Origin of the sequence: Providencia sp. PROV182, assembly GCF_028480325.1 — a bacterium.
Classification (GTDB): Bacteria; Pseudomonadota; Gammaproteobacteria; order Enterobacterales; family Enterobacteriaceae; genus Providencia; species Providencia hangzhouensis.
This window is the reverse complement of the sequence record NZ_JAMPOL010000006.1, coordinates 1-57671: the sequence shown is the minus strand read 5'-3', so window position 1 is coordinate 57671 and position 57671 is coordinate 1. Positions and strand designations below refer to the sequence as shown.

The following is a 57671-nucleotide window of genomic DNA, read 5'->3' as shown; positions in this document are numbered from 1 at the left end:
GAGGATCTGCCGTCAAGCCTATTACAAACGACAAGATACATCTGATAAAAAGAGAAGTCAGATGATATTATTATCTATTCAGTGAAATCTGAGCACATTTTTCATGTCTCTATTAAGTGTTCGTAGTTGCACTTTATTTTCAAACAAAAACAATTAATTATTGGACGTGAACGATTATTTTCTTTATTTAAAAAACATCGATTATTGGTGCCAACTAAACGAAATTATCATCTAACAACATTAAATCATCATTGCTTTCATCAGCATCCAAATTTAATTAAGTCAGGATTTACTCCCACGCAACCAGTACAATCTTGTGTCGCTTATATTACCTATTTATAAACTCATGAAGGCAATACTGATTTAAGTTTAATTACAGATGCTTATTCATAAAAAATTTGGGTTATCATTTAGATGACAACATGAGAATGAAGACGGTGAAGAAATCGTTGCTCTATGCATTAAAAAACGACATTCAGAAATACCATTGTTCCATCATTATGATCGTTGAAATGATCAACAAATTCAGTAGAAGATCTAAGCGGCATCTTTGAATTCACAATATTTTTGATGTGGTGTTAAATAACCAATCTTTGAATGGCATCGATAATAATCGTAAAACTAAACGTAATTTTCAACCTCATCGATAACAGATTGATGATTCATAAACGATAAATGATTGAGTCTTTCTATCTTTAAACTCCTAAAAATTTTTTCCATCACCGCATTGATGTACCCCTATATGTACCACCTAAAGGGGATAGTTTTCAATAGACGTTAGTAGATATTGGGATAATGGGATTTAGTTGAAATACTTGACTGCTTGTTTTTATAGCTTCAGGGGGAGGAGAGAACCATACATATGACTTATCTAATTGATAATTAATGATTAATGATTAATGATTAATGATTAATGATTAATGATTATTTAAATTCTAACTTTCATTCTATACAAATTCCTATACAACCAAGATCATTGCTAGGCTGTTTTTGATACCTGCATTTTCTTGTTCTAATAAATTACAGTGATTGCATAAATATCATCAATTGGTAACTTTATTGCAGATAATGAAACGCCAACCAGAAATAACCCTACCCATGTTTTTCACGACTCCGTTTCAAACGGAAACGTAAAATCAACACTGGTGCGATTTCAAATGATGACTGTGTTTGATTTGCGCCTCTCAATACGAGGTGTACAAAATAGAATAGGTAAGCTGGTGGACTTATTCGAACGGCCCCGATAATTTCGGGTTAGTAATGATCATTATAGCCGACAATCAGATTCGGCTACCTGTATTTATGGAAAGAATAGTTTTTTATGGCAAATATTTGACTCAAGTAGTCGCCATGCATTTGAATTTCCATCTTCAAAATGATGCTGAACTAAACCAATATTTTTTGGTTTTTAGTTGTTAATACATTAAAATCAACGTTTATAAACAACAAAACAATGTGAATAATAATGATATCTATGGACAGAGTGCTACACAGTGTGGTTTGCGTCGGTTTTTTTGCAGGTTGGTACTTAATTCAATTTGCCCTACTGGCATTTCCTGGTATGACAAATAATGGCGAAGCCTTTGCTGCTTGGCCATTATTTGCAATTCTATTTGTCTTACCTTATGCCCTGTTCTCCCGTGCATTTTACCAGAAACGAACCGGACTAATGCCTTTCGGTACCGTACGATTTTCAGATCTTTGGATACCGACGATTGCAATGATCATATTATCTGTTGCAACCATGTTTTACGGAGAAGATGAGACATGGATACTTCAAATGTTCACCTTATCACCATTGCACCAATTTCTTATGGCCGTGTACATAGTGTTCGCTGCACCAATTATTGAAGAAATTATTTTCAGAGGTTTTTTACTGAATGCCGGAATGGGCTATGGTCCAAATGGTAAGCATGTCATTATTATTATCACCTCTTTACTGTTTGCAATGGCGCACTACCAATATAATTCACCCGTCACATTTATTATGCTTTTTGTAATGTCCACTATTTTTTGCCATGTCAGAATTCAGTCTAATTCGCTTCTAGCACCAATTGTTTTGCATATGATTTATAACGGTGTGCAAATGTTATTATTGTTTATTTGGATAAAATCTAACTAGCAATTTTATTAATTAAGAAAGATATCCCTTCCACCTTAAATTTGGTAAAATAAATATCCTCCGGCATAGCCGGAGGATATTTATTTTTATTACTTTGCTGATACTGACTGAAAATAATCTTTAACTCTAGAGGATTTAAAAAGAATATAAGTCAAGAAAATCATTATGATTGGTAATAATAATACACCTATAACACCGCCTATTTTCTCTGCCATGCTTGAAAACCCATTTCCTTCGAGTGCGTTATTAATCCCTTTAAATGCAGAAAAAATTGACATTAGCGTTATGATTGACCATAGAATTTTCAATAAAGCTGCTCCAATTTTTTTCTTCATTAAAACTAAAACCACAGTTAAAACTTCTACTGTCGGTAATACAAGTTGATACAATGTCAACCCAATAATTAAGAACGCCCCATCATAGCTACTCCAGACATCAACTGATGAACTTAATCTCAACATGCTAGAAACGTAAAAAAAAGCGCCAGTTATATGTATAAGCATGAAAAGGGAAAAAACAATTAATATAACCCATAGAGAAGCGGGCATTTTCATAACGACCTCCTGTGTCAAAGGTCGTTATGTTAATTTAACTTAAGTCAAGTGTCATTGTTTTGTTCAATGTCGCTTCTTGCGTATTTTTATGCCTATTGATACTCAACGATTTTTCAAATATATATCACTGACACGAAACCCAATAATTAAAATTAATATCAATCAGTTAAATTAAATCCATGACACCCCCTGTCATTTCCCTTCATTTTTCTCTCGAAAAAAAGCCAAATAGCCGGACATAACCTGCCTGGTGAGGTTGTTATCGTGGTGTTCTCTTTTTCAAGCTAGGGAATAACACTGATGGCAACTTACCGATTAGATACCGATTTAGCGTTTTTACGTGAATGCAGTAATGAAAAACTGGGCTTGCTTGTGTCTGTACTGACTCATGACAGTATTGATTCACCGTTCATTGTCTAATACACGCCACCAGAGCAGCGTCCCTCGCTGTTCGGGGCTTTTATGTCCTCACACAAGCTATTGTGAAACGGCGTTTAACGGTTGGATAAATTCCAATAGCTAAAAGTTTCTCTTTACCATCGATTCGGTATATTAACCGCCAATATTTTCCGTCATTAGTTTGAACCGATAGATACAGCCCACCACCATCAGATAGTTTTTAGTCTTTTTCTTTAGGCTTACTGGAATCAATTTGCTTAACGGTTAGCTTCATTTGGGGGTACTCAAATCATGGGGTATAAATGTACCCCATATGTACCACCTGAAGGGGGGTAGTTTTCAATAGACGATAGTAGACGTTGGAATAATGGGATTTAGTTGGAATGCTTGTTTGCTTGTTTGTTTGTATAACTTAAGGGGATTGGAAGACTTTAGAAAATGTTGCTAGAAGTGAAGATGGCGGAGGAGGAGAGATTCGAACTCTCGGATGGTTTCCCATCGGCGGTTTTCAAGACCGCTGCCTTCAGCCGCTCGGCCACCCCTCCGCAATGATGTGCACTATAAACATCCTCTCATTGGATGTAAACCCCTAATTTGATCATTCGCTTTAAAAATATACGCCTTTCATACTGTTGGGTGAAAATATCGACATTCTAACGACTTTACTTGGGTTATATCTCGATTTTTGCTAAATTTACGTTCTAATTTTATTTGGGTTGAAAAGAGTATGTTGGTTTTTAATAATCAAGAGATAGAAACAGACGCGCAAGGTTACCTGCTTGATAGCCAACAATGGAGCGAAGAATTAATTCCTTTGCTCGCGCAGCAAGAAGATATTGAAATTACCAATGAACACCTAGAGATTATCCGTTTCGTCAGGAACTTCTATTTGGAATTTAATACCTCACCTGCTATTCGCATGTTGGTTAAAGCAGTTTCTCAACAATTTGGCGAAGAAAAAGGCAATAGCCGCTATCTATACCGGCTATTTCCAAAAGGGCCAGCTAAGCAAGCCACTAAACTTGCTGGCCTGCCAAAACCGGTGAAATGTATTTAATTTTTCACTAATAGCGGACACTAAAGTCCGCTATTGGCTCGGTCTTCCAGTTTTCTGTGAAAAAATGGTCTACTTTTGCTCCCGGTGGTCCCCCAGCTTTTAGCCACTCATCAACAAATTCAATATCTTGCTCTGTTCCGTAAACGGCTAGCTTAACACTGCCATCATCTCGGTTACACACAAAACCTTTTATGCCGTTCTGATTAGCCCAATGATAGGTTTGGTAACGAAACCCAACCCCTTGAACACGACCATAAATATAAAAATATCGACCTGATGCAGTCATGTGAGCCTCCGTTGTCAGAGCATAATGTATTGATACCTTCTTTTTAACAGTTGTTTTTTATTCATTGAACAGATAATCTGCTAAATGAGGCACTGCTTTTCATAGTTGCGTATAAAGACAGTGTATTGCGTTATTAATAATTGTCCATATATTAGCTTGAAAACGCGTAGCACTGCCCATATATAGTTTGAAGTATAAGCAAGGCTTTTAGGAGGTCGCTATGATGATCACCAGTAAATATGGAATCGGGCAACAAGTTAGGCACAAACTTCTCGGCTACTTAGGCGTCGTTGTAGATGTTGACGCTGAGTATTCGCTCGAACAACCACATGATGATGATATTGCCGCTAACAGCACACTACGCGATCTACCTTGGTATCATGTTGTTATGGAAGATGACAATGGGGATGCAGTTCATACATATTTGGCTGAAGCTCAAATTACTTATGAAACCGTAGAAGACCATCCAGAACAACCATCAATGGATGAACTAGCGGAATCCATAAGGTCTCAGTTGCAAGCTCCTCGCCTTCGCAACTAACCTTCAAATATCTATATTGTTATTTATGAACGCAACCGTAAAGCAGCTCACTAGCTGCTTTACTTTTTAACGCTAGAAATACTTTATTTTTCAATACCTAAAGCGGGTATTTCTTGTTTCGGACATTTATCCATAACAAACTGCAAACCAGCCTGCAAAGCGATTTGCTGTGCTTCTTCGCTAATCACTCCTTTTTGTAACCACAAAACTTTAGCTTTAATTTCCACGGCTTCTCTGGCCACTCCTACCGCAGCTTCTGCATTACGAAACACATCGACCATATCAATAGGCCCAGGTATATCACTAAGCTTTTCGTATACTAGCTGCCCTAACAAGGTTTGACCTGCCAATTTAGGGCTCACAGGAATAACGGTATAGCCTTGATGTAAAAGATATTCCATGACTTCATAACTCGGCCTATTTGCCTTATCACTCGCTCCCACTAAAGCGATTGTCCGGACACGCTTTAAAATTTCAGCAATTTCTTGATCTCTCATCAAAATATCTCCCAAAACCTATAAACTATTCATTAGCATTATGATATATGTTGTATATCTTTGCTCATTCAATTTTTAAAGATGTCTATCTCGCATCTTATTTAAGGGAACATCATGGAATCAACTACCCGTAAAATTACAGCCTCAAAAAATATTGCTTTGGTTGCCCATGACCACTGTAAACCTTCATTATTATCTTGGACTAAGAAAAATAATGAACGGCTTCAAGCTCACAATTTATACGCAACAGGAACTACAGGCAATTTAATCCACCAGCACACTGGGTTGCCTGTTACGAGTATGCTAAGTGGCCCAATGGGGGGAGACCAACAAATAGGCTCAATGATTGCGGAGCAAAAAATTGACCTTTTAATTTTCTTCTGGGACCCTCTTAATGCTGTGCCTCATGACCCAGATGTTAAAGCACTACTACGTTTAGCCACCGTTTGGAATATTCCTGTCGCAACCAACTCTGCAACCGCAGATTTTTTAATCACCTCACCCTATTTTGATAATACGATAGACGTCGTTATTCCTGATTACGAAAGCTATTTAACCAAACGAACTAACTAATTCTATCTCTATTAAGCGCCAGAGTATTCTGGCACTTAATAGATCATAATATAGCTTTAAGGTTTCTTTTGTTTTGGAACGCCCAATTGCTTGAGTTCATCGACAAATTCTGACGGTTTTTCTGGGTGATAAAGCAACCAAACTTGCTGCTTAGCCCGTGTTAATGCGACATATAGCAAACGCCTTTCTTCTGCATGGTCAAAATCTTCGGGCTTAGGCAATAATGCTTGCTCAATAACTGATTCGCGCGCAGGCGCAGGGAAACCATCCTTTCCGCTATTCAGACCACAAATTATCACATGATCTGCTTGCTGCCCTTTTGAGGCATGAATAGTCATAAACTGAATATTTAATTTTGGCCAACGAGTTTTGGCTTTATCTAAAATATTAGGTTTTAAATAATGGTAGCGGGCTAGTACTAATATCGTTTCATCATCAAGGACATAACCACTCATTTTATCCAATAAGCGTTCCAAGGCATCTTCATAAAGAAGAATAACAGATTTTTTATTCCCTTTAGTTAAACTATTCAATGGCTTATCTAACTGCATAGGGTTTTGTAAAATAAACTGATTTGCAACCTCACCAATGCGTTGGTTAAAACGATAAGTCGTGTCTAAAGCGCAAAGTTCCCCAATACCAAAGTTATGTTCAAACGATGTCGTTAAGTCTAATTCTGCACCACTAAACCGGTAAATGGCTTGCCAATCATCTCCAACCGCAAATAATGTGGTTTGCTTATTCTGCTGACGTAGTGCTTGCAGTAACTTCGCCCTGAGAGGTGAAATATCTTGAAACTCATCAACTAAAATATGTTTCCATGGGCTAATAAAACGCCCTTTTTCTAAAATATTAATGGCTTGATGAATTAATCCAGAAAAATCAATTGCACCTTCATCTTTCAAAGTGCTTTTCCATACTTTCAATAGCGGCGCCATTAAACGAATACGTTTTTGAAAAAGATCTCTTATTTCTTCCGACGTATTATCAATCATGTCCTTCTGGCTACCGCCATGCATACGCATTAAGCTTAGCCAACGGTCTAAACGGGCAGTGACTTTAGTGCTAATTTTTTCGTCTTTCCAGAATTCACCGTCTGGAATTTCCCATTGCAACTCTTCAGAAAGCCATTCTCGCCATCCTTTTGCCTGCGCTTTCTTTGCTGAACATTGTTCTCGCCATTCGTTTAATAACAGTGTTTGTCGTTTTTGAGTGTCTGTTTCTAACTCGCTAATCACTGGCGATTTTTTGCTACCTTCACGAATAATATGTAGAGCAAGCGCATGGAAGGTTTTAGCTTCAATATCTTGTTGTAAACGTGAATGAATACGCCCATTCATTTCATCTGCAGCTTTACGGCCAAAAGCCAACAAAAGAATTTGTTCTGGTTTTGCCAAACCTCGCAAGATTAGCCAACCCGCTCTTGCAACTAGGACTGATGTTTTACCACTTCCAGCCCCCGCCAGTACTAATACATTATCCTCACCATTAATCACAGATAAGGACTGTGAATAATTGAGTGGTGATGTTTCTACTTGCTGGAAAAAATCGTGATAACGAACTAATACAGACTCACACCAGTGATCGTTAATTTGTTTTCGGCATTCTTGACCGCTATTCAGCCAATTCAGACATTCGTGATATTGTGCTGCACAATTTTCATATAATGAAATGCGCGCCAAAGGCATAGGCAGAGACGAAAAGTTTTGTGATATTTTATCTTTTATTTCAGATAGATGACGTAATGTTAGCCACCTGTCTTGTTGTGTCAATTGTTCAATCGAATTAACTAATTCAGTCAATACACTAGCACTGACTTGACTCATTTCAGTGCTCCATTGTTGCCATTTTTCATTCAAATAATGGTAAAAGCGCTGAGTTTGCTTCCATTCAGTACCATGTAAACGAACAACTTGTTCATTCACAATTTCAAATTCTAACTCCCCCCAAACAATCCCTCTCTTACAACGAAGATCGATAAGTTCATTAAATGGGATAAGATATTGGTGGTTTTCACCACTCACTTCAATACCTGCGTTGAGTAAGCGAACCCGATTGTAGGGATGCTGAGCCAGACGCTGTCCAATCTGTGTTGATTTCAGTTCCATACGTCCTGCACCTGAGAAAATCAATGACAAAATACGGTTGGCTTGATTCCAAACGGTTTTTTATTCCTGGCAAACAAGCTATCCTATATAGATTAGGGCTTGTCTTACCTTTGAGGTACTTTGTGTTAACACTGCTTACCAGTTATCGTCGCGTGCTATATAACAGTCATTTTTTATATTATATCCGAATCTTTATAGCCCTGACAGGCGCAACCTTAGTGCCGTGGTTGTTAAACCAAGAGCCTAAAATCACCATCCCACTGACATTGGGTGTGGTTGCTGCAGCACTAACTGACTTAGATGATAGGCTAACTGGCAGAATAAAAAATTTAATTATTACACTTTTTTGTTTTTTTATTGCATCAGTTTCTATTGAACTACTTTTTCCCTATCCTTTATTTTTCTTTTTTGGCCTCGCATTTTCTACCTGTGGCTTTATTCTTCTCGGCGCTTTAGGGCAGCGATACGCAACCATCGCATTTGGTGCGCTGTTAATTGCCATTTATACCATGCTCGGCGTACCCATTTTTGATACTTGGTACCAACAACCTGCATTATTACTCACAGGGGCAATTTGGTATAATATTTTAACCTTGATTGGGCATATCTTATTTCCTGTTAGGCCATTACAAGATGCAATAACCCAATGCTATCAGCAACTTTCAGCTTATCTAGATGCAAAAGCCAACTTATTTGACCCTGACTTAGAAGATGACTACCAACGCTCAGTTTATGATTTGGCATTAGTAAACAGTCATTTGGTCAGTACCATGAACCAAGCAAAAATTGCATTACTGAGTCGGTTAAAAGGAGACCGGGGACAAAAAGGTACCCGAAATTCGCTACAATACTATTTTGTTGCCCAAGATATTCACGAACGAGCGAGTTCGTCTCATATTCAATATCAACAACTTAGCCGTACTTTACGTCATTGTGATATTTTATTTCGTTTCCAACGCCTATTAACTATGCAAGCGAGAGCCTGCCAGCAAGTTGCTCAATCTGTTTTATGGCGTAAACAATACCAACATAACCCTCGTTTTGAGCGTACTTTCACTTACATTGAAAAATCGCTACAGCTACTAAAACAGCAATCGCCCGAGCTTCATGAAATTAAGGCCCTATATAACTTACTTAAAAACTTAAAAGGAATTGACGTCCAACTGAAAGGCCTAAGCCTTGAGCAGAGTTCATGGCAGCAAAATAATAAGCAAATAGAACAGTTATCTGACGAATCGTTATCAGGTATTAGTGATATTATTTCGCGAGTTAAGCACCATTTAACACCAAAATCCTCTTTATTTCGCCATGCAGTAAGAATGTCAATTCTCCTTTGTACTGGCTATATCATCATCCAACTATTTGATATGGAAAGAGGATATTGGATATTACTCACGAGTTTATTTGTATGCCAACCAAACTACAGTGCCACTAAACGGCGCTTAGCCCTTCGCATAATAGGAACTATCGTTGGTATTCTTATTGGCTTACCTTTGCTGAATTTAATCCCCTCAATGGAAGGGCAACTTACGCTAATCGTTATTTCTGGTTTACTGTTTTTTATGTTTCGCAGTAGTCAATATGCCCAAGCAACATTATTTATCACACTTCTCGTTTTGTTTTGTTTTAACCTACTGGGCGAGGGGTTTGATGTTGCACTTCCACGGATCATTGACACATTAATTGGTTGTTTTATTGCATTACTTGCAGTGAGTTTTATTTGGCCAGACTGGAAGTTCCGCCAACTTCCCCAAGTCATTCAAAAAACTATGGATAGCAACTGCCGCTATTTAGATGCTATTTTACAACAATACTACCAAGGTAAAGACAACCGCCTTGAGTACCGAATTGCACGTAGAGATGCACATAATAATGATGCAGAGTTCGCTTCTATTGTGTCCAATATGGCTTCTGACCCTAAGTCTTATCGAATCACCCAAGAACAAGCTTTTCGCCTACTCTGCTTAAACCATACCTTACTCAGTTATATTTCTGCATTAGGCGCACATCGTGAAAAAATGCAAAATGAAGGTAACCTTTCATTACTCAACGACGCAATTTGCTATGTTGAATCGTCGTTACAAATCACCACCATTGACCCACTAGTTATTGATAAAAAATCAGATGAGCTTCGCCATAGTTTATTAAACCGAATAGATAACATTTCAACTAGTGATGACGAAAAAACGTTACTTATCATGGAACAAACTAAGTTATTACTCGAATTAATCCCTGAGATAAAACAGATAATTCGAACCATTAGTGCGTCATAAATATACCGATGAGCGGGTATTAAAATCCTAAATACCCGCCCATTTCATATCGCGTAATGTAATATTAATTATAATAACAGTCGCTTTCCGCAGGTTTAGGCTGATGTCAACTCAAAACTATTATACCAAGCAATTAACTCTTGTTTGATATCCTTGGGTAAAACAGCACTATGACACCCTTCTATTGCAGCGGCTAAGCCAATGAGTAACTTAATACTTGGGTTATTCCTACCATGTTTTTTTAGCTTCATAAAACAAGCCTTTGCCCCCATCATACGCAGCTCATCAACATGCGATACTCCGATTTTCCCTAGTGCGCGCTCAACCGACATATTCATATTAGGCAAATCTTTTATGCGCATAGTCATTGATTGCTTTTGTTTTAATTCCTCGATAGCTGAACGATACGCCAACTCAATATATTGGAGAAACAAGGGCTCGTCATGCCAAACTTGTTCCGAAAGTAGATAGTAGCGCATTTCCAATGGAATGCCTTTTTTACTATAAACTAACCGATTAAACCCTGACGCTTCAAAGTGACTTCTTGCCACTAAGCAGCCACGCAAATAAAAACAACCGTCGAGTACCAATCCTACAATGGCATCATCGACTAATAGACAAAATCCACCAAAATGATTTTTGCGTTTTAGCTCGCCAAACTGACTTAACAAACGAGATAAATAAAAAATTTTTTCTTCTTCTAACAACATTACCAAACTCCTTTTTGGGTATGCTCAATTTTCATCCTTGAGAAAAATAATTTTATAACTTCTTTTTTTACAGATAATTACGCATAACTAATTTTGAGAGCTTCCATAAAAAATGCCAAGAAGAATGCAGAAAAAAACAACAAAGTTGCGAAGCGCTTTGAAAAAATAGTCTTGATATTGGATGGATATACAGTTACTGTATGTTCATACAGCATTGTAACGAGGTAAATTATGAGCATCTATTCTTGGAACAACTCAACAGAACATTCTCTTAATAATTACGCACAATCAATCCCTGCGACAGGGCTTACTAACAGCTCTATGCAACAAGGTATGGTGAGCGAGCTTGTTTACGATGAAAAACACCCTATTATGGATTACATTTTGTTGCCAATGCTTCGCCAGTTTGGGGTTCAATCACGCTGGTTGCTCTGGTTAAGCCCTAATAAGAAACTCAGTAAGCACTGGTTAGAACAATCAGGAATACCAACTCATAAAGTTATGCAATTAAACCATATGGAAGATATCACTACGATTGGCGCCATGGAAAAAGCATTAAGAAGTGGTAATTACAGTGTGGTTTTAGGGTGGCTACCTGAAATAAGCGAGCAAGATTTTGTTCGCTTGCAATACGCAGCTCAAGAAGGCCGTTCTATCGGTTTAATTATGCGCCCACAGAAAACGTTTAATATGATTAATACACTAGCAGGACAGCCAAACCACTTAAAAATTCATTCAAATCATTACCACTAGCCAAGATTAAGAATTTTCTTACTAAATTTAACCTTTAGAAATATTTTCCTCTAAAGTTAAATTAAATGTATTGTAGATCAATCAGATAGATAAAAAATAATCATTACAGAAAATATACATATCTCTCTGATTTATACACTAAAAAAATACTTTTTTTAACGATTATTGCTCACTCTACTTGTATCTTTTTAAGTTCGTTGTAGACTTTAGCTTGTTCGGCTTATGGCATTATTTTTTTACTTTTATTATTTTTTTGTAGATAATGTCTGCGAAACCTAGCAAGTAAATTAAACCAATGGCATATAATAAGGCTCAGCGAAGCCAAGCCAATATTGGATGATAACGAGGCGTAAAAATGAAAAAAACAGCTATCGCAGTAGCAGTGGCAGTAGCAGCTTTTGCAACCGTTGCACAAGCAGCTCCAAAAGATAACACTTGGTATACCGGTGCTAAATTAGGTTGGTCTCACTATGAAGACACTAGCCTGAATCCAGCAAAAACTGGTACAGACTATGCAGGTTGGGGCACTGTTGGTAACAGCACTGACCGTGACACAATCGGTGCAGGTGCCTACGCTGGTTACCAATATAACCAATACTTAGGCTTCGAGCTTGGCTATGATTGGTTCGGTAAAATGAAATACAAAGGCGCTGGTAACAGCGGTGACCTGAAATCTATGGGTGTTTCATTAACTACCAAATTAAGCTATCCGATCATGGATGACTTAGATGTTTACACTCGTTTAGGTGGTATGGTTTACCGTACAGAAGCTAAAGCTCACCAAAATGGCCAACGTTTCAAAGAAACTGACACTGGCGTTGCACCTGTATACGCATTAGGTCTTGAGTATGCAATCACTCCAGAGTGGGCTACTCGTTTAGACTACCAATGGGTTAGCAACTTAGGTGATAAAGACAACATCGGTACTCGTCCAGACAACGGCATGCTGAGCGTTGGTGTTGCATACCGTTTCGGTCAAGCTGATGCTCCAGTTGTTGCTCCAGCTCCAGTTGTTGAGCCAGCAGCTCCAGTTGTTGAAAACAAACGTTTCACACTGCGTTCAGACGTTCTGTTTAACTTCAACAAAGCATCTCTGAAACCAGAAGGTCAGCAAGCTCTGAATGAACTGTACAACGAACTGAGCAGCATCGACCCAACTCAAGGTCGCGTACTGGTAGTTGGTTTCACTGACCGTATCGGTTCACAAAACTACAACCTGCCACTGTCACAGAAACGTGCTCAGTCAGTAGTTGACTACTTAGTATCTAAAGGCGTTCCAGCTAGCGCAATCGCTGCAGAAGGCCGTGGTAAAGAAGATCCAGTAACTGGTAACAAATGTGACAACGTTAAAGGCCGTGCAGCTCTGATCGAGTGTTTAGCGCCAGATCGTCGCGTTGAAATCGAAATCCAAGGTACAACTGAAGTTGTAACTCAGCCAGGTGCTTAATTCTTAGCCCTAGTTTGAATTTCGAACTGAAATACAAAAACCCCAATTAATATTGGGGTTTTTTATTACTAAAAATAATCGACACGATACAAAAATTCATTTTTAAAATTAAACTTCCCGCAATCATGTCGTCATATAGCTTGAACTACCAGCACGGATCCTCACAGATCTTCTTTAATTATCTTTTTCCTTTGGTGTTCCAAGGATCGCTTGCAAATCTTGTTTTAATGAGCTCATTTGGCTTTCATATTTATCTTTGTGTTCCGCATCTTCAATCAACTGAATAATAGTTTCAGACAACGTTTTATTACGCTTCACAGCAAGATTAGACAAACGCTGCCATACTGAAAAATTTAAATCTATTGATTTCTTACGTGTATGTGGATGCTCGGCATTGAAATGACGCTTACGCCTCGCCCGAATACTCTGTTTCATTCGGTTATCAAGCTCTGGATTCATATGCTGAGTGATCCACTTTAGTACATCAACCGGTCTATTTTCCATTTTTAGCAGCAAGTCTATGGCTTCTTTTTCTGCGCTTCTTTCTATATAGCGGGTAATTGCTTCGCCACCTCTTGCTTTATTGACGAGGTATTCCCATTTCCAGCCACATTCAAGATTTTCAAGCTGCTGATATTTCATAATTTTTCCTGAAGAAAATTGAACCTATTTTTATATTAGCAAGATTATAAACAAAATACTCATGCAGATATTCGATTTAGTGGAATATTCACTTTTTCAATAAAGAAGGTAAGCCTACCTTGTAAAAATAGTGTACAATCCGCCCCTATCTGTTAACAAATTAATAAAACTGCATGTCCACATTTGAATACATACTCGTCATCTATGGGATTGGCGGTGTATGCGCAATGCTATTTACCCTACTCGTAACAAAAGATCCAAACTTTTTTATGCGCCTACTGAGCGCCATACTTATTGGCTTAACTTGGCCAATGACACTACCCATTGTATTTATGTTTTCGTTATTCTAGTCGATAATTCAACAATTATTGCTGCAAGATTGCCTATCAAAGGCTAATATAACAAGCTTGCCCATTGGGTAATGAATTAGCCTGAAATTTGTTTATAAAACAAACAATGCTATTTAGCAAATTTATTAAATAAACCTTTTTCAGGCATATACGCCCAGCTTACTGGCAGGCATTTTATTTATAACTTTATTAATAGCAGATAATTATAGTGATCAGTCAAGAACTAACATGGCAAGGCCTAATTCCTAACTTATCGTCATTTCAGACGAAATTTGTATCTTCAGAAACGTTGACCCCTGCAATTTTATCAGACATTCAGCCTAGGCTATCTGATGGCATACAACATTTTGTTGATGAATTTGCCCAAACGCGCTTTATGTTTATCAAGTCTGATGAAAGTGAGACATATCTTAGCCTTTATGCTAATGCAATTACCCCATTACTGGCAGAGATAAATACTATTGATGGTGACTATCAATTATCTAAAGATAACCGCGTTTTCCAGTGGGAAAATGGTGTTACAAGCCGTTTTTCTTCTCGTGATAAAATCGCTTACCGTAATTGGATAGAACCCGAACAATTATTTGGCTATGTTACCCCTTCCTTGAATTTAGTCCCAGGCTTACTTCACCAAATCAATGGTGGCATATTAGTTATCGCTGCTAGCACATTAATTAATCAACCTTTAATGTGGGCTCGCCTAAAAAATATGGTTAACCGTCAACAGCTTGAATGGCTGCCTTATTCGGATAATCAACCTTTACCCATTGAAATTGAGCCACAGCCTTTAGAACTTAAAGTCATAATTGTTGGTGACCGACTCGCTCTAGAAGAATTTGAATTTACATCACCAGAGTTATTTAGCTGCGCTATTTATGGCGAATATGAGCCTGTTATGTTCTTCGAAGATGAAGAACAATTGGCCTTATGGATGCGTTATATTAAATCCATTATTGATTCCAATAAATTACCGAATATTTCTCCTGATGGGTGGCTTCCTTTTATCCAACAAGCTGTACGTTACTGTGAGGATAAATTTAATCTTCCTCTTGATAATCTTTGGTTAGTTCGCTCCCTTGTAGATGCCAGCCATTACCATGTCAACCATTTGCTCACTCAAGAGTCATTTAACCAAGCTAACGAAAATCGCCAATGGCGCCATAGTTTCCTAGCAGAACGTACTCAAGATGATATTTTGCAAGAACAGATCTTTGTTAAAACCGAAGGCGAAGTTATCGGCCAAGTTAATGGTTTATCTGTTTTGCAATACCCGGGGCACCCTGACGCTATTGGTGAACCTTCTCGAATTACCTGTGTCGCCCATTTAGGTGATGGCGAATTCACTGACGTAGAACGCAAAGCAGAGTTAGGTGGTAATATCCATGCCAAAGGCATGATGATCATGCAAGCCTATTTAAATTACGAGCTTAAATTAGAGCAACCTCAACCTTTCTCAGCCTCTATCGTCTTTGAGCAATCTTATGGTGAAGTTGATGGTGATAGCGCATCACTCGCAGAGCTGTGCGCTTTAATTAGTGCATTAGCACTACAGCCTATTGACCAGCAAATTGCTATCACTGGTGCGGTTGACCAATTTGGCTATGTCCAACCTATTGGTGGGGTGAATGAGAAAATTGAAGGTTTCTTTGATATCTGTGAAAAACGCGGGTTAACTGGCAACCAAGGTGTCATCATCCCAATGGCAAATGTCCGCCATTTATGCACCAAATCTGCTGTCGTTGAAGCCGTAAAAGAAGGCCAATTCCATATTTGGCCCGTTGAACATGTCGCCCAAGCCATTACTTTACTCACTAAACAACCTTACTTTGAACAGCAAGCTGAAGAGGAAAATGTACACCTGTTAGCTTTAATTCAAGAACGCATTAATCAAGCAAATTCACCGGATAAGACTAGACTTCCTTGGTTCTTAAAATGGATGAGTTAAGTAAAGATTGCGTAAAAAATAGCAGATCGGAGTTGTTCAGCGTACAAGTGTAAGCTATCCTGTAGCCCTACACATAATAAAGGCTATCTTAAGAACATGGTTGATAAACGCGGATCCTACACAAAAGATGATTTAATTGCTTCTGGTAAAGGCGAATTATTTGGAGAAAATGGTCCTCCACTGCCATCAGGAAACATGTTGATGATGGATCGCATCGTCAGTATGACTGAAGATGGTGGCACATTTAATAAAGGTTATGTGGAAGCTGAACTGGATATTAATCCAGACCTTTGGTTCTTTGGCTGCCACTTTACAAACGACCCTGTCATGCCTGGCTGTTTAGGCCTTGATGCAATGTGGCAGTTAGTTGGCTTCTATCTTGGCTGGCTTGGTGGTGAAGGAAAAGGACGTGCTTTAGGCGTTGGCGAAGTTAAATTTACAGGCCAAGTCCTCCCTACTGCGAAGAAAGTCACTTACCGCATCAGCTTTAAACGCGTGATCAACCGTAAGCTGATCATGGGGTTAGCAGATGGTGAAGTCTTAGTTGATGGTAAATTAATTTATACTGCAACAGACTTAAAAGTGGGTCTTTTTAAAGACACGAGCGCATTCTAAGCTTTGAAATGCAAACCTCCGCAATGGCGGAGGTTCTTAAATTGATTGATATCTTTAACTTAAAAACCCGAAAATACTCAAATAAACGAGTACAGGCTATTTAACCTAAAAGATTAAAAGAATGTGGGGGTTACACTACCGCTATGGTTCGATCCTCCATCGCCTTTCGCCAACCACCTAGCCAATGCGACCGAGCATCTACTGCTTGATATGGACACAGTTCTTTAGAGCGCCCTGCTAAACCTGCTTGATAACCTCTTGATAAAGCTCTTTCTAAACGGTCTCGCTTCTGTCTTTTCATGCCTTACTTCCCTCATCATTTAAATGGAAAAGAAAACAGCACCTACTATTTTTTAATAGGTACACTATAGAAATAGCGCCCGTTGATAAAAAAATCAAGTAAAGATTTTCATATATTTGTCATAAATAGCATAAATGTGACTTGTATGTGGCAATTAATATAATCTATTGATTTTAATCATAAATAAAAATATCCTTTTATTTATCATCATATTAGAGAACAAAAGAATTTATCATTCACTAATATATAAATTAAAAAGATATCTATATTTAATAAAAATAATAATGCACCTAAAATATATAAACCATATATATTAAAGGTGCATTTAATATAAAATACTTAGGTAATAACTAGTATTTACCTATCTCTTTCGCAATACTCTCAGCCACTTGCTGCCAGCCCATCGATAACGTACGGACCAACTCCGGGTAACCATCTTCATTTTGATCTAATTGCACATCAAAATTACGGCGGATCACGTTGTTATTATGAGAGTAAGTCCAAAAGCCTTGAACTAATACTTTACCGTCATACCGCCCATTAAAGGCCGTTAAAGTGATATCGAGCGTATCCGGCGAGTTCTGTAATGGCTGCAAAGAAACTAGTTTTTCAGGTAATGCCGCAGATAATTCTCTCACCATCGACTGCCCAAGCTGTTGTTCTAATGGGCTAGCCCATAAGTGTGTACTCGCATTGGTATAACTGACATCTGTCGTTTGGTAAGTAATACCATTTGACGTCAATACATCCGATAACATGATGCGCTGTAACCATACTTGGCCTTTATCCATCACCTCTGCAGATTGTGTCTGAGGAGTTTTCATTGGCAATTGATAATACTTTTTCTCAGGAGTACTACTACAAGCCGCCAATAATAAAACAAATATCGATAATAAATATCTCATTATTTTTTCACTCCTTTAGGCTCAACATCCTTCGTTGGCTCAGCTTCAAAAACTAATGCGTTACTCTTATTATTTAAAGTACGTAAAAGTGGCTGAACTTCTCTCAATACTTGGTCTAAACGCTGCATGTTATCCACCATTTTATTATAGGCTGGTGAACCAGGTTGGAAACCTTGCATTGCACGGTTCATTTCTTGCAGTGTTTTTTGCAAGTCATGAGGTAAATTTTGGAACTCTTTACTCGCCATCACTTTGTTGAGCTGTGCCAACATGGCATTAGCTTCTTTAACAACTTTCTGCCCTTCTGCCAATGTTTGTGTGGTTTGATTAAGCATTGGTTCAATTGGCATATTGTTAATTTTATCCAACACTGCAATGACTTTTTGTTGAATTTGCGCTAACCCTGCACTGGTTGTCGGGATAATTTTATAGCCAGCAACTACAGTTGGGCCTTTATAAGGCTCTGCATTTTGCACAAAATCCAAATCAACAAATAATGCGCCAGTTAGCAAGTTTCCTGATTTTAATGATGCCCTTAAGCCATCTTTCAAGGCTAAATTTAATTCATTTTTCAAATTAAAATTCTTACCGACATCTTTAGAGAAACGCTCTGGCTCAATGTGAATCAAAACCGGAATTCTAAAGTCATTATCCAGTGATTGGTCTAAACCTTCCGTATAAAAAGGCACTTGTGCAACGGTACCTAAACGAATACCACGGAACTCTACTGGCGCTCCGGGTTGCAGGCCTCGCACTGAGTCTGAGAAAAACAAAACAAAATCTTGATACTGCGTATACAAGGAATTTTGAATACTACTTTGGTTATCAAACAGTTGGAATTCAGTATTTTCCTTCACATTTGCACCTGGAACCCACCCTGTTGGAACATCAAAACTCACACCACCGGTCAGTAATGTGGCTATTGAGCCCATTTCAACGTGAACTCCTTGGGATGACATATCAAAAGCAATGCCGCTGTCTTTCCAGAAACGTACATTTGAACTAATCAATTTGTCATAAGGCGCATTGATAAATAATTGGTAGCGCATATCACGCTTGTCCATATCAAAGTCACTAGTTTCAACAGAACCAACTCGGTAACCACGGAATAAAACTGGGTCACCTGGGTTTAGTTGCCCTGCCTTATCGCTCACCAATACAACACGAATTCCCTTAGCATCTGGTGATGCAAGAGGCGGAGTATCCAATAAGGTGAACTCGAAATGTTCTTTTGCCGCTAACCCCGGTTGAAGCTCAATGTAAGCACCTGAAAGTAATGTGCCAAGCCCAGTGACGCCATCACGCCCAATTGTCGGTTTTACAATCCAAAACGCGGAATCGGTACGCAACAATTCTTTCATTTCATTATTCAAGCGCGCTTTAATAATCACTCGACTAAAGTTGTCATCAAGTGTCACGCTTTCTACAACGCCAATATCAACGCTGCGACTTTTAATTTTCGTTTTACCCGCTTCTATTCCTTCAGCATTGTAAGTGATTAATGTCACTTCAGGGCCTTGGTTGCTAAAGTGGTAAAATAAAACCCAAGCACCAAGCAAGAGCGTCACTATTGGGATCACCCATACAGGCGACCAACTTTTTAGCTTGCTAATTTTGGCATTGGCCTGCGGTGTTTCTTTTTCAGTCACCCGATGACTCCTTCTTGTTCAACAGTATTTACTGCATTTTTTCTTTCACAGCGATCCCAAGTTAATCTAGGGTCAAAGGTCATCGCTGCAAACATTGTGAGAATAACAACCACACCAAAGAAAATAATCCCCATCGCAGGGACAATATTCATCAACTGCCCCATTTGAACCAAAGAGGCTAAAATAGTGATAACAAATACATCTATCATTGACCAACGACCAACATATTCCACCAACTCATAAATAAAATGCATACGATGTGGGTCACGATTACCGTACCCCTTGGAATCTAGGCAAAGCCATGCAATTCCTATCATTTTCAATGTAGGCACCATGATACTGGCCACAAAAATCACCATGGCAACAGGATATGACCCGTCTTCCCACAACAAAATGACTCCGTCAATAATGGTCGAGTTTAATGCGGTTCCCAACGTATTTGTGGTCATCATTGGTAGTACGTTAGCAGGGATATACAACATAATTGATGTCACTAAAAGTGCCAAAGTCCATTGTAAACTTTGGTTTTTCCGTACACTACCATGGGAGTGACAACGTGGGCATTTTGATTGTTCGGCAGGTAAAATCGCCGTACACACAAGACATAAACGTACATCTTGTTTAATACCCGTCTGGCCCACGATTAACGGCTTATCTAATTTCGGAGCCGCTTCAATTCTGTTCCATAGCCAGTGACGATCTAAGCATTGAAAAGCCCTTACTTGCAGCATGCAGTACGCGCAATAAGGTAAAAAGCTTAACCCGATGCCAATATCACCGTAAGCTATCAATTTAACAAAACTGACTAAGACCCCCGCTAGAAAAATCTCAGCCATACACCACGCTTTCATTTGGAACAGTATACGGGTGATCACCACTTTAATACCTTTAGGAATATGAACTTGCAACCCTAAAAGGATAATGGTGACCATGCAAAATGCAGGAATAATCAATGAAAAGAATAGAAAAAATAGTGCCAGACCGCTATAACGCGTGGTTGCTATAATTTCAATGATTTGGAATAGCGAAATTTCATTTTCAATCCCTGCGGCGCCCATCTTAACAAAAGGGAACAAGCAGGCAACAAACAGCATAATTAATGCACTGAATGCATATGCTGCCGGCTGCTTATACGGGTATCGCCACTTTGAGACCAATGTGGTTTCGCAGCGTGGACACGTTGCCTTGCTCCCTTGTTCCAACTCAGGAACTGCAACCAACATGTCACACTGAGGACAAAGCACATGTTCATGAGACGCATGGTTGCACAAAGTGTATTTGCTCCTTTAATTAAAACGTAATTAGCCGTTCTTCAGCAATTCAAGCTCTTGCCAACGGTCAAATGCTTGCTCTAGTTCAGCTTCTTTTGCTGCTAGCTGACTCAGCGTTTTTTCTGTTACATCATGTGGTTGATTGAAAAAATCGGCATCACCAACTTGAGTTTGCAATGTTTCAATTTCACTTTCAAGTTGTTCCAATTTTGCTGGCAATTGTTCCAATTCACGTAATAAATTGTAACTGAGCTTATTTGAACGTTTTACCGTTTCTTTCGGTTTCGTCTGTTTATCTTGGGCAGTCACTTTACCCGTTTGTTCTGCTTTCAAACTCACTGTTTGTGCTTTTTGCTGCTGAGCATCGTAATATCCGCCCGCAAAACGCTTAATAACCCCATTACCTTCGAAGATCCAACATTCTGTCACACTGTTATCAACAAACTCTCGGTCATGGCTAACCAATAAAACCGTTCCTTGGTAACCATCAACTAGCTCTTCGAGTAACTCTAAGGTTTCGACATCAAGGTCGTTAGTCGGTTCATCGAGGATCAATAAGTTACTTGGTTTTAGGAATAAACGCGCAAGCAACAAGCGGTTACGCTCACCACCAGAAAGCGCCCTAACAGGAGTCATCGCACGTTTTGGTGGAAACATAAAGTCTTGTAAATAGCCTAAAACATGGCGTGGCTTGCCATTGACCATGACTTCTTGTTTGCCTTCTGCCAAGTTATCCATCACGGTTTTATCTGGGTCCAACGCCGCACGATGCTGGTCGAAATAAGCAACTTCCAACTTAGTCCCACAATGAACTCGTCCGCTATCTGCTTGTAAATCCCCTAGCATTAAGCGCAATAATGTTGTTTTACCACAACCGTTTGGCCCAACTAGCGCGATTTTATCGCCACGTAATACTTGAGCTGAAAAATCTTTTACCAGTACTTTATTATCAATCTGGTAATTCACATTTTCCATTTCGAACACAATTTTGCCAGAACGGGCTGCTTCACCCACTTGCATTTTCGCTGTGCCCATCACTTCACGACGCTCTGAACGCTCTACGCGTAGCGCTTTCAGCGCACGAACACGACCTTCGTTACGAGTACGTCGCGCTTTAATACCTTGGCGGATCCACGTCTCTTCTTGGGCTAATTTACGGTCGAATTCTGCATTTTGCATCTCTTCAACACGCAATGCTTCTTCTTTATTCACCAAGTAGTCATCATAATTACCCGGCCAAGAAGACAGCTGCCCACGGTCTAAATCAATAATACGTGTTGCCATATTACGGATAAACGAACGGTCATGGGAGATAAATACGATGCTGCCTTGGAAATCTTTTAGGAAGTTTTCCAGCCAAAGAATTGTTTCTATATCTAAGTGGTTGGTTGGCTCATCTAAAAATAGTACTCTTGGGTTACTCACTAACGCACGGCCCAAAGCGGCTTTACGAAGCCAACCGCCTGATAGTGAAGACAGTTCTGCATCCGCAGGTAAACCGAGTTTTTTCAGCACATCACTGATACGAGAGTCCAGCAACCATAAATTACGATTATCTAACACCTCTTGTAATTCAGCTAATTTATTTAGATTCTTTTCACTCGGGTCGGTTTCGACCTCTTTTGCAACATGGTGATAATCTTTGAGGTACTGAGCCTGTTCTGCAACACCTTCAGCCACAAAATCAAAAATAGTGCCTTCAATATTACGCGGTGGGTCTTGCTGCAAGCGTGCAACAACTAAATCTTGCTCATAAACCAATTGGCCATCATCTAACGGCTGTTCTTTCGTTAACACACGCATTAACGTTGATTTACCCGCACCATTGCGGCCAACCAAACATACACGTTCGTTATCTTCGATATGAATTTCGGTATTATCCAGTAATGGGGCATCACTAAACGAAAGGTATGCACCCGACAAATTAATTAAAGCCATTGATTCTATCCTTACTCTGCGTGGCTAATTAGCCAGCAGTTATGTATTTGGCGGTTACGAGCAAAATCTTCTGACAGTGTTTTCGCTGTGATTTCTTGTGCTTGTAATCCTAATTCTTTAATTGCTTCAAGATCCATTTTAAAACCGCGTTTGTTATTAGAAAACATTACGGTTCCACCACGGCGTAATAACCGCTTTAGGTGGGTAATCAATTGGATATGATCTCGTTGTACGTCAAACGTACCATCCATGCGTTTTGAATTTGAAAATGTTGGGGGATCAATAAAGATCAAATCAAATTGTTCCCGGCTATTCGCCAGCCAACTCAAGCAATCCGCTTGAATTAAACGATGTTGGCGACCTGTTAGCCCATTCGCTTGTAGGTTTTTCTCAGCCCACTCAAGATAAGTGCGTGACATATCTACGGAAGTGGTGCTTTTCGCGCCGCCAAGCCCTGCATGCACAGTGGCAGTGCCGGTGTAACAGAACAAGTTTAAGAAATCGGCATCTTTACTCATCTGGCCTAACATTTTACGGGCAATACGATGGTCAAGAAATAACCCTGTATCCAGATAGTCCGTCAAATTCACCAACATTTTCGCATTGTATTCTTGCACTAAAAAGAAATCGTCTTTTTGCGCTAATTTCTCATACTGCTGCTTGCCTTTTTGGCGCTGGCGCGTTTTTAACACTAGCTGATTCGATGTCAGTTCTAGCACATTCATTGTTGCAGTGATCACATCAAATAGGCGTTGACGAGCTTTGCGTTCATCAACGGTTTTCGGTGGCGCGTATTCTTGGATCACCACTTTATCGCCATAAATATCAACCGCAACATTGTATTCAGGTAAATCAGCATCATAAACACGATAACTATCAATGCCTTGTTGTTTTGCCCATTTACTTAATTTCTTGATATTTTTACGTAAACGATTTGCAAAATCAGGTGAAATTTCCGCTATCGTTTCTGATGGCGTAGCCGCTAGCTGGTAGTTTTTCTGGACACAATCTAAAGGACCATTCTTAGCTTTAAATTCACGCTCTGAACGCAGTTGCAAACAGCTGAGTAACTCAGGAGAAGCACTAAAAATCGATAAACGCCAACCAGGGAAGCGTGCCTTCACGATCCGCCCTAACTGGCTATGTAGCGCAATTAAAGCAGGCTCACTTTCTAAACGCTCCCCATAAGGGGGATTGCTAATAATCGTGCCTAACGCATCGGCCTTAACTGGGTTTTCCAATGCAGCGGCATCACCTTGCTTAAAGGTGATTAAATCTTGTAACCCTGCACGGCGCGCGTTCGCACGAGCCATTTCCAGTACGCGCTTATCGATATCAAAACCATAAAAACGCGATGTCGTTTCTTTCAAACCTTGGCGGAAACGCACTTGCGCTTCCGTGGTTAGTTCACGCCAAAGTTCCGCGTTAAATTTCGACCATGTATAAAAGCCCCAATGCGTACGGTGTAACCCGGGGGCTTTATCTGTTGCCATCATTGCGGCTTCAATTAACAAGGTTCCTGAACCGCACATTGGGTCGACCAAGGGTGTTCCTTGCTGCCAACCTGAACGGTTGATAATTGCTGCCGCCAGCGTCTCTTTTAAGGGCGCTTGACCTGCCAAATCACGGTAGCCACGAATATGTAATGAATCACCACTTAAATCGAGTGCTACACTGGCTTTTTCTTTATTTAAATAGACGTTAATACGAATATCCGCTTGCTGGCGGGCGACATCAGGGCGCTGGTCTAGCTTGCGTACGAAGCTGTCTACGATAGCATCTTTCACTTTCAATGCACCGTATTGGCTGTTGCGAATTTCTTCGTTAGTCCCTGTAAAATGAACAACAAAGGTATCATTGACGGAGAAAATCTCACTCCAGTCGATTGCTTGTACACCGAGGTACAAATCTAAGTCACTGTAGACGTCAAAATCATTCAGTGGCAATAAAATACGCGATGCCAGCCGACTCCACAGTAGGCTTTGGTACATCACACGTTCGTCGGCCTGAAAATAGACACCCCCTTGGGCCACTTTGCATTGGCTAGCGCCAAGCGATTCTAATTCCGTTTTCAGTAGTTCTTCAAGGCCGCGAGCTGTGCTGGCAAACAGAGAATTCATAGTATTTATTACCAATTTGGATGAAAAATTGTTGCGCATTATAGCTAATCTTATGCAGTTGTCATAAAGTTGCTACGCACAATTATAAGGATTAAAAAATGATAACGCTTTCGCGCCTTTACACACACCCAGTTAAATCTATGCGAGGAGTTCGTTTATCCCACGCCTTCGCTGATATTAGCGGTTTGACTTTTGATCGTAATTTTATGGTAACCACGCTGGAAGGTAAATTTATTACGGCGAGAAAATATCCACAAATGTTACTTTTTACACCGGTAATGCTCAATAATGGTCTTCACTTGCGAGCACCAAATGGCGAAAGTGCGACGGTATTGTATCAGGACTTTGATGAGAAGCAGAGCCCTACTGAAGTTTGGGGCAATCATTTTCATGCACTTATTGCACCTGAAGCAATAAATAGCTGGTTAAGTACCTTTTTTGACGAACCGGTACAATTACGCTGGCTAAGCCCGCAGCTTTCTCGTCGCGTCAAAGAACACCAAGATGTGCCGATGTCTTTTGCTGACGGCTACCCTTTCTTACTGATCAACGAAGCTTCTGTCCAAGAACTGCAACGCCGTTGCCCTGCCAGTATTAAATTAGAACAGTTTCGTGGCAACTTAATTATTACAGGCGCCAAGCCTTTTGAAGAAGATACATGGAAAACCATTCAAATTGGTGATGTCATCTTTACATTAGATAGGCCATGTAGCCGATGCATTTTAACTACCGTTAGCCCAGAGAAAGGGATCAAACATCCCCACAGTGAGCCACTTGCGACATTACAAACCTTCCGTTCAGATGAAACAGGTGATGTCGATTTTGGCCAAAATGTGATTATTAAAAATACCGGTGTTATTCGTGTTGGCGATACCCTGACGGTATTAGAAACTAAACCAGCAAAACAGTATTTAGTTCAAGAGCGGGAAAGTGACCTAGCAGCTAATAGTTTAAATACTCAAGCCAATAAGGTCAGTTTAGTTTTTGGAGAAACAGAATATACCGGTGATAACCAAAATGTGATCCTGGAGCAATTAGAATCCAATGGTTTAACTATCCCTTATTCATGTCGAGCTGGCATCTGTGGTCGCTGTAAAATTAAGCTTATTTCTGGGGAGGTCACCCCGTTAAAACAAAGTGCCATTAAAGAAAACGGTTATATACTCGCCTGTAGTTGTATCCCGAAAACATCCGTTAAATTAGCGTTTAATTAAGCGTTGATTTTGCTTTTTAACACCATCAAGGTTTCAATTCTACGATGGTGTTAAACGCTCAAAACTAGATTAATTAGCAAAAAAACTTTTTGTTTCACTATTCTTTTTTGATCTCTAGCGATCATTTAAATAGCATTACCGTATAATTGACGTTTCACTTTAGATGAATATTCAAGCATGCGATCGTTCATGATCTTAATTGGATCGCAAAATCGTAAAGTTCGATCGGGTAATTCTAAAATTGGTTCCGCTAATAAACATAAACTCGCAGAAGGGCCAGCCTCAGCAATAATAAATGTGGAATAATGGTTCGTATTTTCTAAACACACTTGAATTATTTGCCCCTGCTTAGGCTCATTAATATAGTGAAATGAAGAAAAGTACCAACTCTTTGGCATCTGTGGCTTTAAAAAACGAAAAGCAACTAAACTATTTAAGACTAATTCAGCTCTTTCTTCTTGAGTAATATTTAGCCTTTTAGCCTGCTCATCAAATAAATAATATTCACCTGCATCTTCGATACTAAAAGGCATCTCATTACGAGCAAAAACCGTTAGCATCTTAGCAGGAAAACATGAACGAAATATCATGCCGTTGGCGAGATCTAACATCACCCTATTATGGTCATGATCAAAATACCAACGCCAATGATCATCAGGTTTAATATTCATAAACGATCCTTTAGCGATTTACCGGTAAATAAAGTAGAAATGATCTCTATAATGATCCTTTCTAAATTTACTCTAAGGCTATTTTTATATGCTAAAAATTGGATCTGCTAAATAAGAAGATGCGTTAGAAATAACTGGATAATATTGTTATCTAAATAGCAAATCTACTGAAAATTGAGTTCAACTTGATACAAAAATAGCCACTATTAGCAATATAGTTTAAAAGGGGGAATAAATAAACCCCCTTGATACGTAAATTTACAATTTATTACTAGATATGATTAACAATATCTTTAATTAATTTTGGCCCATGATAAATAAAACCAGAATAAATTTGAATTAAAGAGGCACCCGCTTCCATTTTTTCACGCGCCGCGGTAAGGGAATCAATTCCACCTACTCCAATTATTGGCAGCTTTCCATTTAACTCACGTGAAATAATCTTAATAACTTGTGTACTTTTTAATTGCACAGGACGGCCACTTAACCCACCAGCCTCATTACAATGATTTATCCCTTGAACCAAAGAACGATCTAGCGTGGTATTCGTTGCAATAACGCCATCAATATTATGCCTAACTAGGCTATCTGAAACTTGGATAAGTTCCTCTTCAGATAAATCAGGCGCAACCTTTACAGCGACAGGTACATATTTTTGGTGCTGTAATTGTAATTCCAGTTGTTTTGCTTTTATACTACTTAATAAATCATCTAGTGCTTCGCCATATTGTAATGTACGCAAGCCTGGCGTATTTGGTGAGGAAATATTAATAGCAATATAACCTGCATGAGTATAGACCTTATCCATGCAAATTAAATAGTCATCTTTACCTTGTTCAACAGGTGTATCTTTATTTTTGCCAATATTGATACCAATGACCCCGCCGTAATTCGATTTTTTAACATTCTCAACAAGGTTATCGACACCTTTATTATTAAAACCCATCCGGTTAATTAAACCTTCTGCTTCTACAAGTCGAAATAACCGCGGTTTGTCATTACCAGACTGTGGACGAGGAGTTACCGTACCAATTTCTATAAACCCAAAACCCATTGCACCAAATGCATCAATACATTCACCATCTTTATCTAAACCCGCGGCGAGCCCTAGTGGGTTTTTAAAGGAAAGCCCCATGCATTGAACGGGTTTAGTGGCAACAGATTGGCGAATAAGACATTGGAAAGGGGAATGGTTCAAACGTTGAAGCTGGCGAAAAGTCAATTCATGAGCTTTTTCAGGGTCGAGCTGGAACAGTGCCTTGCGGGCAAGATGATATAACATATCCAATAACCTATTTTTACTAGTGCGTTTCAATAAAATAGACATTATGTCGCGCGCCAAAACCCTCGCCAAAGACTGATTGCCGAGTTTTCACTGTGCGAACTATTTTTCGTCGGATAAAACGCGCTATAGATTACCCTATCTCACCGCGCTTTTACCATGAAAAAATCAATAAAAATTCATTTGCCTGGTTTTTTGGGGGAAAACAACCACTTTATGACAGTTATCTCTCATTTAATATTCCATTATTGTCATAAACAAATAAGCCGCTAAATTAATTTTAGCGGCTTATTAAAACCAATAATTGGTTAGCTATATATAAATCAGCTTTCTAACGCTTTGGTAATTTTTTCAAATAGATCACCAGAAAGGTTATCGAGCGCTTTCAATTGCTCAAGCACTTTGCGCATCTGTGCTTGGCGCTGTTCATCATAACGTTTTAAACGGATCAACGGCTCGATCAGCCTCGAAGCCACTTGCGGGTTACGTGTATTCAGATCGACTAAAATTTCATACAGGAATTGGTAACCACTGCTATCTTTCGCATGGAAATTAACGGGATTCCCTGCTGTGAAAGCACCGACAAGTGAGCGAACACGGTTCGGGTTACTCATACTAAATGAGCGGTGATTCAATAATGCACGTACATTGGCAAGCGCTTCTTTTGCAGGGTTCGCCCCTTGCAATGTAAACCACTTATCCATGACTAACCCGTCATGGTGCCAACGCTCATCAAAGTCTGCCATTAACTGTTCTTTACAAGCTAACTGTGATTCATTTGCTGCGGTCAATGCGGCCAGCGAATCCGTCATGTTATCGGCAGATTGGTATTGTTCCAGCACTAAATTGTTCGCCAGTTCGCTATCATCACCCGCCGCTAAGTATTGCAGGCAAATATTACGCAATGAACGTTTAGCAATATCTTGGTGATCAACACGATAGCCATCAATATTAATGGAGCGATAAACGGTGAGAAGCTCATCATGCATTTCTACTGCTAAATGATGATGGATAAAATTCACCACTTCGTGGATCGCTACCGGGTCAATAACCGTAAATAATTCTGCAAGCTCATTTTCGGAAGGCAACGTTAAGATCAAGGCGACTAACGCAGGGTCAATCGAATCACTTAATAATACACCGCGAAAAGCATCAACTACTGGCTCAGGTAAAACTAAAGCCTCACCATTTTGATAGTGAGCCACGTTAATTTTTACATAATTATTAATGAGTTGCTGAGCAGCATCCCAACGAGCAAATTCATTGCTTGCATGCTGCATCAAGAAAGCTAATTGCTCATCTGTGTAGTTGTAATCTAATTTTACAGGGGCTGAAAACTCACGCAATAAGGAGGGAACTGGGCGACTTGTCACCTCATCAAAAACAAACGTTTGAGTTTCTTGCGTAATGTTTAGCACTGAATTTACCACACTACCATCACGTTTTAGCGTAATAATTCCACCTTGCTCATCATAGAGCTCAATATCCAATGGGATATGTAATGGCAGCTTTTCAGCTTGATCCGCTGTAGCTGGTGTCATTTGGCTAACATGTAGCGTATATTGCTGTTTTTCTGGTGAATATTCATCACGCACAGTTAAAACTGGCGTCCCTGATTGGCTATACCAACGACGAAATAGTGATAAATCAACATTTGACGCATCTTCCATCGCCTGCACAAAATCGTCACAGGTTGCCGCACTGCCATCATGGCGATGAACATAAAGTTGTATTCCCGCTTGGAACATTTCCTCACCGAGCAGCGTATGGATCATGCGAATGACTTCAGACCCTTTTTCATACACTGTTAAAGTATAGAAATTGTTCATTTCGATGACTTTGTCAGGACGGATTGGATGCGCCATTGGGCTTGCATCTTCAGCAAACTGGGCTGAACGCATCACTTTAACATTGTTGATACGGTTAACAGAGCGAGAGCCTAAATCAGAGCTAAATTCTTGATCGCGGAAAACAGTTAACCCTTCTTTTAAGCTCAATTGGAACCAGTCACGGCAAGTGATACGGTTACCAGTCCAGTTATGGAAGTATTCGTGACCAATCACAGATTCGATATTCAGATAGTCTTTATCCGTCGCTGTCTCACTTTTAGCTAAAACATATTTAGAGTTAAAGACATTCAAACCTTTATTTTCCATGGCTCCCATGTTGAAGAAATCAACGGCAACAATCATATAGATATCAAGGTCATACTCTAAACCAAAGCGTTCTTCGTCCCATTTCATGGCATTTTTCAGGGACTGCATTGCCCATGGTGCACGGTCTAAATTACCTTTATCGACAAAAAGTTCTAATGCAACTTCACGGCCACTACGAGTGACAAATATGTCTTTTAAAACGTCAAAATCGCCTGCAACTAAGGCAAATAAATAACTTGGTTTTGGGAATGGGTCTTCCCATTTCACCCAATGGCGGCCGTCTTCTAACTCACCTTCTGCGATACGGTTACCATTTGATAATAAATAAGGATAACGTGATTTATCCGCTGTAATTGTGGTGGTATAGCGAGCCAGCACATCTGGTCGGTCTTGGTAATAGGTAATATGGCGGAAACCTTCCGCTTCACATTGTGTGCATAACGCCTCACCTGAAACATATAGCCCTTCTAACGCTGTATTTTTTTCAGGGCTAATTTCATTCACAATCCGCAGTGTAAAAGATTCAGGTAATGATTCAATAATCAATTTACCTTCAGATTCTTTATAGTTTTTCCACGCTTTGCCATCGACTTCAATACTGACTAGTGATAAATCTTCGCCATTGAGTTCAAGTGTTGATGACTGAGAGTTAAGGCGTTTTACCTTGCTTATTGCGGTAACGACTGTCTTCACTGGGTCAAGATTAAAATCGAGGTCAATTTCTGTAATTGTGTAATCAGGTGCTTGATAATCCTGACGATATTTCGCTTGTCTTAGCTGGGTCATAAGTAACCTTTTAATTCGTTATATTCAATATCGTACTGCTTTATTACTTATACAATACTATAAGCCACAATAATGTGAATGGATTTGAGAAACATTTTCATCAAAAAATGTTATCTATTTTTATGGCAATGTTAGCTTTGTATGTCACACTCTGCTTAACTTTGTTAAAAATTCGTTTGTTTGTTGGTGCTATAGTACTATTAAATATTTTATAGCGTGTTAGTATCTTTTCGTGATTAATGCTTTTTGTCTATTTCTATGGAACATAATACGAATAAAACGTATTTATTTGATTTTATAGTAATACAAAAAGGCAATGCGCGAATTTAGGTTGCCGTGCTCCTTGAAACCAAGAGGTAGAATAACACTTCTATCTTTTGCTAAAGTGGGTATACTTTTGCAACTTTAACGATTTAGCTAACGACTATTGCTGCTTTTATCTCATTGTGAATTTTTGAAAAATCAAACAGGTTTCAAGGGAAACAAGAGTAAAAATGAATAGCATTAGTGGTAAAGATAAGCTCCGCGAGGATGTCTGCGTGCCATGAATTTAGACGCTACACCAATTATTACATCACTGCTTGATACCGATGCTTACAAGCTTCATATGCAGCAGGCCGTTTTCCACCGTTACCACCAGGTACCGGTTGTCGCTGAGTTCCGCTGTCGTAGCAGTGAGATCTTAGGTGCTTACGCCAATGAAATCAGGCAACAAATTCAGTTGATGGCTAACTTATCACTTTCTGATAATGAACTGAATTTTCTCCGCCGCTTACCTTTCTTCCAAGAAGACTACCTTACGTGGTTAAAATCATTCCGCTTTAACCCTGAACAAGTCGTTGTCAGTACCACCGACGAAGGCCAATTGGCTATTCGCATTAGTGGGCCTTGGCGTGAAGTGATCATGTGGGAGGTACCACTCCTTGCATTGGTCAGTGAAATCATCCAAAAAGATAGGCACCCAAACATTCATCCTGATGATGCTGTTCAGCAACTTAAAAAGCTGTTAAATGTTTTTTATCAACAAGCTGATGAGCACCAACTTGATTTGTCTAACTTTAAGCTAATGGACTTCGGGACACGCCGCCGTTTTTCCTACGATGTGCAATCCGCCATTGTTTCGATGCTTAAACAAGAATTTCCTTACCTTGTAGGGACGAGCAATTACAAACTTGCTCACGAGTTAGGCCTAGCCCCTGTTGGCACACAAGCCCATGAGTGGTTCCAAGCCCACCAGCAAATCAGCCCTGAATTGGCAAATAGCCAACGCGAGGCATTGCAGAGCTGGCTAGATGAATACCCTAATCACTTAGGTGTCGCATTAACTGACTGTATCACCATGGATGCCTTTTTGCGTGATTTTGATGCTAACTTTGCGAACCGCTACCAAGGGTTGCGTCATGATTCAGGGGACCCGATCGAATGGGGCGAAAAAGCCATTGCTCATTACCAAAAATTGGGTATCGATCCTATGAGCAAAACACTGGTGTTCTCTGACAGCTTAGACTTACAAAAAGCACTTGAATTATATCGTTATTTCCACCAACGGATTAACCTTGTTTTTGGTATCGGCACTCGTCTAACCTGCAATATTCCGAATGTTACACCGCTAAATATTGTGATCAAATTGGTAGAGTGCAATGGTAAGCCTGTCGCTAAGCTATCTGATAGCCCAGGAAAAACCATTTGCGAAGATGATGAGTTCGTCAATCAACTCAGAAAAGCGTTCGACCTCCCTAAAATGGAAAAAGCCAGCTAATTAAGTCTCTTTTCCCTAGCTCTGAGTAAGAATTTGCACTTTTCTTGCCCAGAGCTTCAAAACCCCCTTTTTCTTTTATTCACTTACTATTACTATAGCTTTTAAGCTCAATAACCACGCTTCGCTTCAACAGAAATGTTTTATCGCGATTTTTTACTTGTTTCCTAATAAATGGCAAGTAACATAGAGCTTTGGCCCCTGAAAAATGGGATTTCGTTAATATCCCTACTTTAACTATTTTAATCGCCATAAACCGATGACATTTTTTGAATAATATTCATAGATATAAGCGGTCGAATGGATTTAAAACAATTTGAATTACATCCTAAATAATTCGAGTTGTAGGAAGGCGGCAAACAAAGTGAGCCCTAGGAGCATACATAAGTATGTGACTAGGGTCGGTTTGTGAAGCCAACGCATCTACGGCTCGAAGTATGACGGATTGAGATAGTCGAAGTAGATATCGTTAAATATGAAGAGAGTGAATTATATGATAGTAGCGCCTGTAGTCGACGTACTGCAAGGCCGAGTGGCGGTAGGCACAGAAGTCACCGTTCAAGGCTGGGTACGTACAAGGAGAGATTCAAATGCTGGTTTTTCTTTCCTCGCCGTTTATGACGGTTCTTGCTTTAATCCGTTACAGGCTATCATTAATAATAATTTACCGAATTATAATGACGAAGTCCTGCACCTAACAACGGGTTGTTCGGTTGAAGTAACGGGTACCGTAAAAGAATCCCCAGGCCAAGGTCAATCATTTGAGCTTGAAGCCACTGCTGTAAAAGTTGTTGGTTGGGTTGAAGACCCTGACACCTACCCAATGGCAGCGAAGCGTCATAGTGTTGAGTTTTTACGTGAAGCCGCACACTTGCGCCCACGTACTAACTTAATTGGTGCTGTTGCACGTGTGCGCCACACTTTAGCGCAAGCTATCCACCGTTTCTTTGATGAGCAAGGCTACTTCTGGGTTTCAACTCCAGTGATCACTGCCTCAGACACCGAAGGCGCGGGGGAAATGTTCCGTGTTTCTACATTGGATTACAATAACCTGCCACGTGATGACAAAGGTGAAGTCGATTTCAGCGAAGATTTCTTTGGTCGCGAAGCTTTCTTAACCGTTTCAGGCCAACTGAACGGTGAAGCCTATGCAACAGCAATTAGCAAAGTTTACACTTTCGGCCCAACCTTCCGTGCTGAAAACTCAAATACTAGCCGTCACTTAGCTGAATTCTGGATGGTCGAACCTGAAGTGGCATTTGCTTCTTTAGATGATGTCGCAGGCCTTGCAGAAAAAATGCTGAAATTCGCCTTCAAAGCCGCTCTTGAAGAACGCCGTGATGACTTAGAATTCTTTGCACAACGTGTTGATAAAGACGTTATCAACCGCTTAGAAAGCTTTGTTAACTCAGACTTTGCACAAGTTGATTACACGGATGCCATTAAAATCCTAGAAACTTGTGGTCAAAAATTCGAAAACCCAGTTTATTGGGGTGTCGATATGTCGTCTGAGCACGAGCGTTACCTTGCTGAGCAACACTTTAAAGCCCCTGTGGTTGTGAAAAACTACCCGAAAGACATCAAAGCTTTCTATATGCGCCTCAATGAAGATGGCAAAACTGTTGCTGCGATGGATGTATTAGCACCGGGTATTGGTGAAATCATCGGTGGCTCACAGCGTGAAGAACGTCTTGATATGCTAGATGCCCGCCTTGAAGAAATGGGTATGAATAAAGAAGATTACTGGTGGTACCGTGATCTGCGCCGTTATGGTACCGTTCCTCACTCAGGTTTCGGCCTTGGTTTTGAGCGTTTAGTGGCTTACGTCACTGGTGTGGGTAACGTACGTGAAGTGATTCCATTCCCACGTACCCCAAGAAATGCAGCGTTCTAATAACTGCTTTTCTATGTTAACACCTTAATATACGGGCCAACTAATGTTGGCCCGTTACTTTTCAGTCCTAATATGCTTTCACTATACAACCATCTCATCTTGTTACATCAAATTACAGCCACATGATAACCAGGTCACAATTTTTACGTTATCACCTTATTATTCTCCGTAAACAGCCAGCAATCTGCTACCGCTAAGAATAATCTGCTTTTTAATCTCGCTATTCTCTTTTTACTGGTCATAAATAACCGTTTTACATTCGCTAAACTGCTCAAAAAAAACTCAATTTACCTTTTGAAAAAGTTCCCTAATTTTTGTAATATTTTTTAAACTGGTACGATGAGTGGTTATTTATTGATCTATTTTTTACATTTTGAAACATCTAGTTACCATTTGTTTCAGAATCTTTGATTTTGTAGCACTTTGAGGGTGGATAATTTTATTTAGCAATGGAACACTGGTCGCCGACATAGACGACACTAATCTCTCACAAATAGTTCCAATTATTTTTTGCGAATTATTTTTGGCAGTGGCAGGTGTCCGAATAACACCAATGAGGGTAATAATAATGATGAAACGCAATATTCTTGCAATGGTTATCCCAGCTCTGTTAGCTGCTGGTGCAGCAAACGCAGCTGAAGTATACAACAAAGACGGCAACAAATTAGACGTTTACGGTAAAGTTGACGTTCGTCACTACTTTGCAAACGCTGAAAGCGGCGAAGATGGCGACGATTCACGTGTTCGTTTAGGTGTTAAAGGTGATACTCAAATCACTGATCAGTTAACTGGTTTTGGTCGTTTCGAGTGGGAAACTAAGACTAACAAAACTGAAAACAACAACGACAACAAAAACCGTTTAGCATACGCGGGTCTGAAATTTGCTGATTTCGGTTCAATCGACTACGGCCGTAACTACGGTGTTATCTATGACACGAACGCATGGACCGACGTTATGCCTTTATGGGGTGGCGACACTATGGCACAGTCTGATGTATTCATGACTAGCCGTAACCGTAACCTGTTAACTTACCGTAACAACAATGCTTTCGGTTATGTTGATGGCCTGAGCTTCGCTCTGCAATATCAAGGCAAAAACACCGAAGACAACAAATCTGGTGATAAAGTTCCATACAACAAAAATAACGGTGACGGCTTCGGTCTGTCAGCTGCTTATGACTTAGGTTGGGGCGTATCACTGGGTGGTGGTTACTCAAGTTCAGCACGTACAGAAAAACAAAAAGATAGCAAAGTCACTGGCGCTGGTGGTGACAAAGCTCAAGCATGGAACGTTGGTGCTAAATTCGACGCTAACAACCTTTACTTAGCAGCTATGTACGGCCAAACGCTGAATACTACTTACTTCGGTAGCGATAACAAAATCGCTAACAAAACTGAAAACGTTGAGTTGGTTGCTCAGTACCTGTTCGACTTCGGTCTGAAACCATCTTTAGGTTATAACCAATCTAAAGGTAAGCAAATTGCTGGCGGTGACGGTGATATCGTTAAATATATCTCTGTAGGTTCTTACTACTACTTCAACAAAAACATGTCTGCAGTTGTTGATTACAAAATCAACCTGTTAAAAGACAACGACTTCAGCGAACGTCATGGTCTGATGACTGATAACGTAGTTGGTTTAGGTTTAGTTTACCAGTTCTAATTATCAGTTAACTGATAAACTAGAAAACGGTAACATGTTTTTGCAAGCAGCGCTTCGGCGCTGCTTTTTTATTTCGCTCTCCCCGCCTCAAACTACCTCCTCCTAAAAACTCCCAAATTATCGGTAAGACAGACTGATTCACCGCCTTTATAGATATTTATGGTTAGATTACATGCAATTCCTACCTAGTTCACAAGATCTCGCCGATTTTTTGTAAAACGGTTGGCAAAAAGCCTTTATCACGTTACCCTGAGAACTCGACTCGTTCGACTAAACCCGTTTTCAGCTACACCCGCGAGTTTCGTATGGTATGGGCAGATTACAAGCAAGGATAGCCAACCGCATTCTCACTTATGCCTTCATACCTTAGGAACTGTGTGGGTACCACTACAGAGCTTTGGAATCGACAACATGTTTGAAAAAATTACTTCTGCCCCTGCTGACCCAATCTTAGGTCTTGCTGATAGTTTCCGTGCTGATCCCCGCGATAATAAAATCAACTTAGGTATTGGCGTCTATAAAGACGAATCAGGGAAAACCCCTGTGCTTGATACCGTTAAAAAAGCAGAAAAATTCCTGCTGGATAACGAAAACACCAAAAACTATCTTGCGATTAGCGGAATGCCAGAGTTCGGCCGTGTAACACAAGAACTGTTATTCGGTGCACAACATGAAATTGTCACCTCAAAACGTGCACGTACAGCGCAAGCACCCGGCGGTACTGGTGCCCTGCGTATCGCAGCTGATTTTATTGCGAAGCAAACTAATGCAAAACGCGTTTGGATCAGCAACCCAACTTGGCCTAATCACAAAAATATTTTTGAAGCGGCTGGCTTAGAAGTGCTGACCTACAATTACTATGATGCAGCCAACCACGGTATGGATTTCGACGGTATGCTTAACAGCCTGTCATCCGCTGTTGCTGGCGATGTGATTGTTCTGCACGGTTGCTGCCATAACCCAACGGGTATTGACCCAACTGCTGAGCAATGGACAAAACTGGCAGCATTATGCGCAGAAAAAGGTTTATTGCCGGTTTTTGACTTTGCTTACCAAGGTTTCGCAAAAGGCTTAGATGAAGATGCCGAAGGCCTGCGTATTTTCACCAAAAACAACCCTGAAATGATTGTTGCGAGCTCATTCTCTAAAAACTTCGGTCTATACAATGAGCGTGTTGGTGCTTGTACAATCATTGCCAAAGACAGTGACAACGCAGAGCGTGCATTTAGTCAAGCGAAAGCGGTTATTCGCGCAAACTACTCAAACCCACCAGCACACGGTGCTGCAGTGGTAACAACCATCCTTTCTGATGACGTATTAAAAGCTGAGTGGATCCAAGAGTTAACCGCAATGCGTGAGCGTATTAAACGCATGCGCCAACTGTTAGTGAAAACATTGGAAGAAAAAGGCGCTAAACAGGACTTTAGCTTCATTATCAACCAAAACGGTATGTTCTCCTTCAGTGGCCTAACAAAAGAGCAGGTAGAGCGTCTACGTAGCGAATTTGGTATCTATGCCGTAAGCTCTGGCCGTATTAACGTGGCAGGCTTAACATTAGAGAACATGGTTCCATTATGTGATGCCATCGTTAAAGTGCTGTAATCATTACATAGCACATGCTATCTAATACAAAAGGCACCTGACTAGGTGCCTTTTACGTCAAACTGTTAACCACTTAAAAATCAATTACCAAACAGGTAACTCATCTTGCAAGAAAGGGTTTGTTTTTCGTTCAAAACCGAGATTAGACATCGGCCCATGACCAGGAATAAATTGATAATCATCGCCAAGCGGTAATACTTTGTTTTTAATTGATGAAATTAAATCTTGATGATTACCTCGTGGGAAGTCACTACGACCAACACCACCTTTGAATAATACATCACCCATGGAAATTAATTTATCAGCATGGTTCACAAAAATAATATGACCGGGCGTATGGCCAGGACAATGCAGTACATCAAATGTAATATTGCCACAAGTCACTTTGTCCCCTTCTTCTAACCAGTAATCTGGTGTGAAGTCAGGGCATTCGCCTATATAAAACATTGCATTTTGCTCTGCGAGGTTTTCAATCCAAAAGGCGTCTTCTTTTTGTGGACCATAAATAGGCACTGAAAAGTGCTTAGAAAGGGTAGCCGATGCACCGATATGATCAGAGTGACCATGCGTTAACAGAATTTTAGTTAACTTCAGCCCAAGGTTTTCAATAGCAGAAATTAACTTCTCTGCTTCTCCACCGGGGTCAACAACAACTGCATCTAACGTATTTTCATCCCAAATAACTTGGCAGTTTTGCATAAACGGTGTTACTGGGATAATAGTATATTTCATCGAGCAATTACTCCATAATCTGTGTCACCTATGCACAGATTACCATGTTCTTGCAGGCCCTGTATCAATATGTATAAAATTGCTTCGAGGATAATAACCAACACCACCTGCTTTCATTTTCAGCGCAGCTTTACGGATATTACTCAATTGTAACCCTTCGATATGGAAATCCATCGCCTGCCCGCGTGTGTGGTAGCTTTTCTTTGCCACCCCAGAGCTTTTACTACGTAATTTATTATTAGTCTCTAAAGAACGATAACCAGAGATCAGTTGGACAGGTTTGTTTGTTCCCATCATCATTTGTAATAAATAGATTTGGTCAAACAGTTTTGGGTCAATAGTTTTCACTTTGTCGCAACGGTAGTCACGGAAAAAATGATTTAAACGTGCTAGTTCAGACTTATTATAACGGCGCCCGTCAAAAAATTCGGTTTTTAACGATTCGCCTGTATTAATATTTTGAAAACGCAAAATTCGTGGTCGAGGGGTCGTCATTGCAGCAAAGACATGGCTTGGTAATAAACTAAGGCCAATCGTTGCAGCCCCAATACCTAACCACTTTCTGCGGGATTGATCAATTATATCCATAGGTGATAGCTCAGACTCTAATAATTTCAGTATTAATCGATAAAATTTTGGCAACCTATTGAGTCTAGCAAATCATGCTTAGCTTTAATGTATAATTATGTAAAGATATGCATACTTAACAGGAATTTTATTGCAGTTTTCGTCAGTAATAGAGTTTTGTCACTCAAACTGCTCGAAACATGCAATCTTAGACACAAAATATGCTGCCTTTATCAAAGTAAGTAAAATAGCCATAGCTGAATAACTATAAAACAATGGAATAAACAGGATAAAAACGGAGAATAGAGGAAACGTCACGGAATGAAAATTTACGAAGAACTATGTTCAGGCCGTTAATACGTAAAATAATTAAGGGGAGAAAACTCCCCCTTACAAATTAAAACTCACAATTAGTGTAAAATCTTTTTCAACATTGGCAAATATTTATCTGCATTATCAATAGAATTATCATACTGATAAATATCTGCTCGATATTGTGGCTGTTGGTCTTTATCTACCCAAGCCGTTTGGTAGTACAGAAAAACTGGGATTCTATCTGGTATATTCACATACCGTGTTGACCCCTCTTTCAATGCACCGTCAATTCGTTTTTGTTCCCAACCTGCATCACCTAACAAAATACTGGCTAACTCACTTGCTTTATTCACACGCACACATCCAGAGCTTATTGCACGTGCATTACGATTAAACAAACTATGGTTTGGTGTATCGTGTAAATAAATCGCATCTGAGCTCGGCATATTAAACTTATAGCGCCCTAATGAGTTAGTTGGGCCCGGAGCTTGTCGAATTCGATATGGGAAATTAGCTGGGGTGATATTATCCCAGTCAATAGCATATGGGTTGATTTCATATGAATCAGCCCCCCAACCCGAATAAACCGTATAGCCTTTTCGACTAAAATAACTTGGGTCTTGCTTCCCTTTTGGGGCGATATCTTTACGTGCCATACTGGTTGGCACACTCCAAGGCGGGTTAATTACCACGTTATTCAGTGCGCTGCTCATGATCGGTGTTTTGCGATCTGCACGACCAACAATCACTTTAGAATCTAAAATGACTTCGTCATTTAAATAGAAATCTAAAGAGTAGCCTGGAATATTAACTAATATCCCTGTACCACGACTTGCAGGAATAATACGTAAACGTTGCATATTAAGCGCCATTAAACCCGCTTTTTGTTTTGGCTGCATATTTAACCAAACACGCGTGCCTTTTCCAACTACGCCGTCGGCCTCTAAACCATATTGTAATTGGAATTTTTTTACAGCATCAACGAGTTCTTGGTCATATACTTTGGACACGGTACTTGCAGGTGCATCACTTGGTTCTGTTGGTTCGACGGTTTGTTCAACTGCCAGTTCTGCAACTTGAGCCATTGTTTCAGGAGGGGCAACTTCTTCGGTTATATTTCCACCTTCAAGTAACCCTTCACGTTGTAAGATTTGACGTAAAATAACCACATCATCACTAGACTGCCCTGGCTTTAATGTTTTCGTTCCTACTATTTCTAGGTTATCTTCAGGCATCGCTAATAATTTCAACATTTCCTTACGCATTGGCAGGTACATTGGATGATTCGGTGCCTGTGATTTAACCCAACTACTTAGGTTATTAGATTCAACGGCATCTAGCCATGGTTTCATTTGAGCCGTTGTTGGAGCAATAATTTTATATGGCCGATTAGTATATAGCCAGTACTGCCCGCTCGCCTCTATTGATGACAAATACTGTAAATAGCCAAGCATGGCATCAGATAAAATAACGTCGCGGCCCAGTTCATTTAACTGGTTATTTTCCAGTATTGCCAACCATTCCCCAAATTGAGGCTGAACCCCAGCAAGGGATAATTCTGCCAATTGTTGTTGAAATTGGCTAATTGCCGTTTCATCTTGCCACAATAGCTGCATTTGCCTATCAGCATATAGTTTTGCTAATTGCGTAGAAAAAATAGGTTTCACACCCGTAGGAAGTGATTGTGTTATTTTTACTAAACTTTCTGTTGGTGTAACTGGAGCTACCGCTTGAACTTCAGAAACACTTTGCTGCGTATTTTCTTCATTTGAAAATGCAGGAAACTGTAACGCCATCAACCCGCATATTACTGAGACTTGCAGAGCTCGCACTCTTCTCTTTGCCATACATCCACCTTAATTAACTACATGGATAACAATATTTTTTATTATAATTACAATTTTATTGTATTTAATTTTAGCAGTAATGTTATAGGAATAGACTAATTTTCCTTTTTTCGGATTATAGACAGATAACCATCACCTAATGAGAAAAAGAATTATTTTCATTATAGGTGGGTATTTATTGGTGCTTTAAACATAGATGAATTTTATTTTAATTAAAAGCTTTAGCTAACGCTTTCTTTCTCACTTAATTTCCATATAGAAAAAGAGGTTTTCATCATGAAAAAATATGTTTTAAACATCGGGTTTTATTCAAATTAATTAATAATCTTGTTAAATTGCATTTGCACTATTTGTTAAATACAAGAAAACCGATATTTATTCCTAAATACCGGCTTTCATTTCATTCACAAAAACTATTACTGCAATGTTGGTGCTTGTACGTTCGGGGTTTCTTGCCCGAAGCCTTTTAAGCCAACCACATGCACATGCTCATGATTACCAACCACTTTACGAACTAGCTTATAGGTTGTGCCCTTCTCAGGGCTAATATTCTCAGGCGCCGCAATAATTAGCTGCATTTCTAACCTGTCACACAGTTCAAATAAGGTTGCAATTGATTTAGCATCTAATCGCGCAGCTTCATCTAAGAATAATAACCGGCAAGGAATAATATCTTTAGCACGCAGACGGCGAGACTCTTCTTCCCAGCTTTGTACTACCATCACTAAGATGGACATACCTGTACCAATAGCCTCACCGGTGGATAACGCACCACTTTCTGCTTTTAACCAGCCATCTGAACCTCTATTAACCTCAACTTCTAATTCTAAGTAATTGCGGTAATCGAGTAATTCTTCACCGATGGTTTGTGGCAACCGCTGCCCAACATCCACTTGAGGGTTAAGGCGTTGGTATAATTTCGCCATCGCTTCAGAGAAAGTTAACCGTTGGCTGGTAAACAAGTCTTGATGCATTTCACTTTCTTCAGAAAGGACACTGAGTAACAGCGCATGGCTTTCTCGAATATTCACATTGAGGCGAACCCCTTTAACCTGACCAAATGCCACGGCTTGCAGCCCTTGGTTTAGCATACGAATTCGATTCTGTTCGCGCTGAATGGTTTTGCGAATAATATTCGCCACACTTTTTGAACTGATCGCCAATTTTTGCTCACGCGCCGTTAGCTCTTCCGTTAAGCGCGCCAGCTCAATTTCCATTTGCTCGATTGCATCAATCGGGTCATCTGTACGAATGATGTCTTGGCGAATACGTTCACGTAGGTGTTGATATACCGCGATAAAGAATTTGATCTTCCGCTCAGGGTGTTTTGGATCTTCAGACAAACGCAGTACATCACGTAAATGTTCGTTATCCGCAACCGCTAAACGCAACGCACCTAAGGCTTTATCCGACATGGAACGTAAGCTGTCACCGTCAGTATAGGCCAGCTCACGGCGATGTAAACGACGCTCGACGCCATTGTCTTTCACCAAGCGCATTACCGCACACCAACCTGCTTTTGCCGTCACTACCTGCTCACGCAGCATATAGTAGTCTTTTTCTAACTTACGAAGCCGCTTCTGTAAGTTATCCATTTCAGCTTCACATAATGTCAGCTGTTTTTCTAACTGGTTAATACGGCTACGATTTTCCATGACACGCTGGTGCAACTCATCGCGTCGAATACGAGCGCGCTCTTGAGCATCAGGATCGGCTTTTACGCCGATCTCTTGCATCTCAACCTCGAGCTCTTTCAACATTTCTTGTTTGGTATCGAAAGAACTGCGTAACGAGGCGAGAACTTGATGGAATTGTGCACTTTGCGCTTGGTGCTGACGCAGCTGTTCGCGAGCGCGTGTACGCTCGGTTTCTGCCTGTTCTAAACGCTGACGTAATTTTTCATTCAAGTCCGCGTTTTCATTCACCATTCCTGTTGAGTCACTGTAACTAAAGTGAGCACGACGCTGAACAACCTCAACTAATGCAAAGGCTTGCTGTTTTGCATTTTGTTGGCTGTGTTTTGCTGACTCATAATCTTTGCGTAATTGTTCATGTTGTTCAGGATCACTGAGTAACACTGTCACAATCGGTTCTAACTTTTCTAACGCATTACCATGTTTATTCAGGAAATGTGCCGCTTCTTCTGCTTCCGTTAGTTCTTCGTTTATCTCTTCGACTCTGTCCGCCAATGTTTCATCGAGTAATAACCCCATTTGAGGTAATAAACGATTAAGAGCCGCAAGGCTTTCTTTACCTTGTGCAAATTGTTGGCGTTGCTGCTGAGTTTGCTCTTCAAATTGTGCCAAAGCACGTTCAATTTCCGTGCGTTTCTGGTTAAGCGAACGAATTTCAGCTTCAGGATCATCTTCAAAGGCCACGGAAATGTGTTGGCCTATAAACCGACTGAATGCTTGGTGAGAACGCTGAATTTTCTGCACATCAAATGACAGGTTCGCGTAACGCTCAGCAAGCTCATCACGTTCAACAGTTAATGACTCTAAATGACTTTCACGAGCAGCACGACCAAACAAAGGCAATTCAGGATAACGAGAGTAACGCCATTGACGCTCAGACGAACGGACTAATACCGCATTTTCAAATTCCTGCGCATCAAAAACGCTGTCATCGAACGATTGAGGATCCCCCTCGATAAAATAAACATCGTCAGGGCAATCTTGTAATGTTTCGAGCTGGCTACGAACCACAGATAAGTCTTGAACCACAATACCATGACGAGCTGGGCCATATAACGCAGAAAAATAAGCCGCATCTTCGATGGTAATGTCATCATAAATTTCTGATAACAAAACACCATTAAAACGCTCAGCCAACGCTAACATGCGGCCATCTTCCGCACCACTTGGCTGACTTAACCGCTCAATTTGCTTTTCGAGATCTTTACGTTGGGCAGCAACTTCATCTCGTTCAACCGTTATTTCCCTTTCTTGTTCAAGGAGTTGCTGCATAAACTCAGTCACAGCAGTACTTGACTCAAACGTTTCATGGGATTGCTCATTAAGCTGTGTTAGCGCTTCTTGGGCCATAATCCATGCAGGGGCTTTAGATGAAAGTTGGCTAATCCGCTGGCGAATTTGTTCCAGTTCTTGGCGCATTTGCATTCGTCTTTCGCCACTCTCATTCACACCAATACTGAGCTCTTCTTGTTGCGCTTCCAGCTCAGCCATCAGTGCATCAAGCTCATCTGGCTCATAGCTTTGGCCATGACGTTTACAGAATTCCGCCAATAAGCGTTCTGCATTTTGCTGGCTATTCAGACGTTGTTGCAATTCAGATAGCTGCATTCGTAATGGTTGTACACGATCCGCTAAATGTTGTTGTGATGACCAATCACGTAATAATGCACGCGCTTGTTGGTATGCATCACTGCGGCTAACTTCCCCTACCATATTTCTAACTAATTGATAGGCTTGCTCAAATTGGCTATGTGCGGCATCCGCCACACTCATTTTTTGCTCAAGCGCTAATAACGCTTGGGTAGCTTGTTGTTCACGCGCTTCGAAGGTATCTAGCCATTCATCTGCGTTATCAATGGATAATTCAGGAAGCTGGCACAATTCACGAGCACGCGTTAAGGCATGCAAGGCTTGCTGGTACTGAATGGCACGTGTTTGTTGTACATCCAGTGCTTGTTGGTAGTCAGCTAATTGATTTTTTAATTCATCAACTTCAATTTCAGCAGCTTCAGCTCGTGCTTCATATTCTTCTTGAGTTTCAGTCGCTTCAGCAACAACTTCACTTTGTTCTTCAAGACGATAAGTCAGTTCTTCGATATCTGCTTGATAGCGATCGATTTTTTCTTGTTGACGCAGCGCGGCTTGCACTAAATTTAAATGGTCACTGGCAGCTTGGTAGTCAGCTTCTAATTCTGTAGATGCCCCATTTTGCTCATTCAATTCACGCGCCATTTCGACGCTACGAACTTGTTCAACACGTAATTGTTTACGGCTAGCTAATAGCTCATTGCGCGCAGCCAGTGCTGCATCAAGGTGAATGCGTCTTTCATTGGAATGGCGCATATAATCCGCAGAAACATAATCAGTCGCCTGGCTAATCAAATGCTTGAATAAGTCGCGGTCTGATTGAGTGACACGAATGGCTTCTAATGTTAAACGGTTTTCACGCAGAGCCGCTTCCATATCTTGGAATGCTTTACGTACCCCACTGTTTTCTGGCAACAAATAATCACGTAATGAGCGAGTAATGGCACTAGAAATACCGCCATATAGTGACGCTTCAATCAGTCGATAATATTTGCTTCGGTCACTCGCAGAACGTAAGCGTTTCGGTAACACGCCTAATTCAAACAGTGTCGAGTGGTAATCGGTAATTGAGCTAAACTGCTTAAACAAAACGCCTTCCTGTTCTTCAAGACGTTCTTTTAGCTCATTGAGTGGGATCACTTTTGCTTGGCGGCCATCGATAACTTCCGTCAATATTTCCGTTGGAACTGTCGCTAATGGAATGCCTTGTACCATAAATGGCTTAATATCGACTTTTTTATCGCGCCCTGCGACTTGCTGTAAACGCACCCCCACCATAACGCGCTGATGCTTCGAATTTAACACATCCAAAATAGCGTAACAGACACCAGGACGTAACTTACCATGTAAGCCTTTATCACGAGAACCTGAGGTCGCGCCGGCTTCCGTTGTGTTACGGAAGTGAAGTAAGGTTAAATCTGGGATCATTGCGGTAATAAATGCCGCCATGGTTGTTGATTTACCTGCACCATTACCACCCGATAACGTGGTCACTAATTCATCAAGGTCAAAAGTTCGGGCAAAAAAACCGTTCCAATTCACCAGCGTCAGTGAGCGAAATTTTCCGCGTTCAATCATTATTCTTCATCCTCATCACTTTCTGCCGGTTCTTGACTCTCTTCGCCATCCTCTTCATCACTATCTTTTAGTGATAATTCACCGTCAAGAGAGATAGCTTCACCATCACGGATCATCCGTAACTGTGCATCTTGTGGGTTATCGCCACTGCGCACATCGGCGCCAAAACGGAATACAGATTCACTAATAATAAATTTACTCGAATCATTTTGCAGAAAATGCACCATTCCCAAGCGACGTAAACGATTGAGTGATGTTCTTAATTTTTCCTGCAATTTTTGTTTATCTAGGTCAGAGCCTGTCGAACGTTGATTAACAAATTTAAGTAGTTTGCTTTCATCCGCTAATGATAATAATTCTTCAAATAACTCTTGTGAGGTAAAAATACCTTGGTTACTCAAGCGTTCAGGGCTGAGATAGAGATAACAAAGAATTTTCCCAACCATCATATCTAATTCAGATAACACAGAGCGAGGTATTAAGGTTGTTGATCGCGGACGTAAATAGAAGAACCCCTCAGGGGCACGAATTAATTCTACGTTATATCGTGCATAAAATTGTTCTAATGCTTCCTGAAAATCCATTAAAAATGCGTGGTTATCAAGGTCATCAACACTAATATGGCGACCTGAACGCAATTGGCTGTCTAGCTCTGGAAAAATCGGGTTAGCTAATGCTTGAGCCAGTTTAACTGGCATAAATTGTTCAATATTTGTCGATGACATGTGCCTGTACCTTGGCTCCGTGATCATTAATAGCTTGCCATTCTGCCGGTAATCCCGCCAAATCAGCCTCTGCGATACCTAATTTAACAGCTTGGTCGATAATAATTCGAGCAACATCAAAATGACGTTTTTGTGGATATTGCAGTAAGTACTCATGCAACACACGGCCAACATCGAGCGGCCGTTGCTCTGCTTTATAAATAGCTAACTCAACTTCCATTAGCTCAGCAAGCTTGTCATTTAATTCACTAAACTCTTCAAACTCAAGCTCTGGTGGTAATTCACCCATGACCTCTTCATCATGCAACGCGAGCTCTTCATCACGCATATCGAATAACCGATCCGCATTAGCGTAAGTGAGTGCCCAAGGGCTATCAAGGTAGTGCTGAACAGATTGACGTAACCGCTGAGAAAATATTCTATTTTTATCCATATCGATAGCTGTACGGATAAACTTATGAACATGACGGTCATAACCAATCCATAAATCGATAGATTGTTGACCCCAGCTAACAATACGGTCTAGTTTATTTTGCAGGTCAAAAACTAGCCTATCCACTAAGTCAGAGAACGCCGGCGCATTCATGTTGGCTTCTTGAATACGTAATAAATTCGCTTGCAGTTTATCCCCTGCGGCTTCTAATGTGTCTTGCAACTCACGCAATGTACCTGATGTTTCTGATAGTAATTGCTCACAGTTAGCGATAGCTGCCTGCCAGTCTTGATTTAATAATGCGGCAATATCTTCTTTTACTGAATTTTGCTGTTCATCCATAATACGTTGGGATAAATCAATACTGTCAAAAATTTCAGCAACTGAATATTTTAGTGGGGCAAACACGTAACGATGCCAATAAAATTCATCACCACCTTCCTCTGCGGCTTCAGCGGCACGTTGCAGCTCTCCTGCAACAATAGAAAGTTGCATGGAAAGTCTTAATGTTGAGAACTCTCTCTGACGAATATAATAATCGCTGATGCCAATCCCCAAAGGGGTTAGCCGGTAAATTGCATTACCTTCAACAATGTCACTGGCAAAACGGTTAAAAATCTTCTGGCGAACCATATCATTGATGGCATTATTGGCCCTTACTGACAATGATTCAGTTGTCTGCTCAAACCCTTTGCAAACTTCACGAAAGGCATCAACCAGTTCCCCTTCACTCATTTCACCATTGACTCTTTCACTGTTTAATACCGCTACCGCGAGCAAAAATGCTAAACGTTCAGCGGGAAGTGAAATCGAAAAATCATTTTTTCGTGCCCAAGACACAAGTTCAGGGACGGTCTGGGAAAAATCACTCATAAATCGTCCTTTTGTATTTGTTTGCGTGCCATGACATGAACATAACGCCCCATGCTAATATAGGGTTCTTCACGGCAATACTGCTGTTCTAATGCCAACAATGCCGGAAAATCTTTTTGCTGTAACTGCCGACTTTGTAAATAGTCATGGAATACCCTGACACCACTTTTACCGATGATTTGCATATTACACTCGCCCAACCAAGCATCAACCTGATGAGGAAAAAGCGGGTTTTGTGGTGATAACGAGCGTTTACGACGACGTTGAATATGTGGCGTTGCAAGATGAAAATTTCCTAAAATTGCATTACGCATCACCAGACCATTTGCATTATAGAACATGACAGAAAATACGCCTTCTGGTCTAATTATATCTACCAGTTGTTCAATTGCATATTTTTGATCGCTAATCCATTCAAGTACCGCATGAAATAAAACAAGGTCAACAGGTTCATCAATGTATTGTGCAACATCTTGCACCGCACAATGCACAAAACGCATGTTATCGCTAATACCTTGTTCCTTGGCAAGCTCACTACCTCGTTCCAACATCTCTTCAGATAAATCGCAAAGTATCACCTGATGCCCCATTTCGGCGAGTTTGCGTGAAAAGTGTCCTTCACCACCACCTGCATCAAGTATTTTTAGAGTTTTACCCTCAAATTGGCTGCTTAATAATTGAGTTAAATCTTGCCAAACTACCGCTTCTCGTATTTTTCCTTTTGTCGTTCCGTAGATATTTTTTGCAAATTTATCGACAATATCATCAAAGTTGCGGTCTGCCATGTGCTATCCGGTTGCCTATCATCTATTATTTAAAGCGGTTTATGAGCCAATTTGTCGCGAAAAAACGTAAAATGGTTGATTACATCCTGATATTGAGAAAATTAACTCTAACCAGAAATATTCTCATATTGCAGCGTATTTATCACATACAATGCGAGGCGACTGTTAAAACAGGAATTATAACAGATAATAGCTATATTTTTGCATAGTACTTCATTGTGCTCAGCAAATTTCAGTTTGCTACTATTAAACACTATTCTGTTATTTTCCCTCTAATTTCGCTGCGTTATTGCATATTTTTCCGTAGATTCTGCCACAATGATTAATCGATAACCCTTAAAAATAGGCTTAGTTATGTTATTTATCTTAAAAAAATATATTGGTTCTCTATTGATGCCATTACCATTATTACTCATCATCGGGTTTATCGGATTGCTTTTGCTTTGGTTTACACGCTGGCAGCGTTGTGGAAAGGCGTTTACTACCCTAAGTTTAGTTTTAATAACTCTGTTGGGGTTACAACCTGTTTCAGATACTTTACTTGCCCCAGCAGAAAAACAATTCAATAAGCGCTATGAATTAATTACTGAGAATCCACCTCAAGATGTACGTTATATTGTTGTTCTCGGTGGCGGTTTTACGTATAACCCTGATTGGAGTCCAAGTTCCAATCTGTTGAATAATAGCCTACCTAGAGTGACTGAAGGTGTTCGTCTTTACCTTAAACACCCTGGTAGTAAACTAATTTTCACTGGCGGTAAAGCGAGTAGTCCTATCAGCAGTGCCGAAGTTGCTGCACAAGTTGCTCAATCCTTGGGTGTCCCCGCACAAGATACTATTCCACTCACTGAACCCAAAGATACACAAGAGGAAGCTTATGAAGTTGAAAAAATCATTGGGAAATCTCCTTTTTTATTAGTAACTTCTGCTAACCATCTACCTCGAGCGATGACTATGTTTACTCAACGAGGAATGAACCCTTTCCCTGCCCCCGCAAATCAGTTGGTTATCACGAGTGAAATTAATCCATGGGAGAAATATATCCCTTCCTCTTATTACTTTGGCCATAGTGAACGTGCTTGGTATGAATTTCTTGGTACGCTTTGGTGGCATTTAAAACCCAATAATACACAGGCGTTAGAAGAGCAACTTGCTACGCCTGAGTCAGTTACCGCTGAATAGTAGCAAAAAAGGTGTAATCTATTGAGATTACACCTTTTGTTTAGCTAAATCGCATATTGGCTATTTGAGCTATTAGGAAAATGTGGGCTACTGAATAAATTGACTTCTAACGAGTTCAAGATCTTCAGGGGTATCAACACCAGCACCTGGCGTAGTTTTCGCGACATCCACATGAATTTTCTCGCCATACCAAAGCACCCTAAGTTGCTCCAGCATTTCGATTTTCTCTAATGGGCTTGCTTCCCACTTAATATAACGACGAATAAACCCTGCTCGATAAGCGTATATACCAATGTGACGCAAAAAGGTATCCCCTATTACATCATGGCTTTTCGCAAAGTTGTCTCTATCCCAAGGAATAGTTGCCCGAGAAAAATACAATGCATAACCTTCGTGATCAGTAACAACCTTGACAGTATTTGGATTAAACGCTTCATGAGCATCATTAATAGGTACAGCTAGCGTCCCCATTTCAGCTTTACTCCCCTGAAGATTACGAGCAACTTGGCTGATAATCTCAGGTGGAATTAAAGGTTCATCACCTTGCACATTCACGATGATTTCATCGTCAGAAAAAGCATAGGTATCAATAACTTCAGCTAGTCTTTCTGTCCCAGACTGATGATTTGGGTTAGTCATACAAGCTTCACCACCTGCTTCAATCACCGCTTTAGCAACATCAGAGTGATCTGTCGCAACTATCACTCGGCTAGCCCCCGATTTAACAGCTTGCTCCATTACTCGAACAACCATTGGCTTGCCATGGATATCAGCCAAAGGTTTACCTGGTAAGCGTGTTGAGGCATAACGAGCAGGAATAATAACCGTAAACATGAGGATTACTGACCTTCATCTAATGAAACGGGGCGCGCTTCATTTTCTAGTAATACAGGGATGCCGTCACGAATTGGATAGGCTAAATGATCAAACTTACAGATAAGTTCGAGGTTTTCTTTGTTATAACTTAATTTGCCGTGACATACAGGACAGGCAACGATTTCAAGTAAACGGTGATCCATGTTTTCTCCCGAATGGATTTTAACTCACTTGGAGTCAGGATATCACATGCAGATATCACCGTTAACTTTAATCTTCCTGAATAAGATCTCCTGCGAGAGATGAGAGGATAAAAGCAGGAGAAATTGTTCTGTTTATTATCTAATAAGCAATAACGTCAGCTGCCGTTATGCCATCCGAATTACGAGTAACAGAGAACTCAACGTTTTGACCTTCGAATAATGATTTGATTTTTTTATTAGCAATTGACTTTGTTGTCACAAATACATCATCACCACCATTGAATGGTGAAATAAAACCGTAACCTTCTTTTGCGTCAAACCATTTAACTCGACCCATATGTAATTGAAAATTCATATTAAAACTCCTTTTGTTCTGAGAACAATATTTTTTTTATCTTTGTATCATTACTCTTTCTTGCTTCCCATTTATAAAATGCCGATCTATTAATACATCAAAGAGTAATTAAACTTTACCAATTCATGCGCACAAATCATTGCGCATATTTTATAACGCCCATATATATAGATTTCAGACACCGCTAATCTACTGCGAAGTTAACAGTCTATTTTGACATTATGATGACAAAACGCAGTGACAGCGACTTTACAATGTAGATTACGCGAGGATATGAAGACTAACTAAAGAACGGAGCGTGAAATTTAAGCTAGTATAAAATCCAATTATCAATGTATTGTATCTAGATACATAATAAGTAGATCTATATCACATTGGAGATATTATTATCACAGAGGAACGTTATAGACAAGTTTTTTTGTTATTTGTGATAAGTTTTCTTATTCCGCTTAAGATTTTTTCAGCGTCAATCGGCTGCAATTGTGCTTGTACTGGAAGGAACCACCAATTTGGTTGTGCAAAAGCACGGCATTTCACCGCGTCTTTTTCGGTCATTAATAAGTTTTGCTCATTTTTAACTAACGGTGAAAGCTGTTTTAATTCATACGATTGGTGATCAGCAAAAGCATGAGTGTTAATAACTTCGACCCCTTTGTTTTCTAATGAGGTAAAAAAACGAGGAGGATGACCAATACCTGCTATTGCGACAACCGCAGGTAATTGTGTAACTGCACGTTTTTCACCAGTCACCAAGTTATAAGCAACATCGCCTTCAAGGGCCATTACGGCTTCATTTTCTTGAGCTTCACCACCGTTAACAATGACAGCATTAACACGCTTTAAACGCCCAGCCCTTTCACGCATAGGCCCTGCGGGTAGCCACCAACCATTACCAAAACGACGCTGGCCATCAATAACGACAATCTCGTAGTCACGTTGCAATGCATAGTGCTGCAACCCATCATCAGTAATAATTACATCTAATTGGAATTTTTCCAATAACGCTTTAACTGCATCACTGCGCTTAGGCGCAACAGCCACGGGGGATTTAGTACGATGAAAAATTAGTATGGGTTCATCCCCAGCAACTTCAGTTTTCGTCGTTTCATCGAGTATCAGCGGGTACTTTTCAGCTTTACCGCCATACCCTCGAGAAACAACCCCCACGCGGTAGCCTTCTTTGGTGAGTGATTCCACTAACCAGATAACAACAGGGGTTTTACCATTTCCCCCCGCTGTCAGGTTTCCCACCACTACCACTGGAATTGGCGCTTTCCATGAACGTTTCAGCCCGATTTTATAAGCTATATCCCTAATTACCGTTACCAACCCATAAAGGAAAGATAACGGCAGCAATAAAAGATACAGCCATGACTTGCCAGACCAAATGCGTTCTATCATTGTTTAAACTGAATGCTATGTAACTGTGAATATGCGCCATCTTGAGCTAATAGCGATTTATGGTCACCACGCTCAATGATTCGGCCATCTTGTACAACTAATATCTCATCTGCATTTTCTATCGTCGATAACCTGTGGGCAATGACCAAAGATGTTCTATTTTTCTGTAACTCATCAAGAGCAGCTTGAATAGCACGTTCAGACTCTGTATCTAGCGCGGATGTCGCCTCATCAAGAATAAGAATTGGGGCATCACGTAGCAGTGCTCGAGCAATCGCGATCCTTTGACGTTGCCCTCCAGAAAGCATAACACCATTTTCACCAATAACCGTGTCCAAGCCTTTTTCAAGTTTAGCAATAAAATCCATTGCATAAGCCATTTCTGCAGCTTTCTCTATTTGCTCACGGCTGTAGCTGCCGTCTGTTGCATAGGCAATATTATTGGCTATCGTATCGTTAAATAGATAAACATGCTGAGAAACTAACGCGACTTGGCTACGTAATGAAGATAACGTGTATTCACGAATGTCATGCCCATCAATTTGAATAGACCCCTCGTCGATGTCATAAAAACGTGTAATCAAATTTGCAATTGTGGACTTACCTGAACCTGATCGCCCAACTAGAGCAACTGATTTTCCTGCTGGCAAAGTAAACGAAACATCGTCTAACGCAGGATGCTCTTTGGTTGCATAGGTAAAGGTAACATGCTCAAATTTAATATCTCCTTTAACCTCTTTAAGTACTTTATTTCCGTTATCTTTTTCTTGTTCGGAATCTAAGATAGCAAATAAAGTTTGGCAAGCCGCCATACCACGCTGGAATTGTGAGTTAACATTAGTTAATGATTTTAAAGGACGCATCAGTGCAAACATTGATGAGAAAACAACTGCAATTGTACCCGATGTTAATTCATCACGAATTTCAGGAAAACTCGCTGCATAAAGGACAAATGCTAGTGCAAACGATGCAATTAACTGAACAATAGGGTCTGAAATTGCTGAAGCGGTTACCATTTTCATATTTTGGCGGCGCATGTTGTTACTGACTTTATTAAAGCGTTCAGTCTCAACTTTCTGTCCCCCAAAAATTAAAACTTCTTTATGGCCTTTTAACATCTGTTCAGCACTTGCCGTCACATGCCCCATACCGGTTTGCATGTTTTTACTAATCTTACGAAAACGTTTAGAGACGATACGAATAGTGACTGATACAATCGGGGCAATTACGATTAAAATAAGAGAAAGTTGCCAGCTATAATAAAACATCATCGCAAACAACCCGATGATATAAGCACTTTCACGAATAATTGTAATTAATGCTCCAGAAGAAGAAGATGCAACTTGTTCTGAATCATAGGTAATTCTAGATAATAGTGTTCCTGTTGATTGCTGGTCAAAAAAACTAACAGGCATTCCCATCATATGACCAAATAATTTACGCCGCATGTTCATCACGACTTTACCTGCAACCCAGGAAACACAATAGGTTGAAACAAAGCTAGACCCACCACGAACAACCATTAAACCTAACACCGCAAGCGGAAGCCATTTTAAAACGTCATTATCTGCTTTATCAAAGCCCTCATCCAATAAAGGTTTTAATAAAGAAATCATAAACGCGTCACCCGCTGCGTTTATGATAAGTGCTATTGCTGCAACGATTAAACCCGCTTTAAAAGGCGCAATTATCGGCCACAAGCGACGAAAAGTTTGTTTTGTCGAAAGGTCTTTATCATTCATACTTTTAATTACCAGACTTAATGTAAGCGCACTATTCTACTCGGGAAATAGCGGTAAGCCAAACCACAGATGATACCAGCGGGGCTGAATTTCATAGCGATAACGTGAAATTTTAATTTTTTCCTTTTTAAACCATATAGTTAACTGGCCATCTTCCGCTGTATTTAACCATTTAATATTATTATTTTTATACCGAAAATAGACTTTTGGCGATGGAATTTTCCATGCACTATACCTTGCTGATGAGACTACCACCATTGAAGGTTGAACATTTCTTAATAATAAATCAGTTGATGACGTGCTGCTTCCATGATGAGGAGCGAAAAGAAGAGTCGAACGTAACCGATTCTTGTACATTGCGACCAGTGATTTTTCCCCTTGTTTTTCGATATCTCCTGTTAATAAAATTTTATGAAACCCATCCGTTAATTGAATAACACAAGAATCATCATTATGTGATATTAGTGCTAGCTTTTCAGGCCATAATACTTCAAAAGTTAATATCCCCCACTGCCATTTTTGGCCTTTAAAACACGGAAGGTGTTCCATACTTTTTATATTATTAGTTTTTTCCCTATTTACCGACGTTTTTTGTGGGCCAAAGCTACTTCTTACACTTAGCCATGGATATTGCTGGATTAAATAATTTGCGCCACCAGTATGGTCTAAATGATTATGGCTTAAAATAATTCCAATTGGGGTTATATCGTGATATTTAAGAAAAGGAACAATTTGACGCTGTGCATTGCTTCCCCCTTTCCAAGCGTTTCCAGTATCATAAAGTAGTGCCAAGTTGTTTTGTTCTATCACAACCGCTAACCCGTGGCCGATATCTAATACCGTAATTTTCCAGCCTTCTTTGAATTGCTTACCACTTCCCCTTTCTAAGAAAATTGAAATAACCACACAACCAATAAGCCCAAAATAACGTTTATACCACTTAAATAAGACAACAATGATGCTTAGCCAACATATTAAAAATAAATAATAAGGAACATTGATAAATTCTGACCAAAAGGTACTGAAATAAGGTAATGGTTTTAGCCCTATATCTATAACCCTATCTATCGTATATAAAATAGGTTGCTGAACCACTTTTATTGGTACTAAAAACAAGAGCAAAATAGCAGGAACAACACACCAAGAAACTAACGGGACAAACCAGATATTTGCCACTAACCCCATTACATTAATACCATTAAATAGACTAAGTTGCATTGGGATCAGTAAGACTAGTAAACCAATTTGTAAATGGGTTAACCCTATAATTTTCCCCTTTACACCTTTAGATAAATGATATGGTAGTGGAAATATGGTTAACCAATAAAGAATGGCTAGCACAGCGAAACTAGATAACCAAAAACTATCTGACAAAATAGCTAATGGGTCTAATAATAATATTCCTGCGATACTCCACAGTGCCCATTGCCAAGCAAAATACCTTGCAGGCTTATTTCTGATATATACCCATAATAGTAGGGCAAATAATGCTCGAGTCGCAGGGATAGCAAAGCCAGAGATCCATGCATAAAAAATTGCTAGCCCTATACCAATTACTACTGGTAGTGTTTCATTGACATACTTTATTGGTAAAAAATATTGAATCCCTCGAGTGATAAGAAAGCCAAACAAGTAAGCTAACCCAATATGCAAGCCTGATATAGCCATTAAATGTGTCAAACCTGTTCTCTGTAGTAAATATGTTTGTTCTACTGCCAACAAACTTCTATCTCCAAACATTAGTCCATAAATAATCCCTTTATTAGATAATGAATTAATTAGCTCCATATAATTATGGATAACTTTTTGTCTTACAGAACAATCCTTTTTTAATAATTCTATTTTCTTACTTTTCAAAACTCCAATGATTCTATTAGCCAAATAATAACGTTGTAGGTTAAATCCTCCTTCATTTAGTGAGCTGTGTAGTGGCTTTACAGTGCCATTGATTCGCCACAACTGCCCAGCGCAAACTGTTTCCTTTGTTTTCCACGTAGCATATAAAGGAGGGAAAACAATGCGGTTGTTAATTTTATCAATACGTACTTTGATTTTTTGTTCTTTGTCACTTAATGAAATACCAACAATAACTATATTAATATCGTTATTTTTTGTAGATAGATAATTGATATGGTTAATGATATTAATTCCATGCCAATTAGCCCATAAGAAAAACATAATAGTTAATGCAAGGAACTTTCCTAACTTACCCAATAGAAAGAGCATTATTAACAGCACCATAAATAACACGATAAAGAGTAATTCACTCAACATTATAATTTCAGGTATAAATAAAAGTGGTAACGTACCTAAAATCAAAGCAATAGAAGCCAGCGTCATCGAAACAGGTGAGTTTTTATTAAAGATTAAATTATATTTTTTGAGTGGATTATTTAACCATCTCATTATGTAGATGATATTTTTTATCAATTTTAGTATCCCTACATAGATTTATTAGCTCTAGTTTAATTATTCATACTAAATTTTTTAAGTTTCTATCATCTCTTTTATGTAGCTCTTCCCGAAATATTTTTTCTTTATAAAAAGGTACATATTAGTTTGCGAAGCGCTTCGCAAAACATGTATATATCTCTAAAAGTAGTTTTGAATTTGTTTTATTACATTAAGAGTTTAGAAATATATTGGTGTTGGTGTTGGTGTTGGTGTTGGTGTTGGTGTTGGTGTTGGTGTTGGTGTTGGTGTTGGTGTTGGTGTTGGTGTTGGTGTTGGTGTTGGTGTTGGTGTTGGTGTTGGTG

45 protein-coding genes, 1 tRNA gene and 2 pseudogenes are annotated in these 57671 nt (G+C 39.8%); 17 read left to right on the top strand and 31 right to left on the bottom strand.

Annotated features, from left to right (window positions below; translation table 11 throughout):
* Positions 1-537: 537 nt before the first annotated feature.
* A pseudogene (locus tag PR834_RS05935) lies at positions 538-729 on the bottom strand (IS3 family transposase); the annotation flags it as partial.
* A gap of 745 nt (positions 730-1474) precedes the next feature.
* Here PR834_RS05935 and PR834_RS05930 point away from each other — a divergent pair.
* On the top strand, positions 1475-2122 hold the full coding sequence (locus PR834_RS05930; protein ID WP_272525558.1) for a CPBP family intramembrane glutamic endopeptidase: 648 nt from the start codon (positions 1475-1477) through the stop codon (positions 2120-2122).
* 89 nt (positions 2123-2211) lie between these two features.
* On the opposite strand, the gene PR834_RS05925 is transcribed toward PR834_RS05930, so the two are convergent.
* On the bottom strand, positions 2212-2676 hold the full coding sequence (locus tag PR834_RS05925; RefSeq protein ID WP_272536512.1) for a hypothetical protein: 465 nt from the start codon (positions 2674-2676) through the stop codon (positions 2212-2214).
* 300 nt (positions 2677-2976) lie between these two features.
* On the opposite strand from PR834_RS05925, the gene PR834_RS05920 reads away from it, so the two are divergent.
* Positions 2977-3096 carry a DUF3944 domain-containing protein gene (locus tag PR834_RS05920; protein ID WP_377145485.1) on the top strand — a complete coding sequence of 40 codons (120 nt, stop codon included), beginning with the start codon at positions 2977-2979 and terminating at the stop codon, positions 3094-3096.
* Positions 3097-3172: 76 nt separating this feature from the next.
* Here PR834_RS05920 and PR834_RS05915 read toward each other — a convergent pair.
* Both PR834_RS05915 and PR834_RS05910 read right to left on the bottom strand, forming a co-directional pair.
* Positions 3173-3349 (bottom strand): annotated as a pseudogene (locus tag PR834_RS05915) (Arm DNA-binding domain-containing protein); the annotation flags it as partial.
* Between the two features lie 183 nt (positions 3350-3532).
* A tRNA-Ser gene (locus PR834_RS05910) sits at positions 3533-3620 on the bottom strand.
* 182 nt (positions 3621-3802) lie between these two features.
* Between PR834_RS05910 and PR834_RS05905 the strand changes: the two genes are divergently transcribed.
* Entirely contained in the window at positions 3803-4132 is a 330-nt protein-coding gene (locus PR834_RS05905; protein ID WP_004256090.1) for a TusE/DsrC/DsvC family sulfur relay protein, read from the top strand.
* A gap of 7 nt (positions 4133-4139) precedes the next feature.
* Here the strand turns inward: PR834_RS05905 and PR834_RS05900 are convergent, their stop codons facing one another.
* Positions 4140-4418 carry an acylphosphatase gene (locus PR834_RS05900; RefSeq protein ID WP_004256093.1) on the bottom strand — a complete coding sequence of 93 codons (279 nt, stop codon included), beginning with the start codon at positions 4416-4418 and terminating at the stop codon, positions 4140-4142.
* Positions 4419-4638: 220 nt separating this feature from the next.
* Here PR834_RS05900 and hspQ point away from each other — a divergent pair, with 220 nt between their 5' ends.
* A complete protein-coding gene (gene hspQ, locus PR834_RS05895) occupies positions 4639-4959 on the top strand; it encodes a heat shock protein HspQ (protein WP_004256095.1) in 321 nt (106 codons plus the stop codon).
* 83 nt (positions 4960-5042) lie between these two features.
* Here the strand turns inward: hspQ and PR834_RS05890 are convergent, their stop codons facing one another.
* Complete coding sequence (locus PR834_RS05890; protein ID WP_196724605.1) at positions 5043-5456, bottom strand: CoA-binding protein; 414 nt, start codon at positions 5454-5456, stop codon at positions 5043-5045.
* A gap of 114 nt (positions 5457-5570) precedes the next feature.
* Between PR834_RS05890 and PR834_RS05885 the strand changes: the two genes are divergently transcribed.
* A complete protein-coding gene (locus tag PR834_RS05885) occupies positions 5571-6029 on the top strand; it encodes a methylglyoxal synthase (protein WP_004256102.1) in 459 nt (152 codons plus the stop codon).
* 56 nt (positions 6030-6085) lie between these two features.
* Here PR834_RS05885 and helD read toward each other — a convergent pair whose 3' ends face one another.
* Positions 6086-8137, bottom strand: a complete 2052-nt coding sequence (helD, locus tag PR834_RS05880) for a DNA helicase IV (protein WP_272525556.1) — start codon at positions 8135-8137, stop codon at positions 6086-6088.
* Positions 8138-8259: 122 nt separating this feature from the next.
* Here helD and yccS point away from each other — a divergent pair, with 122 nt between their 5' ends.
* Complete coding sequence (gene yccS, locus PR834_RS05875; RefSeq protein ID WP_172767335.1) at positions 8260-10410, top strand: YccS family putative transporter; 2151 nt, start codon at positions 8260-8262, stop codon at positions 10408-10410.
* Between the two features lie 95 nt (positions 10411-10505).
* Here yccS and PR834_RS05870 read toward each other — a convergent pair whose 3' ends face one another.
* Complete coding sequence (locus PR834_RS05870) at positions 10506-11120, bottom strand: TfoX/Sxy family DNA transformation protein (RefSeq protein WP_004256109.1); 615 nt, start codon at positions 11118-11120, stop codon at positions 10506-10508.
* Positions 11121-11351: 231 nt separating this feature from the next.
* On the opposite strand from PR834_RS05870, the gene sulA reads away from it, so the two are divergent.
* Positions 11352-11873: an SOS-induced cell division inhibitor SulA gene (gene sulA / locus PR834_RS05865; protein WP_036957904.1), complete on the top strand. Its 522-nt coding sequence runs from the start codon at positions 11352-11354 to the stop codon at positions 11871-11873.
* A gap of 355 nt (positions 11874-12228) precedes the next feature.
* Positions 12229-13320, top strand: coding sequence for a porin OmpA (gene ompA, locus PR834_RS05860; RefSeq protein WP_004256113.1), 1092 nt, complete (start codon positions 12229-12231; stop codon positions 13318-13320).
* A 174-nt stretch (positions 13321-13494) separates the two neighbouring features.
* On the opposite strand, the gene matP is transcribed toward ompA, so the two are convergent.
* On the bottom strand, positions 13495-13962 hold the full coding sequence (matP, locus tag PR834_RS05855; RefSeq protein WP_004256123.1) for a macrodomain Ter protein MatP: 468 nt from the start codon (positions 13960-13962) through the stop codon (positions 13495-13497).
* Positions 13963-14135: 173 nt separating this feature from the next.
* Between matP and PR834_RS05850 the strand changes: the two genes are divergently transcribed.
* The 3 genes from PR834_RS05850 (at position 14136) to fabA (ending at position 16872) form a co-directional block, all read left to right on the top strand.
* On the top strand, positions 14136-14312 hold the full coding sequence (locus tag PR834_RS05850; protein WP_071585857.1) for a GhoT/OrtT family toxin: 177 nt from the start codon (positions 14136-14138) through the stop codon (positions 14310-14312).
* A 208-nt stretch (positions 14313-14520) separates the two neighbouring features.
* Positions 14521-16257, top strand: a complete 1737-nt coding sequence (locus PR834_RS05845; protein WP_272536511.1) for a Lon protease family protein — start codon at positions 14521-14523, stop codon at positions 16255-16257.
* Positions 16258-16353: 96 nt separating this feature from the next.
* Complete coding sequence (gene fabA, locus PR834_RS05840; RefSeq protein ID WP_004256129.1) at positions 16354-16872, top strand: bifunctional 3-hydroxydecanoyl-ACP dehydratase/trans-2-decenoyl-ACP isomerase; 519 nt, start codon at positions 16354-16356, stop codon at positions 16870-16872.
* A gap of 130 nt (positions 16873-17002) precedes the next feature.
* On the opposite strand, the gene rmf is transcribed toward fabA, so the two are convergent.
* From rmf to rlmKL, 6 genes are all read right to left on the bottom strand, one after another.
* On the bottom strand, positions 17003-17173 hold the full coding sequence (rmf, locus tag PR834_RS05835; protein WP_004256131.1) for a ribosome modulation factor: 171 nt from the start codon (positions 17171-17173) through the stop codon (positions 17003-17005).
* 350 nt (positions 17174-17523) lie between these two features.
* Positions 17524-18078 carry a membrane integrity-associated transporter subunit PqiC gene (pqiC, locus tag PR834_RS05830; RefSeq protein ID WP_096864217.1) on the bottom strand — a complete coding sequence of 185 codons (555 nt, stop codon included), beginning with the start codon at positions 18076-18078 and terminating at the stop codon, positions 17524-17526.
* Entirely contained in the window at positions 18078-19727 is a 1650-nt protein-coding gene (gene pqiB / locus PR834_RS05825) for an intermembrane transport protein PqiB (protein WP_004256135.1), read from the bottom strand. The genes pqiC and pqiB overlap by 1 nt, the downstream gene beginning before the upstream one ends.
* Positions 19724-20998 carry a membrane integrity-associated transporter subunit PqiA gene (pqiA, locus tag PR834_RS05820; RefSeq protein WP_071585858.1) on the bottom strand — a complete coding sequence of 425 codons (1275 nt, stop codon included), beginning with the start codon at positions 20996-20998 and terminating at the stop codon, positions 19724-19726. Before pqiA ends, pqiB begins: the two co-directional genes overlap by 4 nt.
* 30 nt (positions 20999-21028) lie before the next feature.
* Positions 21029-22936: an ABC transporter ATP-binding protein gene (locus PR834_RS05815; protein ID WP_004256139.1), complete on the bottom strand. Its 1908-nt coding sequence runs from the start codon at positions 22934-22936 to the stop codon at positions 21029-21031.
* An 11-nt stretch (positions 22937-22947) separates the two neighbouring features.
* Positions 22948-25056, bottom strand: coding sequence for a bifunctional 23S rRNA (guanine(2069)-N(7))-methyltransferase RlmK/23S rRNA (guanine(2445)-N(2))-methyltransferase RlmL (gene rlmKL, locus PR834_RS05810; RefSeq protein WP_272536510.1), 2109 nt, complete (start codon positions 25054-25056; stop codon positions 22948-22950).
* A 98-nt stretch (positions 25057-25154) separates the two neighbouring features.
* Between rlmKL and PR834_RS05805 the strand changes: the two genes are divergently transcribed.
* The gene (locus PR834_RS05805) at positions 25155-26270 is read left to right on the top strand and encodes a YcbX family protein (protein ID WP_036957909.1); all 1116 of its coding nucleotides are present in this window, start codon (positions 25155-25157) and stop codon (positions 26268-26270) included.
* A gap of 125 nt (positions 26271-26395) precedes the next feature.
* Here PR834_RS05805 and PR834_RS05800 read toward each other — a convergent pair whose 3' ends face one another.
* From PR834_RS05800 to pepN, 3 genes are all read right to left on the bottom strand, one after another.
* A complete protein-coding gene (locus PR834_RS05800) occupies positions 26396-26941 on the bottom strand; it encodes a cell division protein ZapC (protein WP_004256145.1) in 546 nt (181 codons plus the stop codon).
* A 271-nt stretch (positions 26942-27212) separates the two neighbouring features.
* A complete protein-coding gene (gene pyrD / locus PR834_RS05795) occupies positions 27213-28223 on the bottom strand; it encodes a quinone-dependent dihydroorotate dehydrogenase (protein WP_272536515.1) in 1011 nt (336 codons plus the stop codon).
* Positions 28224-28546: 323 nt separating this feature from the next.
* Complete coding sequence (gene pepN, locus PR834_RS05790) at positions 28547-31165, bottom strand: aminopeptidase N (RefSeq protein ID WP_164455817.1); 2619 nt, start codon at positions 31163-31165, stop codon at positions 28547-28549.
* A 544-nt stretch (positions 31166-31709) separates the two neighbouring features.
* Here pepN and pncB point away from each other — a divergent pair.
* The 4 genes from pncB (at position 31710) to PR834_RS05770 (ending at position 38080) form a co-directional block, all read left to right on the top strand.
* On the top strand, positions 31710-32924 hold the full coding sequence (gene pncB, locus PR834_RS05785) for a nicotinate phosphoribosyltransferase (RefSeq protein ID WP_096864222.1): 1215 nt from the start codon (positions 31710-31712) through the stop codon (positions 32922-32924).
* Between the two features lie 490 nt (positions 32925-33414).
* On the top strand, positions 33415-34815 hold the full coding sequence (asnS, locus tag PR834_RS05780; RefSeq protein WP_036957910.1) for an asparagine--tRNA ligase: 1401 nt from the start codon (positions 33415-33417) through the stop codon (positions 34813-34815).
* Positions 34816-35383: 568 nt separating this feature from the next.
* Positions 35384-36478: a porin gene (locus tag PR834_RS05775; RefSeq protein WP_272514802.1), complete on the top strand. Its 1095-nt coding sequence runs from the start codon at positions 35384-35386 to the stop codon at positions 36476-36478.
* Positions 36479-36889: 411 nt separating this feature from the next.
* On the top strand, positions 36890-38080 hold the full coding sequence (locus PR834_RS05770; RefSeq protein WP_094960698.1) for an amino acid aminotransferase: 1191 nt from the start codon (positions 36890-36892) through the stop codon (positions 38078-38080).
* 84 nt (positions 38081-38164) lie between these two features.
* Here the strand turns inward: PR834_RS05770 and PR834_RS05765 are convergent, their stop codons facing one another.
* The 7 genes from PR834_RS05765 to cmoM form a co-directional block, all read right to left on the bottom strand.
* Positions 38165-38812: an MBL fold metallo-hydrolase gene (locus PR834_RS05765; RefSeq protein ID WP_004256171.1), complete on the bottom strand. Its 648-nt coding sequence runs from the start codon at positions 38810-38812 to the stop codon at positions 38165-38167.
* 39 nt (positions 38813-38851) lie between these two features.
* On the bottom strand, positions 38852-39400 hold the full coding sequence (locus PR834_RS05760) for a YcbK family protein (RefSeq protein WP_004256173.1): 549 nt from the start codon (positions 39398-39400) through the stop codon (positions 38852-38854).
* Between the two features lie 389 nt (positions 39401-39789).
* On the bottom strand, positions 39790-41541 hold the full coding sequence (gene ldtD / locus PR834_RS05755; protein ID WP_262960488.1) for a L,D-transpeptidase: 1752 nt from the start codon (positions 41539-41541) through the stop codon (positions 39790-39792).
* A 416-nt stretch (positions 41542-41957) separates the two neighbouring features.
* The gene (gene mukB / locus PR834_RS05750; protein ID WP_272536509.1) at positions 41958-46400 is read right to left on the bottom strand and encodes a chromosome partition protein MukB; all 4443 of its coding nucleotides are present in this window, start codon (positions 46398-46400) and stop codon (positions 41958-41960) included.
* Entirely contained in the window at positions 46400-47125 is a 726-nt protein-coding gene (gene mukE, locus PR834_RS05745; RefSeq protein ID WP_004256187.1) for a chromosome partition protein MukE, read from the bottom strand. Before mukE ends, mukB begins: the two co-directional genes overlap by 1 nt.
* Positions 47106-48431, bottom strand: a complete 1326-nt coding sequence (mukF, locus tag PR834_RS05740; protein ID WP_144140177.1) for a chromosome partition protein MukF — start codon at positions 48429-48431, stop codon at positions 47106-47108. Before mukF ends, mukE begins: the two co-directional genes overlap by 20 nt.
* Positions 48428-49216, bottom strand: coding sequence for a tRNA uridine 5-oxyacetic acid(34) methyltransferase CmoM (gene cmoM / locus PR834_RS05735; RefSeq protein ID WP_164455826.1), 789 nt, complete (start codon positions 49214-49216; stop codon positions 48428-48430). Before cmoM ends, mukF begins: the two co-directional genes overlap by 4 nt.
* 354 nt (positions 49217-49570) lie before the next feature.
* Between cmoM and elyC the strand changes: the two genes are divergently transcribed.
* Entirely contained in the window at positions 49571-50398 is an 828-nt protein-coding gene (gene elyC, locus PR834_RS05730) for an envelope biogenesis factor ElyC (protein WP_004256196.1), read from the top strand.
* 87 nt (positions 50399-50485) lie between these two features.
* Here the strand turns inward: elyC and kdsB are convergent, their stop codons facing one another.
* From kdsB to PR834_RS05700, 6 genes are all read right to left on the bottom strand, one after another.
* Positions 50486-51232 carry a 3-deoxy-manno-octulosonate cytidylyltransferase gene (gene kdsB, locus PR834_RS05725; protein WP_096864230.1) on the bottom strand — a complete coding sequence of 249 codons (747 nt, stop codon included), beginning with the start codon at positions 51230-51232 and terminating at the stop codon, positions 50486-50488.
* A 5-nt stretch (positions 51233-51237) separates the two neighbouring features.
* Positions 51238-51417, bottom strand: coding sequence for a Trm112 family protein (locus PR834_RS05720; protein ID WP_004256203.1), 180 nt, complete (start codon positions 51415-51417; stop codon positions 51238-51240).
* Between the two features lie 139 nt (positions 51418-51556).
* Entirely contained in the window at positions 51557-51772 is a 216-nt protein-coding gene (locus tag PR834_RS05715; protein WP_004256206.1) for a cold-shock protein, read from the bottom strand.
* Positions 51773-52174: 402 nt separating this feature from the next.
* On the bottom strand, positions 52175-53173 hold the full coding sequence (gene lpxK, locus PR834_RS05710; RefSeq protein ID WP_110591452.1) for a tetraacyldisaccharide 4'-kinase: 999 nt from the start codon (positions 53171-53173) through the stop codon (positions 52175-52177).
* Entirely contained in the window at positions 53170-54915 is a 1746-nt protein-coding gene (msbA, locus tag PR834_RS05705; protein WP_004256213.1) for a lipid A ABC transporter ATP-binding protein/permease MsbA, read from the bottom strand. The genes lpxK and msbA overlap by 4 nt, the downstream gene beginning before the upstream one ends.
* 36 nt (positions 54916-54951) lie before the next feature.
* Complete coding sequence (locus tag PR834_RS05700) at positions 54952-57345, bottom strand: DNA internalization-related competence protein ComEC/Rec2 (RefSeq protein ID WP_272536508.1); 2394 nt, start codon at positions 57343-57345, stop codon at positions 54952-54954.
* Positions 57346-57671 lie beyond the last annotated feature (326 nt).

What these genes read in the sequence shown, in the direction of transcription:
- PR834_RS05930 (WP_272525558.1), top strand. Translation starts at nt 1,475, where the DNA reads ATGGACAGAGTGCTACACAGTGTGGTTTGCGTCGGTTTTTTTGCAGGT.
- PR834_RS05925 (WP_272536512.1), bottom strand. Translation starts at nt 2,676, where the DNA reads ATGAAAATGCCCGCTTCTCTATGGGTTATATTAATTGTTTTTTCCCTT.
- PR834_RS05920 (WP_377145485.1), top strand. Translation starts at nt 2,977, where the DNA reads ATGGCAACTTACCGATTAGATACCGATTTAGCGTTTTTACGTGAATGC.
- PR834_RS05905 (WP_004256090.1), top strand. Translation starts at nt 3,803, where the DNA reads ATGTTGGTTTTTAATAATCAAGAGATAGAAACAGACGCGCAAGGTTAC.
- PR834_RS05900 (WP_004256093.1), bottom strand. Translation starts at nt 4,418, where the DNA reads ATGACTGCATCAGGTCGATATTTTTATATTTATGGTCGTGTTCAAGGG.
- hspQ (WP_004256095.1), top strand. Translation starts at nt 4,639, where the DNA reads ATGATGATCACCAGTAAATATGGAATCGGGCAACAAGTTAGGCACAAA.
- PR834_RS05890 (WP_196724605.1), bottom strand. Translation starts at nt 5,456, where the DNA reads ATGAGAGATCAAGAAATTGCTGAAATTTTAAAGCGTGTCCGGACAATC.
- PR834_RS05885 (WP_004256102.1), top strand. Translation starts at nt 5,571, where the DNA reads ATGGAATCAACTACCCGTAAAATTACAGCCTCAAAAAATATTGCTTTG.
- helD (WP_272525556.1), bottom strand. Translation starts at nt 8,137, where the DNA reads ATGGAACTGAAATCAACACAGATTGGACAGCGTCTGGCTCAGCATCCC.
- PR834_RS05870 (WP_004256109.1), bottom strand. Translation starts at nt 11,120, where the DNA reads ATGTTGTTAGAAGAAGAAAAAATTTTTTATTTATCTCGTTTGTTAAGT.
- sulA (WP_036957904.1), top strand. Translation starts at nt 11,352, where the DNA reads ATGAGCATCTATTCTTGGAACAACTCAACAGAACATTCTCTTAATAAT.
- ompA (WP_004256113.1), top strand. Translation starts at nt 12,229, where the DNA reads ATGAAAAAAACAGCTATCGCAGTAGCAGTGGCAGTAGCAGCTTTTGCA.
- matP (WP_004256123.1), bottom strand. Translation starts at nt 13,962, where the DNA reads ATGAAATATCAGCAGCTTGAAAATCTTGAATGTGGCTGGAAATGGGAA.
- PR834_RS05850 (WP_071585857.1), top strand. Translation starts at nt 14,136, where the DNA reads ATGTCCACATTTGAATACATACTCGTCATCTATGGGATTGGCGGTGTA.
- fabA (WP_004256129.1), top strand. Translation starts at nt 16,354, where the DNA reads ATGGTTGATAAACGCGGATCCTACACAAAAGATGATTTAATTGCTTCT.
- rmf (WP_004256131.1), bottom strand. Translation starts at nt 17,173, where the DNA reads ATGAAAAGACAGAAGCGAGACCGTTTAGAAAGAGCTTTATCAAGAGGT.
- pqiC (WP_096864217.1), bottom strand. Translation starts at nt 18,078, where the DNA reads ATGAGATATTTATTATCGATATTTGTTTTATTATTGGCGGCTTGTAGT.
- PR834_RS05815 (WP_004256139.1), bottom strand. Translation starts at nt 22,936, where the DNA reads ATGGCTTTAATTAATTTGTCGGGTGCATACCTTTCGTTTAGTGATGCC.
- rlmKL (WP_272536510.1), bottom strand. Translation starts at nt 25,056, where the DNA reads ATGAATTCTCTGTTTGCCAGCACAGCTCGCGGCCTTGAAGAACTACTG.
- PR834_RS05805 (WP_036957909.1), top strand. Translation starts at nt 25,155, where the DNA reads ATGATAACGCTTTCGCGCCTTTACACACACCCAGTTAAATCTATGCGA.
- PR834_RS05800 (WP_004256145.1), bottom strand. Translation starts at nt 26,941, where the DNA reads ATGAATATTAAACCTGATGATCATTGGCGTTGGTATTTTGATCATGAC.
- pyrD (WP_272536515.1), bottom strand. Translation starts at nt 28,223, where the DNA reads ATGTTATATCATCTTGCCCGCAAGGCACTGTTCCAGCTCGACCCTGAA.
- pepN (WP_164455817.1), bottom strand. Translation starts at nt 31,165, where the DNA reads ATGACCCAGCTAAGACAAGCGAAATATCGTCAGGATTATCAAGCACCT.
- pncB (WP_096864222.1), top strand. Translation starts at nt 31,710, where the DNA reads ATGAATTTAGACGCTACACCAATTATTACATCACTGCTTGATACCGAT.
- asnS (WP_036957910.1), top strand. Translation starts at nt 33,415, where the DNA reads ATGATAGTAGCGCCTGTAGTCGACGTACTGCAAGGCCGAGTGGCGGTA.
- PR834_RS05775 (WP_272514802.1), top strand. Translation starts at nt 35,384, where the DNA reads ATGATGAAACGCAATATTCTTGCAATGGTTATCCCAGCTCTGTTAGCT.
- PR834_RS05770 (WP_094960698.1), top strand. Translation starts at nt 36,890, where the DNA reads ATGTTTGAAAAAATTACTTCTGCCCCTGCTGACCCAATCTTAGGTCTT.
- PR834_RS05765 (WP_004256171.1), bottom strand. Translation starts at nt 38,812, where the DNA reads ATGAAATATACTATTATCCCAGTAACACCGTTTATGCAAAACTGCCAA.
- PR834_RS05760 (WP_004256173.1), bottom strand. Translation starts at nt 39,400, where the DNA reads ATGGATATAATTGATCAATCCCGCAGAAAGTGGTTAGGTATTGGGGCT.
- ldtD (WP_262960488.1), bottom strand. Translation starts at nt 41,541, where the DNA reads ATGGCAAAGAGAAGAGTGCGAGCTCTGCAAGTCTCAGTAATATGCGGG.
- mukB (WP_272536509.1), bottom strand. Translation starts at nt 46,400, where the DNA reads ATGATTGAACGCGGAAAATTTCGCTCACTGACGCTGGTGAATTGGAAC.
- mukE (WP_004256187.1), bottom strand. Translation starts at nt 47,125, where the DNA reads ATGTCATCGACAAATATTGAACAATTTATGCCAGTTAAACTGGCTCAA.
- mukF (WP_144140177.1), bottom strand. Translation starts at nt 48,431, where the DNA reads ATGAGTGATTTTTCCCAGACCGTCCCTGAACTTGTGTCTTGGGCACGA.
- cmoM (WP_164455826.1), bottom strand. Translation starts at nt 49,216, where the DNA reads ATGGCAGACCGCAACTTTGATGATATTGTCGATAAATTTGCAAAAAAT.
- elyC (WP_004256196.1), top strand. Translation starts at nt 49,571, where the DNA reads ATGTTATTTATCTTAAAAAAATATATTGGTTCTCTATTGATGCCATTA.
- kdsB (WP_096864230.1), bottom strand. Translation starts at nt 51,232, where the DNA reads ATGTTTACGGTTATTATTCCTGCTCGTTATGCCTCAACACGCTTACCA.
- PR834_RS05720 (WP_004256203.1), bottom strand. Translation starts at nt 51,417, where the DNA reads ATGGATCACCGTTTACTTGAAATCGTTGCCTGTCCTGTATGTCACGGC.
- PR834_RS05715 (WP_004256206.1), bottom strand. Translation starts at nt 51,772, where the DNA reads ATGAATTTTCAATTACATATGGGTCGAGTTAAATGGTTTGACGCAAAA.
- lpxK (WP_110591452.1), bottom strand. Translation starts at nt 53,173, where the DNA reads ATGATAGAACGCATTTGGTCTGGCAAGTCATGGCTGTATCTTTTATTG.
- msbA (WP_004256213.1), bottom strand. Translation starts at nt 54,915, where the DNA reads ATGAATGATAAAGACCTTTCGACAAAACAAACTTTTCGTCGCTTGTGG.